Origin of the sequence: Paractinoplanes brasiliensis, assembly GCF_004362215.1 — a bacterium.
Taxonomy (GTDB): Bacteria; Actinomycetota; Actinomycetes; order Mycobacteriales; family Micromonosporaceae; genus Actinoplanes; species Actinoplanes brasiliensis.
Genome location: NZ_SNWR01000001.1, coordinates 3,077,175 through 3,134,845 on the forward strand (window position 1 = coordinate 3,077,175; position 57,671 = coordinate 3,134,845).

53 protein-coding genes and 2 riboswitches (2 of these 55 cut by a window edge) are annotated in these 57,671 nt (G+C 70.0%); of the genes, 23 read left to right on the forward strand and 30 right to left on the reverse strand.

What is annotated here, in order from left to right:
* The 3 genes in view from C8E87_RS13665 to C8E87_RS13675 are tightly spaced (each overlapping or abutting the next) and all read right to left on the reverse strand, a layout consistent with a single transcriptional unit that may run on beyond the window.
* Positions 1-804, reverse strand: the 5' portion of a protein-coding gene (locus tag C8E87_RS13665) for an AMP-binding protein (protein ID WP_133873447.1). 426 nt of this gene lie to the left of the window's left edge; the window shows 804 of its 1,230 coding nt (coding positions 1-804); the start codon lies at positions 802-804; its stop codon lies off the left edge, out of view.
* Positions 801-1,538 carry an SDR family NAD(P)-dependent oxidoreductase gene (locus C8E87_RS13670; RefSeq protein ID WP_133873448.1) on the reverse strand — a complete coding sequence of 246 codons (738 nt, stop codon included), beginning with the start codon at positions 1,536-1,538 and terminating at the stop codon, positions 801-803. The genes C8E87_RS13665 and C8E87_RS13670 overlap by 4 nt, the downstream gene beginning before the upstream one ends.
* A complete protein-coding gene (locus C8E87_RS13675; protein WP_133873449.1) occupies positions 1,531-1,776 on the reverse strand; it encodes an acyl carrier protein in 246 nt (81 codons plus the stop codon). The genes C8E87_RS13670 and C8E87_RS13675 overlap by 8 nt, the downstream gene beginning before the upstream one ends.
* Before the next feature lie 141 nt (positions 1,777-1,917).
* Between C8E87_RS13675 and pseB the strand changes: the two genes are divergently transcribed.
* The 6 genes from pseB to C8E87_RS13705 are packed head-to-tail and all read left to right on the forward strand — an operon-like array spanning position 1,918 to position 8,158.
* Positions 1,918-2,949: a UDP-N-acetylglucosamine 4,6-dehydratase (inverting) gene (gene pseB, locus C8E87_RS13680; protein ID WP_203720764.1), complete on the forward strand. Its 1,032-nt coding sequence runs from the start codon at positions 1,918-1,920 to the stop codon at positions 2,947-2,949.
* Positions 2,949-4,067 carry a DegT/DnrJ/EryC1/StrS family aminotransferase gene (locus C8E87_RS13685; protein WP_133873451.1) on the forward strand — a complete coding sequence of 373 codons (1,119 nt, stop codon included), beginning with the start codon at positions 2,949-2,951 and terminating at the stop codon, positions 4,065-4,067. Before pseB ends, C8E87_RS13685 begins: the two co-directional genes overlap by 1 nt.
* Before the next feature lie 3 nt (positions 4,068-4,070).
* Positions 4,071-4,931 carry a hypothetical protein gene (locus tag C8E87_RS13690; protein ID WP_133873452.1) on the forward strand — a complete coding sequence of 287 codons (861 nt, stop codon included), beginning with the start codon at positions 4,071-4,073 and terminating at the stop codon, positions 4,929-4,931.
* Positions 4,928-6,424: a class I SAM-dependent methyltransferase gene (locus C8E87_RS13695; protein ID WP_133873453.1), complete on the forward strand. Its 1,497-nt coding sequence runs from the start codon at positions 4,928-4,930 to the stop codon at positions 6,422-6,424. The genes C8E87_RS13690 and C8E87_RS13695 overlap by 4 nt, the downstream gene beginning before the upstream one ends.
* A complete protein-coding gene (locus tag C8E87_RS13700) occupies positions 6,421-7,146 on the forward strand; it encodes a cytidylyltransferase domain-containing protein (RefSeq protein ID WP_133873454.1) in 726 nt (241 codons plus the stop codon). Before C8E87_RS13695 ends, C8E87_RS13700 begins: the two co-directional genes overlap by 4 nt.
* Before the next feature lie 4 nt (positions 7,147-7,150).
* Entirely contained in the window at positions 7,151-8,158 is a 1,008-nt protein-coding gene (locus C8E87_RS13705; RefSeq protein ID WP_133873455.1) for a PseG/SpsG family protein, read from the forward strand.
* Here the strand turns inward: C8E87_RS13705 and C8E87_RS13710 are convergent.
* Genes C8E87_RS13710 through C8E87_RS13725 form a run of 4 tightly spaced genes read right to left on the reverse strand, consistent with a single transcriptional unit; the run spans position 8,136 to position 10,407 of the window.
* On the reverse strand, positions 8,136-9,149 hold the full coding sequence (locus C8E87_RS13710) for an NADPH:quinone reductase (protein WP_133876808.1): 1,014 nt from the start codon (positions 9,147-9,149) through the stop codon (positions 8,136-8,138). The two genes, C8E87_RS13705 and C8E87_RS13710, sit on opposite strands and share 23 nt — an antisense overlap.
* Before the next feature lie 60 nt (positions 9,150-9,209).
* Positions 9,210-9,491 (reverse strand): HipA domain-containing protein, encoded by a 282-nt coding sequence (locus C8E87_RS13715; RefSeq protein ID WP_133873456.1) that lies wholly within the window; start codon positions 9,489-9,491, stop codon positions 9,210-9,212.
* Positions 9,461-10,144, reverse strand: a complete 684-nt coding sequence (locus tag C8E87_RS13720) for a HipA N-terminal domain-containing protein (protein WP_133873457.1) — start codon at positions 10,142-10,144, stop codon at positions 9,461-9,463. The genes C8E87_RS13715 and C8E87_RS13720 overlap by 31 nt, the downstream gene beginning before the upstream one ends.
* On the reverse strand, positions 10,141-10,407 hold the full coding sequence (locus C8E87_RS13725; RefSeq protein ID WP_133873458.1) for a helix-turn-helix domain-containing protein: 267 nt from the start codon (positions 10,405-10,407) through the stop codon (positions 10,141-10,143). The genes C8E87_RS13720 and C8E87_RS13725 overlap by 4 nt, the downstream gene beginning before the upstream one ends.
* A gap of 230 nt (positions 10,408-10,637) precedes the next feature.
* Here C8E87_RS13725 and C8E87_RS13730 point away from each other — a divergent pair, with 230 nt between their 5' ends.
* Positions 10,638-12,122 carry a DHA2 family efflux MFS transporter permease subunit gene (locus tag C8E87_RS13730; protein ID WP_133873459.1) on the forward strand — a complete coding sequence of 495 codons (1,485 nt, stop codon included), beginning with the start codon at positions 10,638-10,640 and terminating at the stop codon, positions 12,120-12,122.
* A gap of 49 nt (positions 12,123-12,171) precedes the next feature.
* Here C8E87_RS13730 and C8E87_RS13735 read toward each other — a convergent pair whose 3' ends face one another.
* Positions 12,172-13,200, reverse strand: a complete 1,029-nt coding sequence (locus C8E87_RS13735; RefSeq protein ID WP_133873460.1) for a S66 peptidase family protein — start codon at positions 13,198-13,200, stop codon at positions 12,172-12,174.
* 16 nt (positions 13,201-13,216) lie between these two features.
* On the reverse strand, positions 13,217-13,840 hold the full coding sequence (locus C8E87_RS13740) for a helix-turn-helix transcriptional regulator (RefSeq protein WP_133873461.1): 624 nt from the start codon (positions 13,838-13,840) through the stop codon (positions 13,217-13,219).
* Between the two features lie 236 nt (positions 13,841-14,076).
* On the opposite strand from C8E87_RS13740, the gene C8E87_RS13745 reads away from it, so the two are divergent.
* The 6 genes from C8E87_RS13745 to C8E87_RS13770 all read left to right on the forward strand — a co-directional run bounded on the left by C8E87_RS13745 (position 14,077) and on the right by C8E87_RS13770 (position 25,026).
* Positions 14,077-17,346 carry an ATP-binding protein gene (locus C8E87_RS13745; protein ID WP_239080376.1) on the forward strand — a complete coding sequence of 1,090 codons (3,270 nt, stop codon included), beginning with the start codon at positions 14,077-14,079 and terminating at the stop codon, positions 17,344-17,346.
* A gap of 162 nt (positions 17,347-17,508) precedes the next feature.
* Positions 17,509-18,588 (forward strand): ABC transporter substrate-binding protein, encoded by a 1,080-nt coding sequence (locus C8E87_RS13750; protein WP_133873462.1) that lies wholly within the window; start codon positions 17,509-17,511, stop codon positions 18,586-18,588.
* 134 nt (positions 18,589-18,722) lie between these two features.
* Entirely contained in the window at positions 18,723-21,464 is a 2,742-nt protein-coding gene (locus C8E87_RS13755) for an AbfB domain-containing protein (RefSeq protein ID WP_203720763.1), read from the forward strand.
* Between the two features lie 64 nt (positions 21,465-21,528).
* Complete coding sequence (locus C8E87_RS13760) at positions 21,529-23,052, forward strand: sugar ABC transporter ATP-binding protein (protein ID WP_133873464.1); 1,524 nt, start codon at positions 21,529-21,531, stop codon at positions 23,050-23,052.
* The gene (locus C8E87_RS13765) at positions 23,042-24,010 is read left to right on the forward strand and encodes an ABC transporter permease (protein WP_133873465.1); all 969 of its coding nucleotides are present in this window, start codon (positions 23,042-23,044) and stop codon (positions 24,008-24,010) included. Before C8E87_RS13760 ends, C8E87_RS13765 begins: the two co-directional genes overlap by 11 nt.
* A gap of 2 nt (positions 24,011-24,012) precedes the next feature.
* A complete protein-coding gene (locus C8E87_RS13770; protein ID WP_133876810.1) occupies positions 24,013-25,026 on the forward strand; it encodes an ABC transporter permease in 1,014 nt (337 codons plus the stop codon).
* On the opposite strand, the gene C8E87_RS13775 is transcribed toward C8E87_RS13770, so the two are convergent.
* The 3 genes from C8E87_RS13775 to C8E87_RS13785 all read right to left on the reverse strand — a co-directional run bounded on the left by C8E87_RS13775 (position 25,023) and on the right by C8E87_RS13785 (position 27,541).
* Positions 25,023-25,730 carry an anti-sigma factor family protein gene (locus C8E87_RS13775; RefSeq protein WP_133873466.1) on the reverse strand — a complete coding sequence of 236 codons (708 nt, stop codon included), beginning with the start codon at positions 25,728-25,730 and terminating at the stop codon, positions 25,023-25,025. The genes C8E87_RS13770 and C8E87_RS13775 overlap by 4 nt on opposite strands.
* Complete coding sequence (locus tag C8E87_RS13780) at positions 25,727-26,248, reverse strand: sigma-70 family RNA polymerase sigma factor (protein WP_133873467.1); 522 nt, start codon at positions 26,246-26,248, stop codon at positions 25,727-25,729. Before C8E87_RS13780 ends, C8E87_RS13775 begins: the two co-directional genes overlap by 4 nt.
* A gap of 186 nt (positions 26,249-26,434) precedes the next feature.
* Positions 26,435-27,541, reverse strand: coding sequence for a neprosin family prolyl endopeptidase (locus C8E87_RS13785; RefSeq protein ID WP_239080375.1), 1,107 nt, complete (start codon positions 27,539-27,541; stop codon positions 26,435-26,437).
* 1,019 nt (positions 27,542-28,560) lie between these two features.
* On the opposite strand from C8E87_RS13785, the gene C8E87_RS13790 reads away from it, so the two are divergent.
* The 3 genes from C8E87_RS13790 (at position 28,561) to C8E87_RS13800 (ending at position 31,097) form a co-directional block, all read left to right on the forward strand.
* Positions 28,561-29,034, forward strand: coding sequence for a cysteine dioxygenase (locus C8E87_RS13790; protein WP_438866055.1), 474 nt, complete (start codon positions 28,561-28,563; stop codon positions 29,032-29,034).
* Positions 29,031-29,438 (forward strand): rhodanese-like domain-containing protein, encoded by a 408-nt coding sequence (locus C8E87_RS13795; protein WP_133873469.1) that lies wholly within the window; start codon positions 29,031-29,033, stop codon positions 29,436-29,438. The genes C8E87_RS13790 and C8E87_RS13795 overlap by 4 nt, the downstream gene beginning before the upstream one ends.
* 102 nt (positions 29,439-29,540) lie before the next feature.
* On the forward strand, positions 29,541-31,097 hold the full coding sequence (locus tag C8E87_RS13800; protein WP_133873470.1) for a GGDEF domain-containing protein: 1,557 nt from the start codon (positions 29,541-29,543) through the stop codon (positions 31,095-31,097).
* Here C8E87_RS13800 and C8E87_RS13805 read toward each other — a convergent pair.
* From C8E87_RS13805 to C8E87_RS13815, 3 genes are all read right to left on the reverse strand, one after another.
* Entirely contained in the window at positions 31,094-31,645 is a 552-nt protein-coding gene (locus tag C8E87_RS13805) for a hypothetical protein (RefSeq protein WP_166661160.1), read from the reverse strand. The two genes, C8E87_RS13800 and C8E87_RS13805, sit on opposite strands and share 4 nt — an antisense overlap.
* A gap of 149 nt (positions 31,646-31,794) precedes the next feature.
* Entirely contained in the window at positions 31,795-32,130 is a 336-nt protein-coding gene (locus tag C8E87_RS13810; protein ID WP_133873472.1) for an Atu4866 domain-containing protein, read from the reverse strand.
* Positions 32,131-32,220: 90 nt separating this feature from the next.
* A complete protein-coding gene (locus C8E87_RS13815) occupies positions 32,221-32,787 on the reverse strand; it encodes a TetR/AcrR family transcriptional regulator (RefSeq protein WP_239080374.1) in 567 nt (188 codons plus the stop codon).
* Positions 32,788-33,002: 215 nt separating this feature from the next.
* Between C8E87_RS13815 and C8E87_RS13820 the strand changes: the two genes are divergently transcribed.
* Positions 33,003-33,899 (forward strand): ABC transporter permease, encoded by an 897-nt coding sequence (locus tag C8E87_RS13820; protein ID WP_133873474.1) that lies wholly within the window; start codon positions 33,003-33,005, stop codon positions 33,897-33,899.
* Positions 33,892-34,668, forward strand: coding sequence for an ABC transporter ATP-binding protein (locus tag C8E87_RS13825; protein WP_133873475.1), 777 nt, complete (start codon positions 33,892-33,894; stop codon positions 34,666-34,668). Before C8E87_RS13820 ends, C8E87_RS13825 begins: the two co-directional genes overlap by 8 nt.
* A gap of 3 nt (positions 34,669-34,671) precedes the next feature.
* On the opposite strand, the gene C8E87_RS13830 is transcribed toward C8E87_RS13825, so the two are convergent.
* Entirely contained in the window at positions 34,672-35,724 is a 1,053-nt protein-coding gene (locus C8E87_RS13830) for a coiled-coil domain-containing protein (RefSeq protein ID WP_133873476.1), read from the reverse strand.
* A 3-nt stretch (positions 35,725-35,727) separates the two neighbouring features.
* Positions 35,728-35,864: riboswitch (cyclic di-AMP (ydaO/yuaA leader) on the reverse strand.
* Between the two features lie 210 nt (positions 35,865-36,074).
* Positions 36,075-36,207, forward strand: a riboswitch (cyclic di-AMP (ydaO/yuaA leader).
* 3 nt (positions 36,208-36,210) lie between these two features.
* Between C8E87_RS13830 and C8E87_RS13835 the strand changes: the two genes are divergently transcribed.
* Entirely contained in the window at positions 36,211-37,242 is a 1,032-nt protein-coding gene (locus C8E87_RS13835) for a coiled-coil domain-containing protein (RefSeq protein ID WP_133873477.1), read from the forward strand.
* A gap of 60 nt (positions 37,243-37,302) precedes the next feature.
* Here C8E87_RS13835 and C8E87_RS13840 read toward each other — a convergent pair whose 3' ends face one another.
* The 7 genes from C8E87_RS13840 to C8E87_RS13870 all read right to left on the reverse strand — a co-directional run bounded on the left by C8E87_RS13840 (position 37,303) and on the right by C8E87_RS13870 (position 47,569).
* On the reverse strand, positions 37,303-39,666 hold the full coding sequence (locus C8E87_RS13840; RefSeq protein WP_133873478.1) for a glycoside hydrolase family 65 protein: 2,364 nt from the start codon (positions 39,664-39,666) through the stop codon (positions 37,303-37,305).
* A 60-nt stretch (positions 39,667-39,726) separates the two neighbouring features.
* Positions 39,727-40,467, reverse strand: a complete 741-nt coding sequence (locus C8E87_RS13845; RefSeq protein ID WP_133876812.1) for an HAD family hydrolase — start codon at positions 40,465-40,467, stop codon at positions 39,727-39,729.
* Positions 40,468-40,554: 87 nt separating this feature from the next.
* On the reverse strand, positions 40,555-41,043 hold the full coding sequence (locus C8E87_RS13850) for an ATP-binding protein (protein ID WP_239080373.1): 489 nt from the start codon (positions 41,041-41,043) through the stop codon (positions 40,555-40,557).
* A gap of 92 nt (positions 41,044-41,135) precedes the next feature.
* Positions 41,136-41,999, reverse strand: a complete 864-nt coding sequence (locus tag C8E87_RS13855) for a hypothetical protein (RefSeq protein WP_133873480.1) — start codon at positions 41,997-41,999, stop codon at positions 41,136-41,138.
* Between the two features lie 137 nt (positions 42,000-42,136).
* A complete protein-coding gene (locus C8E87_RS13860) occupies positions 42,137-43,438 on the reverse strand; it encodes an ABC transporter ATP-binding protein (protein ID WP_133873481.1) in 1,302 nt (433 codons plus the stop codon).
* Between the two features lie 133 nt (positions 43,439-43,571).
* Positions 43,572-45,725: a bifunctional glycosyltransferase/CDP-glycerol:glycerophosphate glycerophosphotransferase gene (locus tag C8E87_RS13865; RefSeq protein WP_133873482.1), complete on the reverse strand. Its 2,154-nt coding sequence runs from the start codon at positions 45,723-45,725 to the stop codon at positions 43,572-43,574.
* Positions 45,722-47,569, reverse strand: coding sequence for a DUF5941 domain-containing protein (locus tag C8E87_RS13870; protein ID WP_133873483.1), 1,848 nt, complete (start codon positions 47,567-47,569; stop codon positions 45,722-45,724). The genes C8E87_RS13865 and C8E87_RS13870 overlap by 4 nt, the downstream gene beginning before the upstream one ends.
* Before the next feature lie 232 nt (positions 47,570-47,801).
* Here C8E87_RS13870 and C8E87_RS13875 point away from each other — a divergent pair, with 232 nt between their 5' ends.
* Positions 47,802-47,984 (forward strand): PspC domain-containing protein, encoded by a 183-nt coding sequence (locus C8E87_RS13875; RefSeq protein ID WP_133873484.1) that lies wholly within the window; start codon positions 47,802-47,804, stop codon positions 47,982-47,984.
* A gap of 365 nt (positions 47,985-48,349) precedes the next feature.
* Here the strand turns inward: C8E87_RS13875 and C8E87_RS13880 are convergent, their stop codons facing one another.
* From C8E87_RS13880 to pdxH, 7 genes are read right to left on the reverse strand one after another with little or no spacing between them, the layout of a single operon-like run.
* Positions 48,350-49,114, reverse strand: a complete 765-nt coding sequence (locus C8E87_RS13880; protein WP_133873485.1) for a DUF4230 domain-containing protein — start codon at positions 49,112-49,114, stop codon at positions 48,350-48,352.
* A gap of 42 nt (positions 49,115-49,156) precedes the next feature.
* The gene (locus tag C8E87_RS13885) at positions 49,157-50,323 is read right to left on the reverse strand and encodes an acyl-CoA dehydrogenase family protein (RefSeq protein WP_133873486.1); all 1,167 of its coding nucleotides are present in this window, start codon (positions 50,321-50,323) and stop codon (positions 49,157-49,159) included.
* Complete coding sequence (locus C8E87_RS13890) at positions 50,323-50,616, reverse strand: type II toxin-antitoxin system VapB family antitoxin (protein WP_133873487.1); 294 nt, start codon at positions 50,614-50,616, stop codon at positions 50,323-50,325. Before C8E87_RS13890 ends, C8E87_RS13885 begins: the two co-directional genes overlap by 1 nt.
* A gap of 48 nt (positions 50,617-50,664) precedes the next feature.
* Positions 50,665-51,279 (reverse strand): nitroreductase family protein, encoded by a 615-nt coding sequence (locus C8E87_RS13895; protein ID WP_133873488.1) that lies wholly within the window; start codon positions 51,277-51,279, stop codon positions 50,665-50,667.
* Positions 51,280-51,285: 6 nt separating this feature from the next.
* The gene (locus tag C8E87_RS13900) at positions 51,286-52,206 is read right to left on the reverse strand and encodes an aldose 1-epimerase family protein (protein WP_133873489.1); all 921 of its coding nucleotides are present in this window, start codon (positions 52,204-52,206) and stop codon (positions 51,286-51,288) included.
* A gap of 10 nt (positions 52,207-52,216) precedes the next feature.
* Positions 52,217-53,518 carry an MFS transporter gene (locus C8E87_RS13905; protein WP_133873490.1) on the reverse strand — a complete coding sequence of 434 codons (1,302 nt, stop codon included), beginning with the start codon at positions 53,516-53,518 and terminating at the stop codon, positions 52,217-52,219.
* On the reverse strand, positions 53,515-54,141 hold the full coding sequence (pdxH, locus tag C8E87_RS13910; protein WP_133876813.1) for a pyridoxamine 5'-phosphate oxidase: 627 nt from the start codon (positions 54,139-54,141) through the stop codon (positions 53,515-53,517). Before pdxH ends, C8E87_RS13905 begins: the two co-directional genes overlap by 4 nt.
* A gap of 211 nt (positions 54,142-54,352) precedes the next feature.
* Here pdxH and C8E87_RS13915 point away from each other — a divergent pair, with 211 nt between their 5' ends.
* The 3 genes from C8E87_RS13915 to sepH form a co-directional block, all read left to right on the forward strand.
* Complete coding sequence (locus C8E87_RS13915; RefSeq protein ID WP_133873491.1) at positions 54,353-55,459, forward strand: citrate synthase 2; 1,107 nt, start codon at positions 54,353-54,355, stop codon at positions 55,457-55,459.
* Positions 55,456-56,577 (forward strand): phosphoserine transaminase, encoded by a 1,122-nt coding sequence (serC, locus tag C8E87_RS13920; protein WP_133873492.1) that lies wholly within the window; start codon positions 55,456-55,458, stop codon positions 56,575-56,577. Before C8E87_RS13915 ends, serC begins: the two co-directional genes overlap by 4 nt.
* Before the next feature lie 385 nt (positions 56,578-56,962).
* Positions 56,963-57,671: the 5' portion of a septation protein SepH gene (gene sepH / locus C8E87_RS13925; RefSeq protein ID WP_133873493.1), read on the forward strand. Its footprint extends 377 nt past the window's final position; 709 of the gene's 1,086 nt are visible here — the first part of the coding sequence; it begins with the start codon at positions 56,963-56,965; its stop codon lies beyond the right edge, outside the window.

Sequence of the window (57,671 nt, forward strand, 5' to 3'; positions counted from 1 at the left end):
GAAGGCGCCGCCGGGCAGGGCCAGGCCGACCGAGCCGGCCTTCTCCTCCAGGCGCTCGGGGGGCAGTGTCGCCATGCGCGGGGCGGCCTCGGTCTGGCCGTACATCACGTAGAACCGGCCGCCGACGGTCGCCATCCGCTGCGCGAAATCGGTCACCAGGTCGGCCCGCAGGCGGCCGCCGGCCTGGGTCAGGGTGCGCAGCGTCGGATACTTGGCCGGGTCGAAGCGGAGCCGGCGCAGCATTTCGTACTGATAGGGCACGAACGCCATCGACGTGACGCCGTGCTCGTTGACCGCGGTCCAGAAGTCGCGCTGCATGATGCCGGTGCGCTCGAGCACCACGGTCGCGCCGCTCAGCAGGTACGAGTTGAGGACCGACATCCCGTACGAGTAGAAGAGCGGGAGCGTCGTGATGGCGACCGAGTCCGGCGTGATGTCGAGGACCTGGGTGATCTGCTCGGCGTTCGTCCGTACGGCGTCACGGGACAGCCGCACCAGTTTCGGGTTGCCGGTCGAGCCGCTGGTGGTCAGCAGCAGGGCCAGGTCGGGGTGCACCTCGGTGGTGGTGAAGCGCTCGATCAACTCGATGTGATCGCCGTCGGGGTCGAGCAGAACGACGGGACGACCCAGCCGGAACGCCGCAAGATAGCGGGCGATCGACGGCAGGGTCGTCTCGAACGGGTGAAACACCACCCCGCCCGGCTCGGAGGCCAGGGCCGCGGCCGCCGCCTCGATCATGTCTTCGGTCAGCGTCTCGCCGGTGGCCGCGTCCACGACGCGGGCACCGGGGTGGAGCAGGTTCACAGCGTCAGTCCTCCGTCGACCCCGAGCACCTGGCCGGTCACGAACCGGGCCTGCTCGGAGAGGAGGAACGCGATCACGTCGGCGACCTCGCCGGGCTCGCCCAGCCGGCCCAGGGCCGTGTCGGCGATGCGTTCCTCGCGTCCTTTTTCGTCGAGAGTGTCGAGCATGTCGGTGGCGATGAAGCCGGGCTCGACGGCGTTGACCCGGATGCCCTGCTTGCCGAGCTCCTTGGCGGCCGAGCGGGCCAGCGCGGCCACGGCCGCCTTGGAGGCCGAGTAGACCGCCTGGCCGGCGATGCCCCGCGAGGCGGTGATCGACGAGACCAGGACGACGGCCGGGCTCTTGCCCCGGGCCAGCAGGCGGGCGGCGCCACGCAGCGTGTAGACCGCACCGGCGGAGTTCACCGCGAACAGGCGCTCGATCGTCGCGTCGTCGGTCATGCCGAGCATGCCGGCCGCGTGCGTGCCCGCGTTGACGACCAGCGCGTCCAGGCGCTTGAAGTTCTGGAAGGCCAGCTGCACGAGCGCCTTGCTGGTGGCCGGGTCGGCAATGTCACCGTGACCGCTGAGGGCGGTTACGCCATACTTGCCGGCGAGTTCCTCGGCGACGGCCGCCACCGCCTCGGCGCCGTGGCCGTGCAGCACGAGGTCGTGCCCCTGCTCCGCGAGACGCGTTGCGGTGGCCCGACCGATTCCCCGGGAGGCGCCTGTTACCAGGGCCACCCGATCACTCATTGAAGTCAACCCCGTACTTACCGAGGATGCGGGTCGCCTCGGTGAAGCTCGACATGTTGATGACGTCGTCTGTGTCAATCATCACGGAGAACTCGTCCTCGATGGCGGCCACGAGGGACATGTGAGCGAGGGAATCCCACTTCTCGTTGTCCTGGTATTGCAGGTCGTCCACGGGCGCATCCGCCGGAAGGTCCAGCGCCGTGCGGAACGCCTCGCGCAGTCTCTGCAGGTCACTCACAGGGGTACTCCAAAGGGCCGGGTGAACAGAGGATTCTCAACCTCGTCGTACGCGGTTTACTGATGGGCAATGCTAGCCGAACGCCAGGTTAACTAAGGTTTGTGTTCTGGGTTGGTCCAGAAATCTGCTGGTCGGCTGGTTATGCTTCCGGCTCGTACCGCCGTCCTGTCCCACCCCCCGGGAGAAATCAAAGTGTCTGTACTCAGCGGATCATCGATCCTGGTCACCGGTGCCACCGGGTCGTTCGGGAAGGCGTTTCTCAACTACGCCCTGACCCATCTCGACCCGCAGCGCATCGTCGTGTTCTCCCGGGACGAGCTGAAGCAGTACGAGGTCCGGCAGATGTTCGGCGACGACTCGCGGCTGCGCTTCTTCCTGGGCGACATCCGGGACAAGGCCCGCCTGGAACGCGCCATGCACAACATCGACTACGTCGTGCACGCCGCCGCACTCAAGCAGGTCGACACGGCCGAGTACAACCCGTCCGAGTTCGTCGAGACCAACATCAACGGATCACAGAACGTGATCGACGCCGCGATCGACAAGGGCGTCAAGAAGGTCGTCGCGCTCTCCACCGACAAGGCGTCGAGCCCGATCAACCTGTACGGCGCGACCAAGCTCGTGGCCGACAAGCTCTTCATCGCCGGCAACCACTACGCCGCCACCCACCCGACCCGCCTCGCGGTGGTTCGTTACGGAAACGTTATGGGAAGCCGCGGCTCGGTCGTCCCCCTGTTCCGCAAGCTCGCCGCCGAGGGCAAGAGCCTGCCGATCACCGACAAGCGCATGACCCGCTTCTGGATCACGCTCCCCCAGGCCGTGAAGTTCGTCGTCGACTCGTTCGACACCATGCAGGGTGGCGAGCTGTTCGTGCCGCGCATCCCCAGCATGCGCATCCTCGACCTGGTCGAGGCGGTCGCGCCGAACTCGGCCACCCACGAGATGGGCGTCCGGCCGGGCGAGAAGCTCCACGAGGAAATGATCGCCTCCGACGACAGCCGCCGCACGCTGCGCTTCCCCGACCGCTACGTGGTGCAGCCGGTCGTCGCGAGCTGGGGTTACGAGACCCCCGAGGGCGGCGAAGAGGTGCCGGACGGCTTCAACTACCGCTCCGACAACAACGACCTCTGGCTCTCCGTCGAGGACATGCGCAAGCTGCTCGAGGAGAACTGATGCTGCCGTACGGGCGGCAGTCGATCGACCAGTCCGATGTCGAGGCGGTCGTCGCCGCCCTGGGCAGCGACTGGCTGACCACCGGCCCCAGGGTCGCGCAGTTCGAGGCCGACATCGAGGCCGTCGCCGGCGCCCCCGCGGTGACCGTCACCAACGGCACGACGGCACTGCACACGGCGTACGCGGCGGCCGGCGTGACCACGGGCGACGAGGTCGTCACCACGCCGATGACTTTCGTCGCGACTGCGTCGGCCGCGTCGCTGCTCGGCGCCAAGATCGTCTTTGCCGACATCGAGGACGAGACGGCGAACATCGACCCGGCCGCCGTCGAGGCGGCGGTCACCCCGCGGACCAAGGCGATCGGCGCGGTCGACTACGCCGGGCACCCGGCCGACTACGACGCGCTCCGCAAGGTCGCCGAAGGCGTCGGCGCGGTGCTGATCGGCGACGCGGCCCACTCGATCGGCTCGACCGTGCACGGCCGTCCGGTCGGCAGCCTGGCTGACCTGACGACCTTCTCGTTCTTCCCCACCAAGAACATGACCACGGCCGAGGGTGGCGCGGTCGCATCGATCCGGCCCGACCTGCTGCAGCGGGCGCGCACGTTCCGCACCATCGGGGTCGTGCGGGAAGACCTGCGGCACCCCGACGAGGGCGCCTGGTTCTACGAGGTGCACGAGTTCGGCAACAACTACCGGCTGCCCGACGTGCTCTGCGCCCTGGGCAGTTCCCAGCTCAAGCGGCTGGCCGCCTTCAAGGCCCGCCGTCAGCAGCTCACGGCCCGCTACGACGAGTTGCTGGCCGGCGTTCCCGGGCTGCGGCTGCCGATCCAGCGTGAGGGCGTCGACCCGCTGCGTCACCTTTATCCCGTACGGGTGTTGGACGGTCGACGGCGTGAGGTCTTCGAGCGGATGCGTGCGGCCGGCATCGGCGTGCAGGTCAACTACATCCCGGTGTACTGGCACCCGGTCTTCACCGACCTGGGATATCGGCGCGGCATGTGCCCCGTGGCGGAGACGTTCTACGCTGAACAGCTATCGTTGCCGCTCTTCGTCGATCTCTCCGACGCCGACCAGGACCGTGTCGTGGAGACGCTGCACACCATCCTCGGGAGCTAGCGGGTGCACCACGCCAACCACTTCTACGGCCACGCGCACATCATGGCCGAGTACTGCGGGTTGGATCGGGAGCATCCACCCCGGATCAACGGCTACCTGCAGCACGGGTGGAACGTGGTCGACGGGCTCGGCGGCGGCACGCCTTACGTGCCGGGCCGGCCCATCTTCGTCTACTCCGAACAGACCAGGCGGCGAGCCTGGTCCATGGGGCGCCGGCAGGCCACGGTCGTCGGCGCTCCGTTTCTCTACCTGCTGACCATGCGGCCGTCGCCCACCCCGGCAGAGGAAGCCGCCCGCGAGGGCACGATCTTCTACCCGTTCCACGGGTGGGAGGGCCAGCACATCGCGGGCGACCACGAGCGGCAGGTCGAAGAGATCATGGAAACCGAGAGCGGCCCGGTGACCTTCTGCCTCTACTGGCAGGAGTACCGCAACGACGCCGTCCGCGCCTCGTACGAGAAGTACGGCCGGGTCATCTGCCACGGCTACCGCGGCTTCCAGTGGCGCGACACCGACATCGACTTCCTCGACAAGCAGCTCGCCGAGCTGCGCAGGCACAAGCGCGTGGCGTCGAACCGGCTGAGCAGCGCCGTCTTCCACGGCATCGCGGCGGGCTGCGAGGGCGCCGTCTACGGCGACCCGATGCACCTCGACAAGGAACACCGGCCCACCGCCGACCGCGTCCGGCGGAACTGGCCCGAGCTGCACGGTAAGCAGCTCGATCCGGCGGCCGCCCGCGCCACCGCCCTCAGCGAGTTGGGAGACGGCTACCTGGCGTCACCTGCGGAGCTGCGCGCAATGCTCGGCTGGACGGGGTATTACACTGCCCAGTCCGCCGCCGAGACGGAGGCAGTGCCCGCATGATGGAGATGATCGGGGGCGAGATGCCCTCATTCACCGAGGACCGCCCGCGAGCCGGGGGCGCCCTCTTCGGTCACGTGGCCGAGCAGCTTCCGGCCGGCGTCGACGTGCTGGTCGCCGGCCCGCACACCGACGAGCTGATCGACGCGGTGGCCGCCCGGGCGAACGTGACCTGCCTGGTGCGCTCCGAGCCCGAGGCGATCGCGCTCGACGCCCGCGGCCTCACGGTGCTCTGCGGGACGCTGGTGAAACTGCCCGACGCCGAGAAGTACGACGTGATCGTCGCCCTCGACGGGGTCGACCGGCTCTGCTCGGTCGAGAACGAGCAGCTCGACTGGGCCGCGAGCCTGCAGGCGCTCAAGCGGGCCCTGCGCCCCGGCGGCACGCTGCTGCTGGCCGTGGAAAATGAGCTCGGCGTGCACCGCCTGGTCGACCCGGCGACCCACACCTCGGCCCAGGCCGACAGCGCGTGGCGCCCGCTCGGCGAGTTCGACACCAAGCCCGGGAACCCGACCCGGCTGGCCGGCAAGCTCTCCGCCGAGGGCCTGGCGATCGACTGGCTGGGCTCGGTCTGGCCGGTGCCCGAGACCCCCACCCTGATCGCCACGCCCAACGCGCTGCAGGACGGTCCGGCCGACGTGCTGGCCGCTGTGGCCGCGGGGGCGGTCGGACGGGCTTACACGGACAAGCCTGTTCTCAGCGACCCGCGCCGGCTCGCCGCCGCCGCCGTGCGAGGCGGCCTGGGGGCGGAGTTCGCCGCCTCCTGGCTGGTGGTCGCCCACCGCGCGCCCCGCCCCGCGGCCGTGCTCAACCTGCCGCCCGTGCTGGCCGGTGACGGCCCGGTCGTCGAGATCGCGCCCGGCCCCGACGGCGCCTGGGTCCGCCGCGTGCTGCGCGACGCCCCCGATGTGCTGAACGGACCACTGCCCACCGGCCGTCTGCTCGAGGAACTGCTGCTCGGCGCGGCCCTGCGCCACGACCTGCCCCTCCTGCGGCGACTGCTCACCGGCTGGGCCGCCGCGCAGCCTCACGCCACCGCCGACAACGTCGTCGTCCACCACGACACGTTCGCCGTGCTCGACCCCAGCATTCCCCCGCAGACCGACGTGATCCGCCGGTTCGCCCAGACGCTCCTCGGTGGGGGCTACGCACACCCCTGGCCCGCCGCCACCGATCTGACCACGCTCACCTCGGTCCTCCACGGCGCCGCCGGCCTGCCCGACGACGTCCCGCCCGTCCCGGCGGAGGACGAACTCCCCCTGCCCGACTCCCGCCGCGAGCACGAGGAGCAGCTGCGCGCGCTGCGCCGGCAGATCGCCGACGCGACCTCCCGCGCCCAGTGGTACGAACGCGAGCTCAACAAGCGGGACAAGGAGCTGGCCAAGCTCCGCAAGCAGGCCGAGATCTTCACCGGCAAGGTGGGTTACCGCGTTGTGAAGATCGGCTACGGGGTAGCCCGCAAGGCACGGAATCGCCTTCGAAAAGGACTTAAATGACAACCCTCGGCATCATCCAGGCCCGGATGGGCTCTTCGCGCCTTCCCGGCAAGGTGCTGCGCAAGCTCGGGGGCCGCAGTGTCCTCGAGCGTGTGGTCCGGGCCGCCCAGCAGAGCGGCGTGCTGGACACCCTGGTCGTCGCGACCACGATCGAGCCGGCCGACGACGCGGTCGTGGCCGAGTGCGCCGCGATCGGCATCCCGTGCACCCGCGGCCCGGTCGACGATGTGCTGACCCGGTTCCTGGGCGTGCTCGACCAGCACGAGAGCGACGTCGTCATGCGGTTCACGGCCGACTGCCCGCTGCTCGACCCGCACCTGGTCGCGCTGGCCCACCGCGTGTTCACCGCGGCCGGCGTCGACTACATGACCACTTCCATCACCCGTACGCTGCCGCGCGGGCTCGACGTCGAGGTCGTGCGCACGCCGGTGCTGCGGGCGGTGGACGCGCTGGCCACCGAGCACCACCGCACCCACGTGACGTCGTACATCTACACGCACGCCGACGACTTCGACGTGATCGGGCTGACCATGCAGCCCGACCTGTCGCACCTGCGGCTCACGCTCGACACCGAGGACGACTGGAAGCTCATCGAGGCGATCGTCGGCCACTTCGGCGACGAGCCGATCTCGGTCCGCGAGCTGGCCGACTGGCTGACCGGACGCCCCGACCTGATCGAGCTCAACGCCCACGTCCTTCAGAAGGCCCTGGTTCAGGCATAACACTGTGACAACCGTCGGTATCCGCTGCGACGCCGGTGCGCGCACCGGCGTCGGGCATCTCGTCCGGTGTGTCGCGCTGGCCGAGGAACTGGTCTCCCGCGGCGTCGGGGTGCGCTTCCTGAGCGACCTCGGCGGCGTCGAGTGGGCCGAGTCCCAGCTCACCAGCCGTGGTCTGCCCTGGTCGCCGCCGCCCGCCGACCCGGCCGGGCTGGTCGCGGCCGTCGCCGATCTCGACGCTCTCGTCATCGACTCGTACACGTTGCCGCCGGAGCACTCGATCGCGGTCCGCGCGGCCGGGTGGCCGGTGCTGGCGATCGTGGACGGCGACTTCCGCGGGCAGACGGCCGACATCTACGTCGACCAGAACCTCGACTCGGTGGTCGACGTGCCGGGCGCGCTCGGCCTGGCCGGGCTCGACTACGCCCTGCTGCGCAGCTCGGTGCGGTCGCTTCGCCCGGCCACGCCGCCGGTGCACACCGACGCCCGTACGCCCAAGGTGGTGGCCTTCTTCGGCGGCACCGACGCCTATCGGGCCGCACCCGAGATCGCCGTGCTGCTGGCTCAGACGGGAGCCCGGTTCGACGCCACGGTCATCGGGGCCAACGAGAGCCTGCGCGACGAGCTGCACGCCGTGGTGCCGGCCGAGGGGCAGCGCTTCGACATCATCCCGCCCACCGACGACCTGCCCAAGCTGCTGGCCGAGGCCGACCTCGCGGTGAGCGCCAGCGGCACGTCGACCTGGGAACTGCTCTGCCTGGGCCTGCCCGCGGCGCTGGTCTGGGTGGTCGACAACCAGATCCTCGGCTACGACCGCACGATCGCCCGCGGTTTCGGCGCCGGGCTCGGCCGGCTCGGTCACCTCGGCGTCGACGCCGTCGACACGCTGGAGCGGCTGCTCACCGACGCGGCCGCCCGCACCGAGCTGGCCCAGCGGGCCTGGTCGGCGGTGGACGGCCGCGGCGTCGAGCGGGTGGCCGACGCCCTGCTGGCTAAGGCGCGGTCACCTCGATGACGACCTTGCCCACGGCGTTGTTCTCGACGGCCTCGTGGGCGTCGGCGATCCGCTCGAACGGGTAACGCAGGATCGGCAGCCCGGCGTCCTCCCCCACCCGGAAGGCGCCGGCGTTGACGGCCTCGGCCACGGCGGCGACCGCGTTGTCCTTCTCCTCGGCCGAGGTGGTGTAGGTCAGCACGAAGTCGAGGCTGACGTTCTTGAGCATCGCCTTGAAGCTGGGGATCGTCACCTCGCCCGCCACGTAGATCGCGATGTTGCCGTTGGGCGCGATCACGTTGAGGTCGAGCCGCAGGTTCTCGGTGCTGACCTCGACCACGATGTTGGGGCCGGTCTCGCTGAGCTCCCGCACCCGGGCGGCCACGTCCTCCTCGCGATAGTTGATCACCGCGTCGGCCCCCGCGGCCGCGGCCAGGTCGGCCTTCTCCTTGGACGACACGGTGGCCAGCACGGTCGCGCCCGCCCACTTGGCCAGCTGGATCGCGGCGTTGCCGACAGCGCCCGCACCCCCGGCCACCAGCACCGTACGCCCGGCAAGCGCGCCCGGCGCCAGCCGAGCCGGACCGTCACCGGCCAGCGTGAGGCAGCGGTGCGCGGTCAGCGCCGGGATGCCCAGGTCGGCCCCGACCTCGAACGGCACGTCCTCGCTCATCCGCACCACCTGCCGGCGGGGCAGCACCACGTACTCCTGGGCGGTGCCGTTCTCACGGCCGTACCCGGCGTCCCACACCCAGACGTGGTCGCCCGGCTCCAGCCCGGTCACACCGTCACCCACCGCGTCCACCACCCCGGCGCCGTCCTGGTTCGGCACCCGAGGTGGCTTCACACCGTCCGGCACGCCGCGCCCGGCCCGGGTCCCGGTGTCGGTCGGGTTGACCGCGGACAACACGATCCGCACCCGGACCTCACCGGGCCCGGCCGGCGGCAGCTCCCGCTCGGTGATCTGCAGAACGGACGCCGGACCGGGCTCGGTGAACACAGCTGCACGCATCATGCATCTCACCCTAGTTTCACGATCGTTCAAGCGCCCCCACACAACGCGAGGCGTCGCTCACGCCCCGTCCAGCGCCTTCACGCAGCGCACGGCGTGCTCGGTGATGCGCGCGACGAGTCGCCCCGGCAGCCCGGAGCCCAGCGCGACCACCGCGTCGGCGCTCGCGGCCTGGCGAAACGCCTTCGGCAGCCGCCCGGCCAGCTCACTGATCCGCGCCCGCACCCGCCCGGCATCGAGCCGGCTGCGCTCGGCAAACGCAGCCCAGTGCCGCCCGGTGACCGCCTCGACCCGGTACTCCGAGCCGATCTTCATGGCGAGGCGCAGACGGGGCAGGTACATGTCATCGTACGGAAGGCTGCTGCGCGGAGCCCGAGATTCTGAGCCGCCCGCAGGCACAGGTGCTCGTTGAGGTCGTGGTCGTCGAAACCGGTGACGGCCGGCTTGAGGATGTGCGTCGTCGGAATCGCGCCCGACGGGTCTCCCCATTGACCCGTCACGGTGTCGAGGTGCAGCGCCGTCTTGGCCTGCGCCCCGGCCAGGCTGAACTGCCCGGTGCCGGCCAGATGCCACGCCGACGGATCCCGCCGCAGGATGCGCAGCCGCTCGGCGACCTGCTCGTCGGTCAGCAGGACGACATCGCCCTTGTTCTCTGTCATTGCCTCGACCCGCTCGGCGGGCACGAACTGGGCCGCGCCGGCGCAGTCCTCGCCGACGTGGGTAAGCAGGGCGAACGGGTTGCCGGCGGAGACCTGGAACTCGCGACCCCAGCGCTCCAGCACGCTTTCGTTGTCGGGCAGCAGCCCCTGGCAGTACGACCGTACGACCGCCCCGGCGTGAGAAGGCTGGGTCAGGGGAAGCGACAGGGACAACGGGAGAGCCGCCTCGGAACTTCGGTAGTCCGCGTCGTAGCCGAGGGCAAGGACGCCGCCCGGACCCTGCACAAGGTCGCCGACCCGGTGACCACTCAGCAGAACGACCAGGTTGCGGATCATGTCGAGCTCCCGCCGAAGGAATCGAGGTAGGCGTCCAGGTCGAAATCTGACTCGGGCTCGGGACGAACGTCGATGAACAGCCCGAGGGCGGCGACAACTCTGAAGACGAGCCCGACCTCAGCGGTGGCCTTGCCGGCCTCGAGATCGGTGAGCCATCGGCGGCTCACCCTGGCGCGGGCAGCCAGCTGGGCCTGCGTCATCGAGGCGGCGTGGCGTCTCTCTCGCAGGTAAACACCCAGGTCATCCGCATTGCTGAGGCGCATGGCCGCTCCTTACGCATGTACGTGCACATCTTAGCGCCGGCGCACGTACGCGCGCATCCCGGCCAATGCGCGCGTACGCGCGCAGAGCGTGATTGAGCACGTACGCGCACAACCGCGCCGGTGAGCGCGTTCGTGCGCACGGCGCTTCTCGCGGAGGTATGCCCTCATCGGTGGCGTGCCACTGGTCGGCTGACGGATCTCGGCACGCGGGGCGGGGCTAAGGTCGCGGCATGGATGTGACTGCTGGGGCGCCGGTGCGGTACGGCACACCGGTCGGGCGCTGGGTGCTGCTGGCCACGGTCCTCGGCTCCAGCCTGGCTTTCATCGACTCCACGGTGGTCAACATCGCCCTGCCGGCGATCGGCCGCGACCTCGGCTCCGACGCGGCCGGCCTGCAGTGGACCGTCAACGGGTACGCGCTCAGCCTGGCCGCGTTGATCCTGCTGGGCGGCTCACTGGGCGACCGGTACGGACGCAAGCGCGTCTTCATGCTCGGTGTCGCCTGGTTCGCGATCGCCTCGCTGCTGTGCGGGCTCGCGCCGAACGTCGAGATGCTGATCGGCGCCCGCGTGCTGCAGGGTGTCGGCGGCGCCCTGCTCACCCCCGGGGCGCTGGCCATCCTTGAGGCGTCGTTCGCGGCCGAGGACAGGTCGCGCGCGATCGGAGCCTGGTCGGGTCTGGGGGGCATCGGCGGCGCGCTCGGCCCGTTCCTGGGCGGCTGGCTGGTCGAGATCGGCAACTGGCGGTACATCTTCCTGATCAACGTGCCGCTCGCCGTGCTGGTCCTCCTGGTCGCGGCCCGGCACGTGCCCGAGTCACGCAACCCGGCGGCGGCCCGCCGCATCGATTACGCCGGGGTGCTCACCGGCGCGACCGGCCTGGCCGGGCTCACGTACGGCTTCACGGCCTGGCCGGAGCACGGGCCCGGTGACCCGGCGGTGCTGGTCTCGCTGGCGGTCGGGGCCGGTGCCATGGCCGCGTTCGTGCTGGTCGAGCGCCGTTCGTCGCACCCGATGCTGCCCCTGCGGATCTTCGCGAACAAGGCGTTCGGCGGGGCCAACCTGGTCACGTTCCTGGTCTACGCGGCCAACGGCGGGGTGTTCTTCCTGTTCGTGGTCAACCTGCAGGTCGTCTCCGGCTTCACGCCGCTGGCCAGCGGGATGGCGCTGCTGCCGACGACAGCGCTGATGCTGCTGCTCTCGGCCCGCGCGGGCGCCCTCTCGCAGCGCACCGGGCCGCGGATCCTGATGACAGTGGGCCCCTTGATCTGCGCGGTCGCCCTGCTGATGATGTCGCGGATCGGTGCGGACGCCACGTACTGGGCCGACGTGCTGCCCGCGGTGCTGATCTTCGGGCTCGGCCTGTCGGCGCTCGTGGCGCCGCTGACAGCCACCGCGCTCGGGGCGCTCGACGACTCGTACGCGGGAATCGCCTCCGGGGTCAACAACGCCGTGGCGCGGGCGGCCGGGCTGCTGGCGGTGGCGGTGCTGCCCCTGGCGGCCGGGCTGGGCAGCGGAAACCTGACCGACGCGGCCCAGCTCCAGCCGGTGTACCGGAACACGATGATGATCTGCGCGGGGCTGATGGTGGCGGGCGCCGTGCTCGCGTATCTGCTGGTGCCGAGCCGCCTGCCGGCCCACACCCCACCCCGTACGTTCTGCGACCCGTGCGCGCCCCCGGTGCAGTCACCCGAGTCGATCAAGAGCGCCCGATAACGGCCCCGCGACACCGCCGAAAACCGGATCGCGGCGCGGGCCTGCCCCGTCAGAAGTGCGCCGTGATCGACCGGTTCGGGCCGTCGATCGTCATGCGACCCCCGTACGGCAGAATCCACTGCGGCGTCGTGTGACCGAAATCGATCCCGAAGACGGCCATCGCCGACGGGCTGTAGACGGCCAGCGCCTCGAGGACGGCCTCCCGCTGATCGTCCCGATACGAACTGCGTTCCTCAGCCGACGCGGGGTTGCCCCGGAAGGCCGCCTTGGCCGTGGCCACCAGCACCGCCGGGAACTGTTCCAGCAGCCCCCGCTCGCCGGCGTTGCGCAGCATGCGGAACACCTCCTCGGCGGGCGGCAGCTCCTCGGAGGTCTCGAGCAGCAGGATCGAGCCCGCGTAACGCTCGACCGGCAGGATCCACCGCGAGGCGGCCAGGTTCCAGTGCAGGATCTCGAGGTTGCCACCCCAGGTCGGCCCGGTCACCACCGTGCCGGGCTGGTGCCACACCCAGCCGGGACTGGGCACGGTGGCGAGCGGCGTGTCCAGCGTCGAGGGGTTGTCCCAGTCCGATTCCTCCTCGCTGAACTGGTTCACCGGGGTGATCGCCAAGTCGGTGGTGTCGAAGAGCGCGGCCCGCAGCGAGCTCAGGTGGACCGGGTCGAGCGGGCGGGACAGGTGCACCAGCGTCGAGCCGCCGTGGTAGCCGGCCACGCCGTGCGTCCACAGCCAGTTCAGCAGGTTGGTGTTGTCGGAGTAGCCGAAGTACGGCTTGGGGTCGGCACGGAACGGCGCCGGGTCGAGGTGCGACAGGACGGTGATCTGGTCGTCGCCGCCGATCGAGGCGAACACCGCCCGGATCGTGGGATCGGCGTACGCGGCCATCAGGTCGGCCGCTCGCTCGGCGGCGGAGGCCCCCGGCGTACGGGTGGTGGGGAACTCGACCGGCTCGAGGTCCAGCTCGTCGCGGATGCGGCGCAGGGCGAGGTCCTGCACGGCCGGGAAGACCCCGGGGCCGGCCCACGAGGGCGAAACGACGGCGACCCGGTCGCCGGGCTTGAGTTTGACGGGGGCGTCCATGCCCCCGATCCAACTCTCAGATCATGCCGGCGCGAAGCGCATATGCCACAGCGTGGGACCGGTTGCGCAGCTTGAGCCGGTGGGTGACCCCGTAGATCACGTTCTTCACGGTCCGCTCCGAGTAGCAGAGCTTGCCGGCGATCTCGTTGGTGTCGAACCCGTCGGCCATCAGGCGCAGCACGTCGATCTCGCGTGGGGTCAGGCCCGAGGCGTTCAGCCCGTTCGGCGTGAGCACGTCGCGCTGCATCCGCTCGACGTGCTTGAGCAGCTCGCCGACCAGGTTGGGCGGCAGCACCCCGCCACCGCACGCGGCCGCCTTCACGCTGTGCGCCAGCCGGTCGGCCGAGACCGCCCCGCGGGGCAGGATCGCGACGACGCGGCACTCCACCGCGGTCAACAGGTCACCCTCGTCGATCTCGGACACCACCAGCACGACCGGCGCCGTCGTCTCGGCGTTCGAGCGGCGCAAGGTCGCCACCACCTCGGTGCTGAGCCGCTCGGCCGCGACCACCAGCACGTCCGCCTCGGCCCGCTGGGCGTTGCGCAACACCGTGAGGTCGCCGCGGAACTGGAGCAACGCGGCGAGACCGGCGTGGCTGAGCGGGTCTGTCGCCTGCACAGCGACCCGGGTCTGTTCCATGGCTGCCTCCCACAACGTCAGGGAAGTCAGTCTCGGGAACGGGCCTTCAGGGAACCTTCACGGATTCTTCATCGCCGATGAAGAACCCGATCGGAGCCCGATGAACCAGTTCAGCAGAGGCCGGCGGCCGTACGGAAGGACGGCGGCCGAGGAGTGCCCGTCCGTGCGGTTTGTGTTATCCATTGACACCCGGCCCGTCTCCCATGAAGTTGACAGACACCGACCCGGGAGGACACGTGCCGAACGTCTTGCGCGTCAGCGTTCTCGGGCCGGTGCGTGCCTGGCTGGGGGATCGTGAGCTGGAGCTCGGCCCGGCGCGGCAACGGGCGGTCTTCGCGGTGCTGGCCGCGCACGCGGGCCGGGTGGTCGGCCGCGACGAGCTGATCACCGCGATCTGGGGCAACTCCCCGCCGGCCACGGCCGTGGGCAGCGTCTACACCTACATCTCGGGGCTGCGCCGCGCGCTCGAACCGGCCGACCTCAGCACCGGCTCGGGTGGTTATCGGCTGCGGGTCGAGCCCGACCAGCTCGACTCGGCCCGGTTCCAGTGGTTGCGGACGGCCGCGGCCGAACTGCTCGCCACCGGGGACGCGAACGGCGCCGTGGCCCGGCTCGACGAGGCCCTGTCGTTGTGGCGCGGGGACGCGTACGCGACCCTGGCCGGCCCGTTCCTGGAACTCGACCGGCAGCGGCTGGCCGAGTTGCGGCTGGCCGCGGCCGAACAGCGGGCCCGGCTGCGGCTGGAGGCGGGCGGCGACGACGGCCTGGTGGCCGAGCTGACCGCGCTGGTCAGCGACCACCCGCTGCACGAGCCGCTGCACGAGTTGCTGATGCGCGCGTTGCACCGGGCCGGCCGGCACGGCGAGGCGCTCGAGGTGTTCCGCACCGCCCGGCGCACGCTCGTGGCCGAGCTCGGCATCGAGCCCGGCCCGGCGTTGCGCTCGTTGCAGCGGCAGTTGCTCGCCGGGACGGGCGACGTTGAGCCGGGGGTGCGGCGGGCCGGTCCGGAGCACCGTACGGTGGTGCCGACCCCGATCGCCAAGGCCCTGCGCGACGGGCTGGGCGGCCGCTCGTGGGTGGGCCGGGTGGCCGAGATTGATCACCTTCGTGGTCTGGTGCGGGCGGTCGCGGCCGGGGCCGGGAACGCGGTGTGGATCTCGGGTGAGCCCGGCATCGGCAAGACCGAGTTGCTGACGCATGCGTTCGCCGACGCCGCCCGCTACGGCTGCCGGGTCGCCTGGGGCGCGGCCGATCAGCTGCGTTCCCGCGTACCGCTGCAGGTGCTGTCGCGGGCCTTGGGCCTGGGCACGGGGGCCGAGCCGGTGGACGACCAGATCGTCGCGGCTGTCCGGTCGGCCTGCGCCACCTCGCCGCTGGTGCTGGTGGTCGACGACATGCAGTGGGCCGACAGCGCCACCGTACGGGTGTGGGAGCGCCTGCTCGCCCTCGTGCCCAAGCTGCCCCTGCTGCTGGTGGCCGCGGCCCGGCCCGACGCGCACCACGCCGGACTGCGCCGCAAGGTCCTGGCCCGCCAGCGCATGCCGCTCGACCTGGGCCCGCTCGCCCCGGCCGAGCTCGACCGCATGGTGACCGCCCTGGTCGGGGCTCCGCCGGGGGACAACTTGCGTGCGCTCGCCGCCCGTTCCGGCGGAAACCCGTTGTTCGCCCGCGAGCTGGTCACGGCGCTGCGGCAACGGGACGCGGTCGAGATCAGCGGCGGGCGGGCCGACATCGGCGCCGAGGTGACCGTCGACCCGCCGCAGACCCTGCTCGACGCGGTGCACGCAGCGCTCGACGTGCTGTCCCCCGAGACCCGTGAGGTGCTGCGGCTGGCGGCGCTGCTGGGCTCGGAGTTCTCGGTCAGCGAGGTGGTGGCGGTGACCGGGCGCTCGGCCCTCGACCTGGTCGGCGCGCTGGAGGAGGCGCTGGCCGCGGCCGTGCTGGTCGACAGCGGCAGCGACCTGGCGTTCCGGCACCCGTTCCTGCGGCAGGCGCTGGTCGCCAGCGTGCCCCCGGCCCTGCGCGCGGGCCTGCATCGGCACGCCGCCGAGGTGCTGGCGGCCGGCGGCAGCCCGCTGACCCGGGTCGCCGAGCAGCTCAGCGCGTCTGCACCGGTGGTCGACTCGTGGGTGCTGAACTGGCTGGTCACGAACCACTCGGCGGTGGTGCGACGAGCCCCGCAGATCGCCGGCGACCTGATCCGCCGCACGCTCGCCACCGAGCTGCCCTCGGCCGGGGAGCGCGGCGTGCTGCTGGTGGCCCTGGTGCGCTTGGAGTTCCGGCAGGGCCGGACGCCGATGAACCAGGCCGAGGAGGCGATGAGCCTCGCCACCGACCCGGCAGCCCGCGCCGAGATGCGGCAACTGCTCGCCACGATGCGTCACCGCCGCGGCGAGACGGCCGAGGCCGAGGCGATGTTGCGTGAGGCGGTCGACGACGAGCGGGTGCCGTCGATCTGGCGGTCCCGGCACAGGGTGCTCCTGGCCAACTTCCGCCGCGGCGACCTCGATGACCTGGACGCGGCCGAGCGCCGGGCGCAGGCGGTGCACGACGAGGCGGTGGCGGCCGGGCAGCCCTACGAGACCGCGTTCGCGTTGCAGACCATCTGGCTGACCAGCTCGATCCGCCGCGACCACGAGCGCGCGCTGGCGCATGTGGACAGGGCGATCGGGGTGGTGCGGGCGCACCCGGAGCTGACCGCCACCTATGTCGACCTGCTCGACAATCGGCTGTTCTCGCTGCAGAACCTCGACCGGCTGGACGAGGCCCAGGAGACGCTGCGCACCGCGCCGGCCGGTCTGCAGGTGGCGGCCGCGGTTCAGGATTATTGGCTGGGCCGCTGGGACGAGGCGCTGGCCGAGGTCGGCGCGGTCACCGAGGACGGGCCGGGCATCACCTTCCACGGCCGGCGCGAGCCCGGCGCGGTGACGATGCTGATGCACGGGGTGGCCGCCCTGATCGCGCTGCACCGCGACGCCCCCGACCTCGCCGCGGCCCACCTGGGCGCCGCAGACGCCGTGCCGGCCAGCGAGGCCGAGCGCGAGAACTGCGACTTCCTGCTGGTCGCGCGGGCGTTGGCGGCCGAGCAGCAGGGCCGGCCGGCCGAAGCGCTCGACCTGCTGGGACCGCTGCTGCAGCCCGCGTACGCCCCGATGATGCTGCGCCATCAGTGGCTGCCCGACGTGCTACGGCTGGCCCAGCGGCACCACCGGCCCGACATCGCCGAGCGGGCCGCCGCGATCTGCGCCGCCGAGGCCGCTCGCGAGGTGCGGCCGGCCCGGGCGTACGCGGCCAACCTGCGCTGCCAGGCGTTGCTGCGCGGTGACCCGGCACCGGCCTTGGCCGCGGCCGCGCATTACCGCAAGGTCGGCCGGGTGCTCGAGCTGGCGTCGGCGCTCGAGGACGCCGCGGTGCTCAGCGGGGAACGGCCCGAGGAGGCGCACCGCCTGTTCGCCTCGATGTCGGCGCGCTGGGACGTCGCGCGTACATCGACATCCGTGGTTTGATCCTGTTCGGAGCGGTCCGTTCCGCGCATAGAGAAGTCTTGATACACGTTCGTTATTGCGCGGGTCTGCTCTGATCCCTTGACAGAAAAAGTTCGATAGTGCGTGAATGTGTTTCCAGGTGGTTACTCCCCGGTGTCACATCCACCACTAAGGAGCTCTGTCATGAGCGTTTCCCCCGGCCGTTGGCGGCCGGCGGCCGCGATTTTCGGTGCGGCCCTTCTCTTCCTCAGCGCCTGTGCCAAGTCCGAGGACAGCGGCACGACGTCGGCCGCCGGCGCCCCCTCGGCGGGCGCCCAGGTCGTGCAGTCGGCCGATCCGAGCGCCGCGACCTGCACCCTCGAGCAGTACGGCGGCACCAAGGTCGACCTGAAGACGGCAAAGGTCGGCTTCTCCCAGTCGGAGAAGGAGGCGAACCCGTTCCGCATCGCCGAGACCCAGTCCATCAAGGACGAGGCGGCGAAGCTGGGGATCACCAACCTGACCACGACCAACGCCAACTCTCAGTTCAACAAGCAGATCAGCGACGTCGAGCAGATGATCGACTCGGGCGTGCAGCTGCTGGTCATCGCCCCGCTGAACTCGGACGGCTGGGACTCGGTGTTCGCCAAGGCGTCGGCCAAGAAGGTTCCGATCATCACGATCGACCGCAAGATCAACGCCACCCCGTGCAAGGACTACCTGACCTTCATCGGCTCCGACTTCGCCGAGCAGGGCAAGCGCGCGGCCGACGAGATGGCCAAGGCGATGGGCAACAAGGGCAAGGTCGCGATCCTGCTGGGCTCCCCCGGCAACAACGTGACCACGCTGCGGACGAGCGGCTTCAAGGACCAGATCGCCAAGATCGCGCCGGACATCCAGGTCGTCTTCGAACAGACGGGCAACTTCTCGCGCGAGGAAGGGCAGAAAGTCACCGAGCAGCTACTGCAGTCCAACCCGGACATCAACGGCATCTACGGGGAGAACGACGAGATGGCCCTCGGCGCCATCACGGCCCTGAAGAGCGCCGGCAAGAAGGCCGGTGACGTGAAGGTCGTGTCGATCGACGGCACCAAGGGCGCTGTGCAGGCCATTGTGGACGGCTGGGCGACCGCGGTGATCGAGTCGAACCCGCGTTTCGGCCCCCTCGCGTTCGAGACCGCGACCAAGTTCTTCGGTGGTGAGCCGGTCGGCCAGGACATCATCATCCAGGACCGGCAATACGGCACGGACAACGCCAAGACAGACATCAGCGCCGCCTACTGAGCGTCCGGGCGGGTGGTGTTCCGGCGCTGCCCGCCCGCTCCACCATATGGACGCCGGTCTATTGCTGGCTCGTGTGCGATCACGTCAGTATGTGTGCGTCCCCGCACGGCTCACTCTTTCGAAGGAGAGAGAACGTGACTGCACATCCCCGGAGGCTCCTCGCCCTCGCCGTCGCGGCCCTCACGGCCAGTGCCGGCGCGGTCGTGGCGTTCGCCTCGCCCGCAGCAGCGTTCGTCCCGAAGACGCCACCGCTGACCACCCCCTGGACCAGCCAGGTCAGCACGGCCAACCCCCTCCCGGAATACCCCCGGCCTCAGCTGACGCGCACCGACTGGCAGAGCCTCAACGGCATCTGGCAGTTCGCCGGCGCGTCGAACATCAACACCCCGCCGACGGGACAGACCCTCGGTGAGGAGATCCTCGTGCCGTACCCGATCGAGAGCGCGCTCTCCGGGATCATGCGGCGGCAGGACTACTCGTACTACCGCCGCACGTTCACCGTTCCGGCCGGCTGGTCGGGCCGCAACGTGCAGCTCAACTTCGGCGCCGTCGACTGGCAGTCCAAGGTGTGGGTCAACGGCACGCTGCTCGGCACCCACGAGGGCGGCTACGACAAATTCTCGTACGACATCACGTCCGCTCTGCGGGCCGGCAGCAACGAGATCATCGTCGGCGTCTGGGACCCCACCAACGGCCAGGACATCCCGGTCGGCAAGCAGCGCCTGAGCCGCGGCGGCATCTGGTACACCCCGTACTCGGGAATCTGGCAGACGGTGTGGCTCGAGCCGACGAATCCGGCGCACATCACCCGGCTCGACACCACTCCGAACGTCGCCGCGGGCGGCCTCGACCTGGTCGTGCAGGCCGCCGGCGCGAGCGGGCAGCAGGTCACCGCGCAGGTGCTGTCCGGCGGCACGGTCGTCGGTTCGGCCACCGGCACGGTCGGCTCGTCGTTCCGCGTGCCGGTGCCCAACGCGCGCCTCTGGACCCCCGACGATCCCTTCCTGTACGACCTGCGGGTCACGCTGAGCAGCGGGGACACGGTCGGCGGCTACTTCGGCATGCGCTCGCTCGGCAAGGCCGTGCTGGGCGGGGTGCTTCGCCCGACGCTCAACGGCAAGTTCGTCTTCCAGCTGGGCACGCTCGACCAGGGTTACTGGCCCGACGGCATCTCGACCGCGCCCACCGACGCCGCGCTGCGCTTCGACCTGGAGCAGCAGAAGGCGCTGGGCTTCAACATGGTGCGCAAGCACATCAAGGTCGAGAGCGACCGCTGGTTCTACCACGCCGACCGGCTGGGCCTGCTGGTCTGGCAGGACATGCCGGCGCTGGCCAGCGGGCGCGAGCCGTCAGCGGCGGGCCGCACCCGGTTCGAGAAGGAACTGAAGGAGATGATCGACGAGCACAAGGGCATCACGTCGATCGTGCAGTGGGTGCCGTTCAACGAGGGCTGGGGCCAGTACGACTCCGGGCGCATCGCCGATCTGGTGAAGAGCTGGGACCCGACCCGGATGGTCAACCACAACTCCGGCTCCAACTGCTGCGACTCCGACCCCGACCCGGGCAACGGCGACGTCATCGACGACCACCTGTACGTCGGCCCCGGCATCACCCGCCCGCCGACAGCCACCCGGTTCGCGGTCAACGGCGAGTACGGCGGCCTGGGCCTGCGCACCCCCGGGCACGAGTGGCCGACCAGCGGCAAGTTCGCGTACGAGTGGCTGCCCGACAGCAACGCCCTGACCAGCAGATACGTGCAGATCACGGGCCGGATGGTCGACCTGATCAACGGCAACGGGCTGTCCGGCTCCGTCTACACCGAACCGACCGACGTCGAGGAGGAGCTCAACGGTTTCTTCACGTACGACCGGCAGCTCCGCAAGATGGACTTCGCCCGCGTACGTGAGGTCAACCTGCGGGTCCTGGGCGCGGCCAACGGCACCACGCTCTCGCTCAACCGGCCCGCCTCGCTGCGGGTCACCACGCCCGGCTACACCGACCGCTACCTGCGGCACGCTGACGGCGCCGCCCGTACGGACGTGATCTCGACGTCCAGCTCCACCACCGCCCGGCAGGACGCCACGTATCTCGTACGCCCGGGTCTGTCCAATGCGTCCTGCTACTCGTTCGAGTCGCGCAACTTCGCAGGCCAGTACCTGCGGCACCGCAACTCCCGCGTCTATCGCGAGGCCGACACCGGCGGATCGTTCGCCGGCGACGCGACCTTCTGCGCCCGGCCCGGCCTCTCCGGCGGCGGCACGTCGCTCGAGTCGGCCAACTTCCCCGGCCGCTACCTGCGGCACCGGGCCGAGGAGGTGTGGGTCGAGGCGAGCAGCGGAGGCTCGTTCAACGACGACGCGACCTGGGCCGTGGGCTCACCGTTGTGGCGAAGCGGCGCCGACCTGGCCGTCGGGCAGAGCCGGTCGTTCCGGGTCACCACGCCCGGCTTCGACAACCGTTACCTGCGGCACCGTGACAACCTGGCGCGCACCGACGTGATCTCGGCGTCGAGCGCGCAGGCCGACCGGCGCGACGCGACCTTCACCGTGCGCGCCGGTCTGGCCGACAACAGCTGCTACACGTTCGAGTCGGTCAACTATCCCGGCCAGTACCTGCGGCATTCGGGTTACCGGCTGCAGAAGGCGGCCAACGACGGGAGCGCGACGTTCCAGCAGGACGCCACGTTCTGCGCCCAGCCCGGCCTCAACGGCGGATCGGGCAACGTCTCGCTCGAATCGATCAACTACCCCGGCTACTACTGGCGGCACTACGCCGAAGCCGTCTACATCGCCACCAACGGCGGTGGCAACACGTGGGACAACGCCGGCAGCTACAACGCCGACGTGACCTGGAACAACGCGGCCCCGCTGGGGTAGCTACGACCGCCGGGCCGGGTGGTGCCCTGACCATCCGGCCCGGCACCGATTGAGGAGCCACTGCATGGCGTTGCTGGAAGTCGTCGACGTCTCCAAGATATTTCCGGGCGTACGCGCCCTCGACTCGGTGTCCTTCACACTGCAACCGGGCGAGGTGCACGCGCTCGTCGGCGAGAACGGCGCCGGCAAGTCCACCTTGATCAAGGTGCTCACCGGCGTCTACCAGCCGGACGGTGGCGAGCTGCGGTATCAGGACTCGCCGGCGCAGTTCGGCACCCCGATGGACGCCCAGCGCGCCGGCATCTCGACCATCTATCAGGAGGTCAACCTCGTCCCGCTGATGAGCGTGGCGCAGAACCTCTTCCTCGGTCGCGAGCCGCGCAACAAACTCGGCCTGATCGACCGGGGCAGGATGGAGCGCGAGGCCCGCGAGGTGCTGGCCGGTTACGGCGTCACCACCGACGTCCGCCGCCAGCTGGGCACGCTCGCGCTCGGCGCTCAGCAGATGGTCGCCCTGGCCCGCGCCGTCATGATCGACGCGAAGGTCGTGATCATGGACGAGCCCACGTCGTCGCTCGAGCCGCGCGAGGTGCAGACCCTCTTCGGCGTCATCCGTGACCTGCACGTACGCGGCATCGGCATCATCTACGTCAGCCACCGGCTCGACGAGCTCTACGAGATCTGCGACGCGGTCACCATCCTGCGCGACGGCCGGCTGGTGCACACCGGCAAGCTGGCCGGCCTGGAACGGATCAAGCTGGTTTCGCTCATGCTCGGGCGCGACATGGCCGAGGTCCGCCGCGAGGGGGCGACAGCGTTCTCGGGCGCGGCCACCGGTCACGACGAGGACCCGCCGGTGCTGCGGGTGCGGGGGCTGAACAGCCGGCACAAACTGCACGACATCAGCTTCGACGTGCGTCCCGGCGAGGTGGTCGGGCTGGGCGGGCTGCTGGGCGCCGGCCGCAGCGAGACGGTCAAGGCCATCGGCGGCGCGTACCACCTGGACAGCGGTCAGATCGAGGTCGACGGCAAAGAGCTGAAAAAGCCCACCCCCGTACGCGCGGTGCAGGCGGGCGTGGCCGTCCAGCCCGAGGACCGCAAGGCCGAAGGCATCGTGCCCGGCCTCTCCGTACGCGAGAACATCGCGCTGGCCATCCTGCCCCGCGTGTCCCGAGGCGGGTTCGTCTCCGACGCGAAGATCGACGCGATCGTCGACATGTACATGAAGCGCCTGCGGATCAAGGCGTCCAGCCCCGACCAGGCCGTGGGCGACCTCTCCGGCGGCAACCAGCAGAAGGTGCTGCTGGCCCGGCTGCTCGCCACCGACCCCAAGGTGCTGCTGCTCGACGAGCCGACCCGCGGCATCGACGTCGGCGCCAAGGCCGAGGTGCAGTCGCTGATCGACGGACTGGCGGCCGAGGGACTCGGCGTCGTGCTGGTCTCGTCGGACGCCGAGGAGTTGGTCGAGGGCTCGGACAGGGTGGTGGTGCTGCGCGACGGCGTCGTGGTCGGCACCCTGACCGGCGCCGAGGTCACCACCGAGGACCTGATGTCCACCATCGCAACGGAGGCCCCCCGTGAGCACTGAAACGGTGGCCGCCCGGCCCGTCGTCGACGCCGCCCGCCTCAAGGCCTGGCTGCCCAAGTACGGCGTCTACGCCGCCATCGTGCTGCTGGTCGTCTACAACATCTTCTTCACGCCGTACTTCGCGACCTGGAGCAACCTGCGCATCCAGCTGATCCAGGTGGCGCCGATCGTCATCGTGGCCCTCGGCATGGCGCTGGTGATCGGCACCGAGGGCATCGACCTCTCGGTCGGCTCGGTCATGGCCCTGGCCGCCGCCTTCATCCCGCTCTATCTCGGGTACGGGGTGGTCGCCGCGATCCTGGTCGCCCTGCTCGCCGGGGTCGCCGTCGGCCTGATCAACGGTGTTCTGGTCGCCAAGGTGGGCCTGCAGCCGATCGTCGCGACCCTCGCACTGTTCGTGGGCGGGCGCGGTCTCGCCGTCGTGATCAGCGAGGGCAAGCTCGTCGACATCCGCAACCCCGACTTCCTCTACCTCGGCTCGGGTGACCTGCTCGGCATCCCGGTGCTGGTCTGGATCGCGGCGCTGATGGTGCTGATCGTCGGCTTCGTCATGCGCCGCACGGTCTTCGGCCGCCGGCTGCTGGCCGTCGGCGGCAACCGCCCGGCCGCCGAGCTGGCCGGCCTGCCGGTCAAGCGGGTGCTGATCACCGTGTACGTGGTGTGCGCGGTGCTGGCGTCCATCGCCGGCCTGCTCTCGGTGGCCCGCATCCAGTCCAGCGACGCGTCCTCGGTGGGCCTGCTCATCGAGCTTTCCGCGATCACCGCCGTGGTGGTGGGCGGCACCCCGCTCACCGGCGGCAAGGTCCGGGTCCTGGGCACAGTGGCCGGCGCCCTGCTCATGCAGCTGGTGATCGCCACGATGATCAAGCACAACCTGCAGCCCTCCACCACCGAGATGGTGCAGGCCGTGATCATCCTGATCGCGGTCTACGTGGCCCGAGAGAGGAAGACCCGGTGACCATGACGAACGTCTCGGGACCGGAGACCCCGGCGATCGTTGCCGAGGATGTCCGCAAGGCCGAGCGCACCGACCGCGTCGTCGGCACGATCCAGCGGCAGGGCGCCCTGGCCGTCCTCGTCGTCGTGGTGCTGATCGCGCTGGCGACGTTCCCCAACTTCCGCAGCTTCGACAACGCGGCGACGATCCTGGTCGCGGCCGCGCCGCCGATGCTGATCGCGCTCGGCATGACCTTCGTGATCATCACGGGCGGGATCGACCTGTCGGTGGGCTCGCTCTACGTGCTCGGTGGCGTGCTGGCCGCCTGGGCCTCGCAGTACGGCATCCTGGCCGCGTTCCTGCTCCCACTGGCCGTGTGCGGGGCGATCGGCCTGGTCAACGGGCTGCTCATCGCGTACACCCGGATGGCGCCGTTCATCGTGACGCTCGCGGCCCTGCTCGGCGCGCGCGGGCTCATGCGGGCGATCAGCGCCGAGGGCTCCAACACGTACCTCGTGCAGGACGACACGTTCCGCAAGCTCGGCAACGGCTCGTTCCTCAACATCGGCTACCAGGTGTGGCTGGTCGCGGGGCTGGTCGTGATCGGCATGGTGGTGCTGGCCCGCACCCGGTTCGGCGCCTCGGTCTACTCCGTCGGCGGCAGCGAGGACGCGGCCAGCCTCATGGGTGTGCCCGTACGCCGTACGAAGGTCTGGGTCTATGTCCTGTCGGGGCTGCTCGCGGGGCTGGCCGGGGCCATCAACGCGGCCAAGCTCGGTTCCGGGGTGACGGTGCTGGGCACGGGCATGGAGCTGGACGCGATCGCCGCCGTCGTCATCGGCGGGACGCTGCTCACCGGCGGGGCGGGCACGATCGCCGGCACCATCGCCGGGGTGCTGCTGCTCGGCGTGATCCAAAACCTGATCAACCAGGTCGGCAACCTCAACAGCAACTGGCAGCAGGTGATCAGCGGCGCTTTCCTCGCCCTGGTCGTGGTGGCACAGACCTATCTCGTACGGCTTCGCAGAGTGACCTAATTCAAATCGGCCGTGCCCAGCACCTGACCGTCGTGATCCTGGACCTCGATCCGGCTGACGTTGCGCAGCTGGATCGAGCTCGCCCCGATCACCTTGGCGTTGCCGCTCGGCGTGGGCCCCCACACCATTGCCTGCTCGACCTGCCCGGACGAGGCCCGCACCTGGCAGTGGAAGGGGCCCTGGCCGCGCAGCTTCGTCACGTCGAGCGCCACCGAGACACCCCACGTCTTCGGCGTGAGCACGGCCTGACCCGCCATGCCGCTGCCCTGGGCCGGCAGGAACCGCGCGGTCACCAGCTCGGGGCTCGGCAACACCTGCGGCGGCCTGCCTTCCCGGTTGCCGCGCAGCACCCCGAACCCGATCCCCACCGCCACCAGCACCACGGCCGCTGCGGCGAGCCAGCGGACGCCGGCCATGCGGCTCTGCCGGGACCGCTCGGCCCGCATCAGGCGCAGCAGGCCGTCGATGTTCTCCTGGCTCGGGCGGGCCGACATGCTGACCGGCGCCGCCGTCGACGGCTCCTCCCGGTGCGCCTCGGGAAGCCGGCGCAGCAGCTCGGGCACGGCGGCCAGCCGGTCGAGCTCGTCCCGGCAGCGATCGCAATCGTGCAGGTGGGCGTCGAGCCGCTCGGTGTCCGCCTCGTCAAGGCCGCCGAGCAGATAACCCCCGAGCAACCGGTGCAGGTCGTCGTGGTCGGTGCTCACCGCAGCACCCCCATCTCCTCGAACACCGTGCGCAACGCCCGCACCGCGTAGTACGCCCGGGACTTGACCGTGCCCTCGGGCACCGAAAGCTCGCGGGCCGCGTCGGCCACGCTCTGGCCCTCGTAGTACATGGCCTTGACCACCGCCTGGTGGTCGGCCGACAGCCGCTCCAGCGCCTCGGCGACCAGCCAGCCCTCGACCATCTCGTCGACGTTGTCCGCCGACGGCATCGCGTTCACCGCGGCCTCGTCAGCCACCAGGTGCGGCCGGCGCTGCTCGGCCCGCCACGCGTTGGTGACCACGTTGCGAGCGATGGTCAGCAGGTAGGAGCGGGTGCGGCCGGGATCGGTGTCGAGGTGGTCGATGTGCTTCCAGGCGCGCAGCAGCGTCTCCTGCACGAGATCCTCGGCCCGATGCCGATCATGGACGTAGCGCAGGACGAAGCTGAGCAGAACCGCATAGTGCTCCATGTAGAGCGCGGTCATCAGCTCCTCGTCGGGGCTCACCCGTCGCCTCATCCGCGCCCGCCTTCTCGAACACCACTCGCCACCACGTTGTACACCGCGATGGTGAACTCGGTTCGACCCGGCACGCCGGACGTCCCCCGCGCCCGGCGGAACACTGGCGTGTCACGGGCACAATGAGGACGATGCCCGGTCCCCCTCGCCGGGACCGGGCATCGCGTCATGGGCCGCGCCGGGCGGTCAGCAGTCCCCCGGACCCCCGTACCGGAACGACCGTGCTGTGACCGGCGCGACGGGATACGTCTTCTCGGCCGTGCTGTAGATGAACAAGTCGACCGGCGGGCCGTCGATGTACGAGACACTCGAGACACGGGCAGCGGTGTCCTTGGACGACGGCGTGCCGTTGCCCATGTCGGTGCAGGTCTTGTCCTTGTTCACGCCGGCGGCGACCTCACCGTAGACCTGGACGTAGCCGGAGCGGTTGAACTTCACGCCCTGCTTGTTCCAGATCTCCTCCGGGAAGTAGCCGATCCAGGCGGTGTCGTACGCGATCCACCAGCCCTTGTCGTAGTACTGGATGCCGAACTTCTTGGTGACGCCGTACGGCAGGGTCGCGCCGGGCTTGATCTCGCCGTCGGCCTGGATCCAGCCGCAGCCGTTGTAGCACTGCGCCACGTCGTTGACCCAGTGGAAGACGAACAGGTGCGGGTCGTCGTCGCCGTTGACCACGCGGTCGACCGTCCAGCCGACCTCGATGGTCTGCGAGCCGTCGGCCGACTGCAGCGCCAGCTCGGCCAGCGAGTGATAGTCGTCCCGATCGAGCTCCGGCCGGCCGATCGTGATGTTGGCGTAGACGCCCGCGGTGTCGGCACTCTGCGCGCCGGTGTTGTACATGAAGTTGACCGTTTTGTCCTCCGCCTTGAGGCCCGGCGGCTTCGGCGGCACGACATCGGTCACGGCCGTGCGCAGGATGCTGTTCCTGGTGGTGCGCCCCTTCGGGCCGTACTCCCCTTTCGGGACCAACGACTCGCCGGCCTCGGCCGGGGCGGCGGACAGACCCTGGGATCGCAGCTTGCTGCTGGTCGCGCCGGCCGCGCCTCGCTTGAGCTTCTTGGGACGATCACCCCAGGGCAGCAGCGGCGGGGGCTTGCGCGAAGCCGTGGCCAGCGGACCAGTCGCGTTGGCAGCGTCAGCGCCGGCCGCGTCGGAAGCCTCGGCCGGGGCACTGGCCTCCGGCACGCTCTCGATCTGGTCGGCACCCGCGTTGACCGTGGAGACGACGCCTATGGCGCCGACCACGGCGATCGCAAGGCCGGCGGCCATGAGACCGCGGCGTGACTTCAACACTTGTCCGTCCTCGTTGATCGGGGGTTCGGAGGGAGCGGGCGAGGTGGCCTCCGGCACCGGTTCTCGGCGGCGACGTCACCATATAGCTTTCTCGATTCCACAGCGCCTGCTCAGTGCGATTTCCGCCTTAACGGCTGAGGTGCCGAGCCGATCTGGTGACCCATCGGCGAATTTCACTGACACAGCGTATCGGCATGACTCCGGAGGGCTTTGACGAAAGAGGCTAACCGCCGCGAGCTTCTTTCATCTCCACCATGGATCCCATACATGATCATGGCTCGGGATACCGCCGCGGCGACACGTGATCATGGCCCCGGCCCGCCGACGGGGGCCATGCGCACTGATCCACCCGACCACCGAGTGTGGACATTCCGGAAGGCGGCGACAATTCCGATGCTCGTGCTACATTGCCGCCCTCTTGCGGTTGGTGACCATCGACCCGGCATCCACATGGCACCTGTCCAGATAAATCCGCAATTGAGAGCGGGGCATTTCACGTACCGCGGTGTTCACAGTTCCGGCATATCCACTATCCCGCACTTGATCAACGAATGGGCGACCGTCCCGCAACCATCATGATCAATCCGCTTCCGACGACAGCACACTCGCCGACTCGCCGACTCGCCGAGGAACATCATCCCGGCCCTGTATCCGCACCCCGGCACCGGCCATGCCACCCGCCATCCGGAAGAACCGGGCCAAGTCCACAGAACGGCGAACCGACGCCCGCGGGCCTCCCAAATGGCGGAAGACGTTTGACGATCACGCCGGCCACCGGCCAGCATGTTGACCATGCAGCGGATGGGCATCCCTCTCATCGCCGACCTGGCGATTGATCTGGCGCGGTGCGCCAGCGCCTGCTGTCCCGGCTGACCTGCGTTTCCGCGCCTCCCAGCGACGCGCGTGACCCTGTTCGGCTGACTTCCCGCCACTGACGTGCGACGACCGGTATCCTGGACGGCATTGTGGCGGTAAACCTATAGGACTGATAGGCAATGTATGTAAACGAAGGAACCCCCGTGACCGCCGTCGGCACTCGTCCCGACCACCTCGCCATCGCCGGCCGCTTCGCCGCCGCGCCCGAGACGTGGCCCGTCGCGCCCCGGTACAACCCGGTCGACCGCTGGTATCACCGCCTGCACGTCGCCCACGACCACGAGGTGTGGCTGCTGACCTGGCTGCCCGGGCAGGGCACCGAGTGGCACGACCACGGCGGCTCGGCCGGCGCGTTCCACGTGTTCAGCGGCACGCTCACCGAGGACACGGTGGCTCTCGCCGACGGTCACGCACCCCGCGTCAGCTCCCGCGAGCTGGGCGAGGGCGCCGGCCGGCGGTTCGGCTCGCATCACGTGCACCGCATGACCAACCGGTCGCCGCGCCCCGCGGTCAGCGTGCACGTGTACGGTCCCGCCCTCACCACCATGACCAAGTACCGCGTCGGCGCCGCGGGCCTCGAGGTGCTCGAGGTCGAACGGGCCGGTGCGCAGTGGTGACCGTGGCCCCGCCCGGCTCCCTGGGCATCGCCGAGATCCTGGCCAACGCACGGTCCCGGCTGACCCGGGTCGGCCCGTTCGAGACGGCGGCCGCGATGGCACGCGGAGCCGTCCTGGTCGACATCCGCCCGGCGGCTCAGCGCGCCGAGTTCGGCGAGATCCCCGGTGCCGTGATCATCGAGCGCAACGTGCTGGAGTGGCGGCTCGACCCGCGCAGCGAAGCCCGCCTGCCGTTCGCGGGCAGCTACGCGCTCGAGGTGATCGTGACCTGCCAGGAGGGTTACACGAGCAGCCTGGCCGCGGCCGCCCTGCAGGACCTGGGCCTGGCCCGTGCCACCGACCTCGAGGGCGGTTTCGCCGCGTGGCGCGACGCCGGCCTCCCGACGATTCCGGGTGCGCCCTAGGAACAGGCCGTGGACGGGTTGGACAGGTACGCGACACCCGCCTCGTGAGATCGACCGGCATCCGTTGTAGGTGATCGACCGTCCGATGTTGATACTGAGAGCATGGACGGCGAGATCGCGCAGGATCCGCGGCTGCCGGTGCCGGTCACCGTGTTCGGGCCGCTGCATCTGCTGGCCCGTCGCGTGCACCGCCTGGCCAACACCGGCCACGGGCACGAGGCGCTCGAGGCGGCCGACGCGTACCTCGCCATCGCCCATGCCGTCGGTGACGAGCGTTCCGTGGTGTTCCTGGTGCAGGGCCAGATGTACGCGAACCTCTACATGGGCCGCCTGCCCGAGGCGATCAGGCTCGGCGAACGGTTGCTGCGGCTGCACCGGGCGGCCGGGTCGGTGCTCGGCGAGGCCAAGGCGCTCTGCGACCTCGCCCAGATCGACGTCCTGCGTGGACGCTACTTCCTCGGCATGGGCCACCTGGCCCGCGCCGCCGTGCTGCTCGACCGGCCCTACACCGACGGCGAGCGGCGGATCTCGGCGCTGTGCTCGTTCGCCGAGGCGGCGTCGGCGGCCGAGATGTACGAGATCGCCGCGGCCACGTACGACCGGCTGACCGTGACCCATGCGAGTTTCGGTCTCGTGCACGCCGCGACCCTGTTGCACTGGGGTCTGCGGCTGGCGCACGTGGGCCGGTCCGACGAGGCCGGGGCCCGGCTGCGGCGCAGCGCCGAGATCACCAGACAGCAGGTGGAGCAGCGCCCCGACGACGTGGTCGCCGTCGCGATGCTGGCCCTGGCCCTGGCCAAGCTGGGTGACGTGGTCCCGGCCGAGAAACTGGCCCGCGAGGCCGTCATGCCGCTGCGCCAGGCCGAAAACTACCGGTACGCCCGGATGGCGCACGTCGCGCTCGGCATCAGCCTGCGCACGCAGGGGGCTCTGGCCGAGGCGCGACGGGAGTTCGTCGCCGCCCGCGAGCTGTGCGGGTTCGGCACGGGCCCCGACGAGAAACCGATCATCCGGTTCGAGCTGGCACTGACCGCGCTGGCCACCGACGACGGCCAGGCCGCGCGCGACATCTTCGACACGGTCGAGGGGCAGACCCGCGAGTTGTGGCGGCTGCGCGAACAGCGACTGGCCCTGCTGCGTCAGGCCCGGCAGCGTGAGGAGTCGGAAGCTGCCCGGGCCCGGGCCGAGCGCGAGGTCCTTCGCGACCCGCTGACCGGCCTGGACAACCGGCGCCGCTTCGACCTGCTGATGCGGCACATCGACCAGGGCCGGATGGCCATGCCGCTGGTGCTCCTGCTGGTCGACCTCGACCACTTCAAGGCGATCAACGACGCGTACTCGCACGCCACGGGCGACCGGGCGCTGTGCGAGGTGGCCCGGATCCTGCGCGCGCACTGCCGTCCCGACGACGTCCCGGTCCGGTACGCCGGCGACGAGTTCACCGTGTTCCTGCGGGGCGACCTGGCCGTGGGACGCGAGGTGGCCGAGCGCATCCGCGCCGCCGTGGCCCGCGCCGACATCCTTCCCGGCGTACGCCTGACCGTGAGCGTCGGCTTGGCCGAGCTCGGTGAGGGCATGTCGGGCGAGACGCTGTTCCGCGAGGCCGACGACCGCCTCTACGCCGCCAAGTGGAGTGGCCGCAACACCATCGCGTCCTAGCCCGGCTTCACGATCTGCGAGCGGCCGCTGTAGAGACTGCGCGAGCCGTCGACCGCACGCGGCGTGTCCGGGGCGTCGAGCCACACCACGTACGGGGATCCGGACTTGAGACCGCGGATCGTTGTGCCGGCCGTACACTCGTCGCCGGTGGTGACCGTCTGCCACTGCGGCTCGGGTTGGGCGCCGCTGACCAGCTCCTGCGGCACAGCGGCCACCCGGTAGCGGTTGCCGAAACGGTTGGGCCACTGCACTGTCAGCGAGCCCCGGCCCACCGTCACGACCATCGGGATGAAGACCTTGCCGACGTCCTCGTTCCAGGCGACCGCGCAGGCCGAGCTCGTGGGCAGGTACGACACCGGCGGCAGTCCGGGACGCGGCGATCCGGAGTACCTCGGCGTCACGCTGGCCGTCGCCCGCCCGGGGGCGACCGTCACCCAGGCCGGGCCGCCGGCGTCGGCGGGGCTCTCGCTCGCGGACGGGTCGGAGCCGCCACCGCAGGCGCCCAGCAGCAACGGCAGCATCACGAGTGCCACTCGGAACCGCATCATCCCCCCTTTTCCCTCCGTTCGGCGCAAAGCACCGTGGGCTTAGGCGGGTACGGGCCCGGTGGTCCCCGGACGACCAGGCGCGGCGTGAACACCATCTCGCGGTGGGCGATCCCCGCCACCGTCTGACCCGGCCGGGGCCGGCAGAGCGGTCAGGCGGCGCGACCCAGGCGGTGGCCGGCCATCTCCAGAACGCCGCGGCCCACCCGTACGGGCGTGTGCAGGCCGGAGTCGTCGCACAGGTTCAGCGTGCCGCCGTCGAGGCGATAAGTGCCACGTGCCGGGCGCTTGCGACCGAGCACCTTTCCCGCGTACGTTCCGTCGGTCTTGATTTCCAGACGAACCGCGCCATCCGCGCTCGACCAGGCGCCGACCGGAGCTTCCGCCGGGGCTTCGTCGACCGGCGGCACGACGGCGCGGCCGGCCAGGGCGAGCGCCAGGAGCGCACCGGCGTCCAGAACGGTGGTGTCGACGTGCTCGTAACGCATGGCTGCTCCGGGGGCCGGGGATTCGAGGCCCCTACCTTCGGCCGGCGCGACGCCGCCTGCAGCCGACCGTCCGGTGCAGGTGGGTTGCTTTCAGCTGCCGGAGTGGCGCAGCGCCGCCGTGACCGCCGTCATCAGCTTCTCGAGGTATTCCGGGTCGGGCTTGGACCGGGAGACGGCCAGCCGCCAGTAGAGCGGGCCGAGGATCAGATCGACCGCGACGTCCGGATCGGTCCCTCGGGGCAGCTCGCCGCGGGCCACCGCCTGGCCGACCAGCTTTTCGCCGACCGCCTGCTGGTGGGTGCGCAGGGCCGTCTGGAGCGTCTCGGCGATCTGCGGGTTACGGGCGGCCTCGGCCATCAGGTCCGGAATGATCTGCGACGCGATCCGGTGTTGCAGCGCCCGGCTCACGATCATCATGATCAGCTGGAGGTCGCCGGCGAAGCTGCCGGTGTCGGGCAGCGGCACACTGCGTCCGGCCACGTCGGAGACGATCTCGAGCACCATCTCGAGTTTGTTGCTCCAGCGGCGGTAGATTGCTGTCTTGCCGACGCCGGCGCGGCGTGCCACGGCCTCGATGGAGAGCCGGCCGTAACCGACCTCGGCCAGCTCGTGCATCACCGCGTCCCGGATCGCCACGGTGATGTCGGTTCGAAGCACCGCGGCTCCGGCGGGTGCGCGCTTTGCTGTTGCCACACGGTCACTATACGCCAGGACGTTACGGTTGCGTTCCGCCCTTCGGTCGGATAACCTTCCCGGCACGTCGATACGAAGCCGTTCCATCGGCCGAGGCTTGACATGCTGATGGAGTGTTCTCGCCTAAAGAACCAGGGCCCGGTACCCCTCACGGGCCGACGAGATCGGAGCACCACCCCATGGCTCAGACGGCGGTTGCCGAGTCCGACACCGGGCCATCGCTCAAGGAGCTGGCCCTTCGGCATGGTCTGACGAAGGCCGGGCGCCTGCCCAGGCTGCCGGAATACACCCGGCACCTCTGGACGTACCGGCACTTCATAGCCGCTTTCGCCAACGCGAAGGTGAGCGCCTCGCTGGGCAGCACCAAGCTCGGCGTGGTCTGGCAGCTCCTCACCCCGCTGATCAACGCCGGCGTCTACTATCTGATCTTCGGTGTGCTGATCAACACCAAGCAGGGCGTCGACAACTTCATCGCGTACCTCTGCGCCGGCGTCTTCATCTTCGGGTTCACGCAGTCGGTGGTGCAGGCGGGCTCGCAGTCGATCACGGCCAACATGGCCCTGATCCGGGCGCTGCATTTCCCCCGGGCCAGCCTGCCGATCGCGGTCACCCTGGTCGAGGTGCGCAACATGGTCGCCTCGATCGTCGTGCTCGTCGCGATCGTGTTGTTCACCGGCGAGCCGATCACGGTCGAGTGGCTGCTCCTGATCCCGGCCCTGATCATGCAGTCGCTCTTCAACGCCGGGCTGGCCCTGTTCGTGTCGCGCCTGATCTCCAAGGTCACCGACATCCGGCAGCTGATCCCGTACATCCTGCGCATCTGGATGTACGGCTCCGCGGTGCTCTACCCGGTGACGTTCTTCGCCGAGCGACTGGACGGCTGGAAGCTCACCCTGGTCGAGGCCAACCCGATGCTGATCTTCATCGAGCTGATCCGGCACGCGCTGATGGAGAACGTCGAGCTGGCCCAGCCGATCGGCCTGCTCTGGCTGCAGGCTGTGATCTGGACGGCAGTGGTGAGTTTCGGCGGTTACGTCTACTTCTGGCGCGGAGAGAAGGGCTACGGCCGTGGCTGAGACCGAGCGGCAACCCACTGTCATCGCGGACAACGCGCACATCGTCTACCGCGTCTACGGCTCGGTGGCGCCCGGCGCCAACACTCCGCTGGCCAGCTTCAAGCGGATCATCACAGGCAAGAAGAGCGCCGCCGTACGCGAGGTGCACGCGGTCAAGGGTGTCAGCTTCGTGGCCTACAAGGGCGAGGCGATCGGCCTGATCGGCACCAACGGCTCCGGAAAGTCGACGCTGCTGCGGGCCATCGCCGGCCTGCTCCCGGTCGAGCGGGGCGGCGGCATCTACGCGGCCGGCCAGCCGTCGCTGCTGGGCGTGAACGCGGCGCTGATGAACGACCTGTCCGGCGAGCGCAACGTCGAGCTGGGCTGCCTCGCCATGGGCATGTCCCCGGCCGAGGTCAAGGCGCAGGCCGCCGGCATCATCGAGTTCTCCGGCATCAACGACCGTGGTGACTTCAGCTCGCTGCCGATGAAGACGTACTCGTCGGGCATGGCGGCCCGGCTGCGCTTCTCGATCGCCGCTGCCAAGAAGCACGACGTGCTGCTGATCGACGAGGCGCTGGCCACCGGTGACGCCAAGTTCCGCAAGCGCAGCGAGCAACGGGTGCGTGACCTGCGGAAGGAGGCCGGCACGGTCTTCCTGGTCAGCCACAGCGAGCAGTCGATCCGCGACACGTGCGAACGCTGCATCTGGCTGGAGTCCGGGACGATCCGTGCCGACGGCCCCACCGACGACGTGCTGAAGGAATACGAGTCCTACGTCAACAAATAGCGGTCACCGCACCGAGAGGTGCACATGGTTGGTGTGGTCGCTCGAGGGGTCGCCGTTGCCCCTCGAGTACGCCTTCCACCCGCTCGAAGGCAGCCAGATCCGCTTGAACCAGATGACGTAGAGCACGCCCAGCCGACTCGAGTTGTTGATGAAGTAGTTGGCCAGCCGGGTGCCGTACGCCTTGTCACCACCCGACGCGACGCCACCGAACCCCTTCTTCTCGGCCGCGAAGTCGCACGCCTGCCCCTTGGGATGCTCACCGCTGTTCTGCTCACGGAAGCACGCCACATAGCGCGTGAAACCGTCCGCCTTCGCCTGCTTGAGCGCGTGCAGCGTGCGCGGCGTCAGGCAACCGCTGGTGGTGGGGTCGTTCTCGGTGCACCCCTCGTCGGGCAGTGAGCCGTCCCGGTTGCGCGGCGCCGGGGTGGCCTTGCTGCTCGAACCGCCGTCGGTCGGCTCCTTGGCGTCCTCGCCCGTCCGGTCCGAGCCACCGGTGTTGGCCGCCTTGAGCGCGGTCTCGGCCTGCACCTTGCGCTTGGCCATGATGTTGACCTGCCGCTGCTGGTCACGGACCTCGGCGTCGATGGCCAGCTTGGCCTTGCGCTGGGCGTCACGGGTCGCCTTCAGGTCGGCCACGACCTGGTTCTCCCGCACCGCGACGGTTTCGAGCGTCTCGGCGCGGTCGAGGAAGCCACCGGCCGAGTCCGCCGCCAGCAGCGCGGTCATCGGGCCGAGACGGCCGGTCCGGTACGACTTCTGAATGATCTCGTCGATGGCGTCCTGCCGGGGTGCCAGGTCGGCGTCGAGCTCCTTGAGCTTCGCGGCGAGCTGGGCCTGACGGGTCTTGGACCGTGCCAGGGCCTCCTTGGCCTCCAGGAAACCCTTGGAGGCGACCTCGAGTTGCTGGATCAGGGACTTGGGGGCGCCCTCGCCGTCGTCGCCGTTGTCACCCGGCGCAGCGGCGGCCGGACCGGCCACCGCCAGGGTCAGCCCGGAGAGCGCGACGAGCAGGGCCAGCAGGGCCGCCGTTCGTCGCCGGACAGTCTTGTGCCGCACTCTTGTTCCTTCCGTCGGCCGCCGACCGGGTTAGCTGACGGGTTCGGGACGGAAGTGATCCCTACCGCGCGGGACGCGGATTCACCCCGGAAAAATTGGTTCCCCGGCTCGTCGAATGGACGATTAGGCGGCGGCCCCCTGGGGGTGGAGACCGACCCGACCATACCGACTTCATCACGAGATCGACAGTTATCGCACGCGATGCAATTCGCCGGCGACGCCGCGTGACGACAATTACGCAATGTGTTCGGACGGCTACCAAATTGCCTATTCTCTGATCCTGAAGCTCGCTGAACTCTCGGGTAAACTGGCCGCCGGTTCTGCCGCCGTGGCACCGCCCCCGAGGTGCCGGCAGACCACCGCCCAATCGCCGCGAGGCGAGCCGGGGAACCAGGTCAGTGGGGTGCATCCGCGCAAGCGGTAGGGATCGCTTCCGTCCCGAACCCGTCAGCTAACCCGGTCGGCGGTTTACCGGAAGGAACTGCATTGACCGTACGACCCCGCCGGTGGCTGATGCTTGCCCTGGCGCCGATCGTGGCCATCTCTTTCCTGGCCGTGCCCGCGTCCCCGGCCGGCGCCGAGCCCGGCGACTCGGGCGCCCCCAATGAGGGCACGTCGGGCGACACCGTGGGCAAGAACGCGACCCTCGACGACGTGATCGAGTCGTCGAACCGGCGCTTCGTCGCCGCCAAGGCCGCGGTGACCAAGTCCACAGCGGCGCGCAAGAGGCTGGCCACCGAGATCAGAGTCGCCGAGGCCAAGCGGCTCTCACTGTTGCCCGAGGTCAACGCCATCGCCGGCCAGCAGTACCGCACCGGCCACCTGGGGGCTGCCGGCTTCCTGCTGGGCAGCCAGAACTCGGACGACTTCCTGGCCAAGGCGGTCTCGCTCGAAGAGATCAACGCGATGCAGGACCGCAAGCTCGCCGAGCTCAACCGGGCGATCCGCGACGTCAACGCGAAGAAGGCCGCCCTCGACGCCGAGGTCAAGAAGTACGAGACCAACCTCGTCGCGATGAGGAAGCAGAAGGAAGCGGCCGACAAGGCGCTCGCGCTGGTCGGCGGCGAAAGCCTCACTCATGGTCTGGTGCTGGCGAAATCGCCGTCCGCCACCCCCGCGCCGCGCAATTCCGACGGCGGTTTCTCGCCGGAGGGCTGCAACGTGGCGGACCCCACCACCAATGGCTGCATCACCGCGCGTACACATCACATGTACAAAGAGGTGAAGAAGGCCGGCTTCAACAGATTCGTGGGTTGTCACCGCAACGGCGGGCCGTTCGAGCATCCCAAGGGCCGGGCCTGTGACTGGTCGCTGCAGAACCGCGGTTTCGCGCCCGCTCATAATGCCGACACCCGCAGGTACGGCAACAACCTGATGGCGTTTCTGGTGCGTAATGCCGACAAGCTCGGCATCTATTACGTCATCTGGTACAAGCAGATCTGGTTCCCGGCCAGCGGCTGGAGTTCGTACAGCGGTCCGAGTGACCACACCGACCACGTGCACGTGTCGATGCTGTAAGTGTCATCGACCAGGAAAAAGGCCCCGGGTGTGACCCGGGGCCTTTTTCGTTGCCGTGTGTCAGCTGGTCATGCGCCGCACCGGGGCGCGGCCCTGGGGCTGGATCGGCGCCGGGCCGACCGGGTGCGGCGGCGGGATCGGCACGGTCACCGGCTTGACCTGGGTGACCTCGACGTCCTTGCCGTGGTGGTTGATCACCAGACGGGCCGATCCGCCGCCGTTGCGCAGCGAATAGGTCACCTCGTCGGCGGTCACGTTCACCCGCAGCCGCAGCCCGCGCCAGAGCAGCGAGAACTCCAGGTTGTTGATGCGGCTGGGCAGGCGCGGCGCGAACGAGAGCTGACCGTTGAAGTCGCGCATGCCGCCCAGACCGGCTACCAGCGAGATCCACGTGCCGGCCAGCGACGCGATGTGCAGGCCGTCCCGCGAGTTCTGGTGCAGGTCGTGCAGGTCCATCAGAGCGGCCTCGCCCAGATAGTCGTGCGCCAGCTCCAGATGACCGGTCTCGGCCGCGAGAACGGCCTGGACGCAGGCCGACAGCGACGAGTCCCGGACGGTCCGCGCGTCGTAGTAGGCGAAGTTGCGGGCCTTCTCCTCCGGCGTGAACGCGTCACCCCGGATGTACATCGCCATGACCAGGTCGGCCTGCTTGACCACCTGCTTGCGGTACAGGTCGAAGTACGGGTAGTTGAGCAGCAGCGGATACGCCTCGGGCGGGGTGGCCTCGAAGTCCCACTCCTGCAGCCGGGTGAAGCCCTCGGACTGCTGGTGAACACCCAGTTCCCGGTCGTACGGGATGTGCACCGCGGCCGCCGCGTCCCGCCAGCCCGCCGTCTCCTCGTCGTCCACGCCCAGCTTCCGCGCCAGGTCGGGGTGACGCTTGGCGGCGTCGGCGGCCGCCATAAAGTTCTGCTGGGCCATCAGGTTGGTGTAGATGTTGTCGTTGACCACGGCGGTGTACTCGTCGGGACCGGTCACGCCGTCGATGTGGAACCGCCCGTGCCGGTCGTGATGACCCAGCGAGCGCCACAGCCGCGCGGTCTCGACCAGCAGCTCCAGCCCAACCTCGCGCTCGAAGTCGTAGTCGCCGGTGGCCTGCACGTAACGGCGTACGGCGTCGGCGATGTCGGCGCCGATGTGGAAGCCCGCGGTGCCGGCCGGCCAGTACGCCGAGCACTCCTGCCCGCGGATCGTACGCCACGGGAACGCGGCCCCCTGCAGGCCGAGCGTCTGGGCCCGCTCCCGCGCCAGGTCCAGCGTCGAGTGCCGCCAGCGCAGCACGTCGGCCGCCGCGGAGGGCTGTGTGTACGTCAGCGCCGGCAGCACGAAGCTCTCGGCGTCCCAGAACGTGTGGCCGTCGTAGCCGGGGCCGCTGAGACCCTTGGAGCCGATCGGCCGCTGCTCGGCCCGAGCGCCCGCCTGCAGCGTGTGGAACAGCCCGAAACGGACCGCCTGCTGCACCTCGGGGTCGCCCTCGACCTTGACGTCGGAGTGGTCCCAGAAGGCGTCCAGGTAGTCGCGCTGGGCCTCGACCAGGCCCTCCCAGCCGTCGAGCCGGGCGCTGGCGAGCGCGGCGCCGACCTGGTCGCGTACGGCGGGCAGCGAGCGGTGGCTCGACCAGCCGTAGGCCGCCAGTTTGACCACGCGCAGCTTCTGACCCGGCTCGAGCTTGCAGGCCACGGTCGTGCGCAGCCAGTCGGGGTGGCCCTCGGTGGTCACGGCGTGCTTGCCGGGGGTGTCGACGAGGTGTTCCATGGCCGCGGCCATGCGCAGGTCGCTGGCCTTGGTGCGGTGCACCAGCAGACCACCGGTGCGCTGCTCGAGCACCTCCTCGGACTGCAGCGGGTGGTCGAGCACGGCGGCGACCCGGGGGTCCTTGCTCATGGGCGGGAGCTGCTCGTTGGCGACCAGCTCGGACTGCAGGATCAGGCGGGACGGGCCGTCGAGCGGCTCGACCTCGTACAGGAAGGCGACGACGGAGCGCTGGGTGAAGGAGACCAGCCGCACGGTGCGTACGCGGATCGCCTGGCCGGACGGGGAGACCCACTCGACCGTCCGCTCGAGTGTGCCCGCCCGCAGGTCGAGGACCCGCTCGTGGGACCGCAGCTCGCCGTAGCGTACGTCGAACGGCTCGTCGTCGACCAGCAGCCGCATGAGCTTGGCGTTGGTCACGTTAACCATCGTCTGGCCGGATTCGGGGAAGCCGTAGCCCGCCTCCGCGTACGGCAGCGGACGGAGTTCGTAGAACGAGTTCAGGTACGTGCCCGGCAGGCCGTGCGGCTCGCCCTCGTCCAGGTTTCCGCGTATCCCGATGTGTCCGTTGGCCAGCGCGAACACCGACTCCGACTGGGCCAGCAGGTCGAGGTCGAGCCGGGTCTCCCGGATGTGCCAGGGATCGACGGGATATGCCCGTTCACGGATCACGGTGGTGCCTCTCGAAAATGAGCAAAGGAAAGTCTTGAAGATATAAACGCTGATACGTGCTCAGCGCGTCAGGAGTTCGGACAGGTCCGTGACAACGATGTCGGCACCGTTGTCCAGAAGCGCCTGAGTCTGACCCACACGGTCAACCCCGATCACGATCCCGAACTTGCCGGCCCGTCCCGCGGCCACGCCGGCCTGGGCGTCCTCATAGACGGCACAGCTTTCCGGCGGGAGGCCGAGCTGCACGGCGGCGTACAGGAACGTGTCGGGTGCCGGCTTGCCCGGCAGACTCTGCTCGCGGGCGGTCACCCCGTCCACGCGCACCTCGATGAGATCGGCGATGCCCGCCGCCTCCAGAACGTCCTTGCAGTTGGCGCTGGCCGACACGACGGCACGGCGCAGGCCGGCTTCCTTCGCGGCCTTGAGGTAGTCGACCGAGCCGGCGTAGACCTGCACGGCGCCCTCTTTGATCTTCTGCAGGACGAGGAGGTTCTTGCGGTTGCCGATGCCGTTCACGGTCTGCTGGTCGGGACCGTCGTCCGGGGTGCCCTCGGGAAGGGTGATGTGCCGAGAGGCCAGGAAGGTGCGAACACCATCGGCGCGTGGGCGGCCGTCGACGTAATCGTGATAGTCGGCGCCGGGGTCGAACGGCACGAACGCTTGCCCGTGCTGCACCGACCACGCTTGGAGGAAGGTGTCGAACGTCTGCTTCCACGCAGCATTGTGCACAAGAGCGGTCTGCGTGAGCACGCCGTCAAGATCGAAAAGGCATGCTGTTACTTGAGGAGGTAGTCCGAGCACCGGCCCAATGTAGCCGCACCCGGACACCCATGAGTCCGGAAGGGCGGCTTCACATTTCGACGGCGAGTTTACGGGCAGTTCAAAGTGCTATTGCCGGCTCGTGTCGCCCGGCGCGGCGAGCAGGATCCGCAACCCGATCGTGGTACCGATCGGGCCGGTGGCCACGGTGACCTCGTCGCACAGCTGATGGGCCAGCCAGATGCCACGGCCACCCACCTCGTACGCCTCGGGGACCTCGGGCGGCGTCAGGTAGTGCGCGGGGATGCCGGGGCCGGAGTCGGTCACCGAGCACCACGCCGAGCCGTCGGCCAGCCAGAGCAGCAGCCGCCCGTTGCCCCCGGCGTGCAGCACGACGTTGGTGACCACCTCGTTGACCGCGAGGACGAAGCCGGAGAGCCGGTCGCCGCCCAGGCCGGAAGTGGTGAGACGGGCCGACACCTCATGCCGGACCAACGCGATCTCGTCACGCCCGAACCGGCGGTCGAGCAGGCGGCCGCCGGACGTGGACGGCGCGCTCGCGAGGACCGTCGGCGAGACACCAGCTTCCACCGGCTCCGCGCCCGGAGCCGGTCGCACACCCTGTCGCACTCTGTCCTCCACCGTGGTGCAGCCTACGCGGTGTGCCACCTCAGTGGCACCACGCGTCCACGATATTGGGTGACGGCTCGTCAGAGGAGATCGGCGATCGTCCGGAAGATCTCCGCGTAGAAATTGCCGTCGATGTCGCGGTACAGACTGAATTTCATGTTCGGGCTGCCGAAGAACGGGCGCAGTGTCCAGGCGAGCTGCGTGCCCACGAAGCCGAACAGCAGAATCCAGATGTAGAGCAGGGTCATGCTGGGCGGCGTCGGCTGCCCCACCGGGCGCGGCGCCGGGCGGAGCGGGCCGTGCCCGTACGCGGGCGGGATCTGCACAGGAGCAGCGCCGTTGGCAGCCGTGGGCTGCCCCTCCGCCGGAGCGCCCGCGGTGACCAGGGCCTTGGCCGGCTCCGCGGCCGCCGCGGCGGGAACCGCGGGCGCCTCGGCCTTGGGGGCGAGCAGGCCGTGCTCGTTGAGCACCCGCATGCCCCCGGTCAGGAACCGCAGGCCGACCAGCGCCGACAGGGCCAGGATGAGCACGTTGAGCAGCTTGAAGAACGCGTAGTCGGGCGCGGTGATCAGGAAGAACAGGCTGATCGGCGCGAACGCCAGCGCCAGCATGGCGGTCACGGTCAGCGCGACCATCACCAGCGACAGCGACTGCCGGATCGACAAGCGGGCGCCGAAGACCAGATTGAAGAGGTAGAGCGTGGGCAGGCAGATGGTCAGCGTGGCCAGGAACAGCAGCGGCAGCTTGCCCGCCGAGGTCAGGGCCATCAGCACGCTGTGGAAGGAGCCCAGCACGGCGCCGTAGACGGCGAGGGCCGCCACCGAGCTGATCAGCATCTGGCCGGTCAGCTTGGGCAGCTCGCGGTCCTCCACGATTTGCTGCCAGATGCCCTGCCTGTCGCGCAGGATGCGTTCGATCACCAGAAGTCCGGACGCGTTCGCCACGTTCCTACCTCCTTCGGGTCGGGTCGGTACCGTCGATACGCCACCGCACCGACGTGTGGGCGGAACGCTACGCCATCGATGCAAACGGGGGAAGGCCCGCGCTTGCGCACGGGCCTTCCCCCGGTGACGGGTAGGGGTCAGCGCCAGCCGATGTCGATCCGGTCGCCGCGCTCGTCGAAGAAGTGCAGGGCATCCATCTTGACCGCGACAGCGAGCGGGTGGCCCGGCGAGACGGGCGGGTACGGCGCCAGGCGTACGCCCAATTCGGCCGGGCGGCGGTGGTGGCGTCCGGGGTCGTTGAGCACGCTCTGCCGCTCGGACTCACGGGTCTTGACCGCGGTGCCGCCGGCGCGGCCGGTGAGCCGCTGCAGGGCCCCGCCGAACCGCTTGAGCGCCCCTCCCACGGGTTCGCTCTCGGTACGCGTACGGGCGCCCATCTCGTCGATGACGATCGCCGTCGCGCCGATGTCAAGGTAGGCCAGCGACTCGTGCCCGTGGTGCTCCAGGTAGCGGATGCGGCCGCGCAGCACGTCGCCCGGCTGGTCCGGCGCGACCGGGGTGAGCGCCTCGGCCCGCATGCCGACCACGATCCGCTCGCCGTGATAGTGCGCCACGGCACGCGACCGGATGTCGTTCCACGGCAGGTACAGCGCCTGCTCGCCGAAGTTCAGCTCGACGTAGCGCTCGAGGTGCACGAAGACCGACGCCTCGAGCAGGTTCATCCGGGGCGCGCCCAGGAACGCCGCGACGTAGAGGGTGGCCGGCCGCCCGTACACCTCGGTCGGTGTGCCCACGTCCTGCAGGACGCCCTTGCGCATGATCGCGACCCGGTCGGCCATGGTCAGCGCCTCGGCCTGGTCGTGCGTCACGTACATCGTGGTGACGCCCAGTTCCCGGGTCAGGCCGGAGATCTCGGCCCGAAGCTCGGCGCGCAGGCCGCTGTCGAGGTTGGAGAGCGGCTCGTCCATCAGGAACAGACCCGGCCGCCGTACGATCGCCCGCCCCATCGCCACCCGCTGCCGCTGGCCGCCGGAGAGCTGGCTCGGCTTACGGCCCAGCACATCCCCTATGCCGAGCGCGGCCGCCACGTCACCCACCCGCTCGCCGCGTGGCGTCGGCTCGACACCCGAGAGCTTGAGCGGAAAACCGATGTTGTCGCCGACCGTCATGTGCGGGTAGAGCGCGAAGTCCTGGAAGACCATGGCGATGCTGCGGTCGCGGGGGGCGAGTTCGAGAACCGGGTCGCCGTTGAGGAGGATGTCGCCCTCGGTGGGGTCCTCGAGTCCGGCGATCATACGGAGGACCGTGGACTTCCCACAGCCGGACGGCCCGAGGAGAACCAGGAACTCGCCGTCGTCGACGTCGAGGCTGACGTTGTTGACGGCGATCGTGCCGTCGGGCCACACCTTCGTAACGTCTTTGAGCGAGACGGTCGACACCGTCTACCTCCCCTGCCGGGCACCATCAATGTGATCCCGGTCCCACGACGGCCGGCGATCGGCCTAATTTGACGAGGAGTGTCGATGTAACGCCATCGGGTGAACGTGCCATTTGCGCTGAGTAAGCGCCTGATTACGACTTCTTGTCGAGGAAGATTCGGCGCACCACACGCTCGGCGGCATGACCATCGTCGAGATAGCAGAAGCGCTCCCGGAAAGCCGCACGGGCGCTCTGGGACGCCTTGCCGGCGTATGCCCCGCTGCGGAACACGTCGGCCAGGGCGGCCAGATCGGTGGCGACCGCGCCGGGCGGATCGGCGAGCAGATCGAAGTAGACGCCGCGCAGATCGCGATAGACCTGCCAATCCGGCGCGAAGATGACAATCGGGCGATCCAGGACGGCGAAGTCGAACATCGCCGACGAATAGTCGGTGATCAGCACGTCGGCCGCGAGGTAGAGATCCTCGACCACCGGGTGCCCGGACACGTCGACGATGCCGGCCCCGCCGGGCATTTCGAGGTCGCCGGTGAAGTAGTGCTTGCGGACCAGCAGCACGGTGTCCGGGCCGAGAGCCTGCGACAGCCGCTCGACGTCGGCCACCGGCTGCCCGGGCGGCAGCCACTCCCGGTGAGTCGGCATGTAGAGCACGACCCGGCGCCCGTCGGGAACGCCGAGCTCGCGGCGGGCGGCGGCGGTGTCGGCCGCGGTCGCGCGGGCCAGCCGGTCGTTGCGCGGGTAACCCACCTCGAGCGTCTCGTAGGAGCACGGGTACGCCGAGTCCCAGGCGGCCGTGGTGTGCGCGTTGGCGGTGATGCTGAAGTCCCAGCGATCCGCGCGCCGCATCTGGCCCTTGAAGTCCAGGTCACGAGCGCCCGCGGGATGGTCGGTCTGGTCCACGCCCATCTTCTTGAGCGGGGTGCCGTGGTGGGTCATCACGTGCGTGGCGCCACGCCGCTTGACCACCCGGTCCGGCCAGTTCACGTTGTTGATCAGGTAGCGGGCACGGCCCAGGGCGCGGTAGTAGGGCAGCGTGCCCGCCACCACGTGGTCGGTGCCCGGTGGCAACGAGCCGGCCCGCGACGGGCTGACCACCCAGACGTGCCTCAGGCCCGGGGCCAGCTCGGCGGCCCGCTCGGCGATCGCGGCCGGGTTACAGCCGACCCCGTGGAACCAGTACGCAGCGTAGAGCGCGAGCGACGGGTCGATCGGCAGGCGCAGGTGCACCCGGTAGTAGATCTGGCCGGCCGCCTGACGAGCGCGGCGCTTGACGAACCCGCCGGCCCGGCGCGCCAGGCGTTTGACGCGGCGAAGCTTGCCGAGGCCGAAATCGAACACGCGCATCGGCAGGTAGGAGCCGCGGGCCACCATGCGGTAGCGGACAGCCTCGGCGCCTGCGGGCATCGGGTAACCCGCGGACGGAAGGTATTTGCGGTACATCTCGTGCATGCGCCCGAAGAAGCGGGCCCGTGAGTCGCGCGGCACCCGGGCGTCGTGCCGCAGCACCCGCAGAAGGTGCCAGATCATCCGGCGGAACAGCAGGCCGCGCACCTCGTCGCCGGGCGACGCGTACCGGGTGGCCAGCGCCATCGCGTGGTCCCAGTGGTCGAAGACCTCGAAGTGCCGGTCGCCCACGGTCCGGGTGATCGCGCCGGTGCGCCGCTGCCGGTAATGCACACACGTACGCGGGAGGGTGCTGATCCGCGGGGCGGCCAGCATGACCGGGAACGAGAACGAGACGTCCTCGTACCACCCGGCCTCGAAGACGAACCCCAGACGCAGCAGGAACTCGCGCCGGACGACCTTGTTCCAGGCCACGTGCAGGATGTCGAGGACCGGCGGCCACTGCTCGGCCGAGAACACCTCGGGTGCCGTGGCCAGCGCCTGACGAGCCGTGCCGGCCTGCACCCGGCCGTCCCAGTGCACCCTGTCCCAGCCGACGATCAGCAGGTCGGCGCCGGTGGAGCGGAGGCGGGCGGCCACCGCTGACAACGAGCCCGGCGTCAGCCAGTCGTCGGAGTCGACGAACCACACGTACTCGCCGGTGGCGTGCTCCAGGCCCAGGTTGCGGGCCCGGCCCAGCCCCACGTTCTCTCCGGCGGTGACGACCCGTACGCGGGAATCACGCGCGGCGTACTCGGCCAGGATCGCGCCGCTGTGGTCGGGCGAGCGGTCGTCGACGGCGACCACCTCGAAGTCGGTGAACGACTGGTCCAGCAGCGAGTCGAGGCACTGATGCAGATAGCCCTGCACCTTGTACACCGGCAGGACGATGCTGAGGAACGTCACGAGCGGGCGCCGCCTGTCCGCCAGTCGGCGATCGCGTCCGCCAGGAAGGAGCCGATCACCACCGCCGCCAGCGCCGCCACACCCCAATCGGACACACCCAGCAGCAGCGTGATCACCAGCAGGAGAACGCGCCCGTCCCAGCCGAGCCAGTTCTGCCGGGGCCGGCCCTCGGGAGCACTCTTCTCCATGCGGGCGACCAGGTCGTAGTGGTGCAGGGTCAGGGCGAAGATCAGCAGATAGGTGACCGCGGTCGGCACCCCGCCCGCCACGCCGAGGGCCAGCACGGTCAGCAGCTCAGCCGCGCGCAGGGCCGCCGGGATCAACCAGTCGAGCGGGCCGTCGTGCCGGGCGCGGGCAGACAGCCCGGCGGCGAGGACCAGCACCGTGACCACGACCACCGCGAGCTTGGCGTGCGGCTCGATCCAGCCGATCAGCAGCGCGATCACCAGGGCCAGCGCGGCGACGGCCGCCAGGGCGGCGAACGCCAGCGGGGCCGGCAGGTTGGCCCGGCTCAACAACCGGCGTACGAGGGGGCCGTCGTCGCGGAAACGGGCGGTGTCCACCTTGTCCAGAACGCCGACCCGCATGCTGAGCGCCCTCAGCGAGCGCAGGGCCAGCGTGTACGCCGCCGCGAACAGGCCGCACACCACCATGGCGGCCAGCGCGACCCGGCCGTTGAAGAAGATCGCGAGCACCGCCATGAGGGCCCAGCGCTCGCCGATCGGGAAGACCACGATCCGCTTGAGCCAGTACGCCACCGACCCGGTGTCGCCCTGCACCCGCGTCGACGCCGCGCTCAGCCGGGCGCCCACTCCCCCGGCCGCCTGCGGGCGCGGGTGGGCGGCGGCCTCGTCGTGCAGCGCGCCGTACCAGGCGTCGGTCATGTGCCGCACGGTCTGCAGCACGATCGCCGTGATGGCCAGCGGCCACGCGTAGTCCAGCCCCATCCGCTCGGCGCCCGCGGCCAGGCCGGCGTACGCCGCGTACTCCTTGGCGCGGTCGGCCATGGTGTCGAGCCAGCCGCCGAACGCGCCGAACCGCCGGGTGTAGCGGGCCAGCTGCCCGTCCACGCAGTCGAGCACGAAACCCAGGTAGAGCAGGATGCCGCCGACGATCATGGCCGGGCGCGACGCCTGCCAGAACGCGAGCGCGGCCGCGACCGCGAACAGGACCGAGATCGCGGTGACACCGCTCGGGGTCAGGCCGAGCCGGGCCGACAGCTTCGTGACCAGCGGCGACCAGGTGCTGACCGCGTACGTGGTGAAGAAGTCGTCCTTCTCCTTCACCGCCATGCGCAGACGCGCCTTGTCCTCGTCGACCGCGGCGACCTGCGCGCGGGCCGTCGTCAGCTCGGCGGTGTCGTGCACGAGGTCGGCCTTGAGCAGCCGCAGCGGGGTCGCGACAGGCATCAGACCGGCCCGGAGCAGCGCCGGCAGCAACTCTTTCTCGTCGTCGTCGGCGACGGCCGCCAGCATCGGCAGGTCGGCCGGCGCCACACAGATCGCGCCGCCGTAGCGGACGTTGCCGTCGCCGTTCGCGGGCAGGATCTTGCCGCGTTCCTCGCGCAGGTCACCGGCCGGGTCCGCGATGACCAGGGCGGTGGTGCGGCCGGCCGGCTCGGTGGCCAGCATCCACAGCAGGCTGGGGTGGGCGACCAGGTTGTCGGCGCAGACCAGAACCTGTTCCTGGGTCTGCCGCGCCGCCTCGCGCAACGCCCCAGGGCCGCTCTCGACACTGCTCGCCCCGGCGGCCCGTAAGGCCTCGGACAGTTCCCCGGAGAGCCGGGCCGCGTCGGCGGGATCCAGGGCGTTTCCGGTGCCGGGGAGCAGGACAGCCAGCGTCACCGGTTCCTCACCGCTGCCTCCAGATGCGTCGCTCAACCGGCCGCGATCCGCGCGCGGGAGCCGGGAAATCGGGACTCAGGTTAACAGCGAGCAGTACGGGGGTACGGGTCACCCTTACGGGAGCTGCGGCCTCGTTCTCCACCTGCGGACCGAGGGCGGACGGTCACCGCGTCCTTACCGTTGAGTACATGACCCGGTGCACAGCCGGGAACCTTGATGAAGGAGTGATTCCGTGACTCGCCGTCTCGCTCGCCCCCGGAACGACCGCTGGATCGCCGGCGTCTGCTCCGGCCTGGCCCGCCGCTTCGGCGTCTCGCCGAACATCATGCGGCTGATCTTCGTGATCTCCTGCCTTCTGCCCGGCCCCCAGTTCCTGATCTACATCATCCTCTGGGTGCTGCTGCCCAACGAGTGACGACGGGCGCCGCCACCCGACGAGTGACGACGGGCGCCGTCGCCCAACGAGTGACGACGGGCGCCGTCGCCCGACGAGACGCCGAGGGTTTGCCGCGCGACGTGACGAAGGCTGCTTCCGCCCAACGGGTGACGCCCGACGTCACGAGCGCTGTTCCCCGCCGACGTAGCGAAGGTGCTGCTGCCCGGCTGACGCTGGGTGCTGCTCCCGCTGAGTGACGACCGGCGCGGCTTACCGCCGCGCCGGCACGCGCCGGACGCCGCCGTCCCCGCCCCCGGGCCGGCGGCGTCCTCCGTTTCAGGTGCCGCTTCTCAACGGCTGCTTCTCAAGACCGCTTCTCAACGGCTACTTCTCAGGACCGCTTCTCAAGGGCTGCTGAAGGTGACCGTCACGGTCTGGTAGCCGAGCCGGGTGAACAGGCTTTCGAGCATGCGTTGCGTGTTCTGCTTGGCCCGTTCGTCAAGACCGCTGGCCCGGGCCGCCTCGGTGATCCGCTGCTGGGCCAGCGCGTACACCTGCTGCTGCTTGCCCGGGTCGCTGCGGAAGGCGTCGCCGACCCGGTTGAACAGCCCCCGTTCCTCGGCCACGACGTAGCTCTTCTGCATGTCGAGGTTGGCCGTGCCCTGCTGCGGCGGCGGCAGGGTGATCGTCACGGTGTTCTTCTCGTCGTCGACCTTCAAGGCGTCCTCGGCGAGCGAGCCGAACTCGACGTACTCCTCGACCGTGCCCGAGCCGACGAACAGCGTGCGCCGGTTGACCAGGAAATCGGGGATGTTGTCCTTGTTCTCCTGCAGGTCGACGATGACCTGGAAGGTGCCGTCGGCCGCCACGTAACGGCTGAGGTCGCGCATCGACTGCAGCAGCACCGGCTGGCTGCGGTCGGTGGTGCGGTCGGAGAACGGGTTGTCGAAGCTGGGCAGCACGTTGACCGCGCGCAGGCCGAGGCAGGTCGCGACCATGAGCGCGAAGACGAAGAACGTGAAGATCAGTAGCCGGGCGAAGCCACTGACCCGGTTGGCCGGCGGTGGCGGGGATGAGGGCGGCGACTGCTCCGGCGCGGTGTCGTACTCCCGCGTCGGCTCGTCGACAGTCGGCGTGACGTCGGAGGAGACGTCCGGTGACTTGGCCATGACCTCAAGGTACGAGGCGGGTACGACATTTGCAGGGAACGGTCAGGCGAAAGCGTTCAATCCGGTCAATTTCTGGCCGATGACCAGCTGATGGATCTCGGAGGTTCCCTCGTAGGTGAGGACGCTCTCCAGATTGTTCGCATGGCGCATAACGGGATATTCGCCGCTGATCCCGTTGCCGCCCAGGATCGTGCGGCAGGTCCGGGCGATCGCGATCGCCTCACGCACGTTGTTCAACTTGCCGATGCTGACCTGCTCGGGCCGCAGCGCGCCGGTCGAGTCGCGCAGCCGGCCCAGGTGCAGGGCCAGCAGGAAACCCTTCTGCAGCTCGAGCGACATGTCGGCCAGCTTGGCCTGGGTCAGCTGGAAGCCGCCGATCGGCCGGCCGAACTGCTCGCGCGTGGTCGCGTAGTCGATCGCCACCCGCAGGCAGTCGCGCGCGGCGCCCATCGAGCCCCAGATGATGCCGAACCGGGCCTCGGTCAGGCAGGACAGCGGCGCCTTGAGGCCGCGCGCCTCAGGCAGCCGGGCTGACTCAGGCAGGCGTACACCCTCAAGGGTGATCTCGCCCGTGCTCGACGCCCGCAGCGACATCTTGCGCTTGATCTCGCGCGCCGAGAAGCCGGGGGTGTCGGTCGGCACGGCGAACCCGACCACGCCTTCCTCGGCGCGGGCCCAGATCACGGCCACGTCGGCCAGCGGCGCGTTCGTGATCCACATCTTGCCGCCGTCGAGGACCCAGTCGGCGCCGTCGCGGCGGGCACGGGTCGACATGTTGGCCGGGTCGGAGCCGTGGTCGGGCTCGGTCAGGCCGAAACAGCCGATCAGCTCGCCGGCCGCCATGCCCGGCAGCCAGCGTTGCTTCTGTTCCTCGGAGCCGAATTTCCAGATGGCGTACATCGCGAGCGAGCCCTGCACGCTGACCAGCGAACGGACCCCGGAGTCGGCCGCCTCGAGCTCCATGCAGGCCAGGCCGTAGGACACGGCGGACGCGCCGGCGCAACCGTAACCCGTCAGGTGCATACCGAGCAGGCCGAGCTTGCCGAATTCGAGGGCCAGATCGCGTACGGGGGTCTGGCCCTTCTCATACCACTCGGCGACGTCGGGCCGGACCCGGTCGTCGGCGACCCGGCGGACGACCTCGCGGATGTCACGTTCGGTGTCGCTCAGCAGCGACTCGACGTCGAGAAGGTCGAGCGGGGCGACCATCAGGCGACGACCAGCACGCGGGCGTGGATCTGGTTGCGCTGTTGCAGCGCCGCCCGTAGCGCGCGGTGCAGGCCGTCCTCCAGATAGAGGGCGCCCTGGTATTCCACGACGTGCGGGAAGAGATCACCGTAGAACGTCGAATCCTCGGCGAGCAGCTTGTCGAGAGCCAGCTCGCGCTTGGTGGTGATCAGATCGGCCAGCCGGATCGGCCGGGGCGGGATCTCGGCCCATGCCTTGAGCGTTGTGTGGTGATCGGGATACGGGGCTCCGTCCCGGACCGCCTTGAAGATCACGGCCGATCCCCCTCTCCGAACCTGTCATGCCGCACAGCGTTGCCCAGCCTAGCCCTGTTGCGGCGCGGCCCACCGGCCATGATGCACCACATCGTCCACCGGGCGGTGCCCGCGCTTGAGTGACGGAGACCTCTTGTCCGGTGCCCGATAGCCGACGGTGAGCACGCCGATCGGGCTGAACTCGGCCGGCACACCGAACGCGTCCTTGAAGCCCGGGATCGCCGGAACCGGGATGCCGAAGAAGCACGACCCCAGTTCCTCGTTGACCGCGCTGAGGTGCATGAGCAGCGCGGCGAAGCCGGTGTCGATGTCCCAGTACGGCACCGGCCAGCGCGCCTCGTCGCGATCCGTCCAGCCCTTGTCGGGCTGGGCGTAGCGATCGAGATAGACCGACTTGTTCGAGAAGCAGACGATGATCACCGTCGCGGTCTGCATCCGGGTCAGCCAGTCGTCCGGCGCGTCCGGTGAGGCGGTCGACGACCAGAAGAGGTCGCGGTCGTCCGGCTCGGTCAGGACCAGGAAGCTCCAGCCCTGCGAGAAACCGGCGCTCGGGGCGCGCAGCCCGTGCCGCACGATCTTGTCAACGATCTCGGGCGGCACCGGCCGGTCGGGGTCGTAGCTGCGCACCATCCGCCGCTTGCGCAGGACGTCATCGAATTCCACGGAACGTCAGCCCTTGATTCCCCACGAGGCCGTCCAGCGCTCGCCCGGGGCCAGCACGATCAGGTCCCGGCCGGTGCGGAACGAGTCGGGCGGGCAGGTCATCGGCTCGATCGCCAGCGACCGGCGGAACCGCTCGCCGTGCAGCGTGTCGCCCGAGAAGACCTGCCAGTACTTGAACTTGTCGTCGGCCCAGACCACCACCTTGCGGTCGGAGGACGGGTCGGCGATCGTCACCTCGGTGACTCCCTCGGCGTCGTGCGTGATGTCGCTGAACGTGGTGTCGAGCACCAGGTCGCCGACCTTGCGGGGCTCGGTGAAGTCGAACTCCGTGCCGGCGACCGGGTTGGCCCCGATCGGCAGCAGCCGGGCGTCGGCCACGATCCGCTTGCGGGCCGGCACGTGCAGCAGGGTGTCGTCGACGCTCACACCGGGCAGCTGCACGTACGGGTGCACGGAGTAACCCCACGGCGCGTTCGTCGCCGAGTTGTTCACCACCTCTTGGTCGCAGCGCAGGCCGGCCGCCGACACCGACCAGGTGGACCGCAGGGTCAACCACCACGGGTAGCCGATCTGCGCGGGCAGCTCGAACTGCAGGGTCACCGAGGACGCGGACTGCTCGGCGAGCGTCCAGCGGCTCCAGTTGACCAGGCCGTGGATGGCGTTGTGGCGGGCCGGCTCGGTCAGCGAGAGCTGGTAGGCCTGCTCCTCGAACGTGTACTGCCCGTCACGGATGCGGTTGGGCCACGGCGCGAGGATCTGGCCGGCCGAGGCCGGGGACAGCTCGTCGGCCTCGAAGCCGTCGAGCACCGCCACGTCGCCGACGGAGTAGCCGCGGAGCGAGCCGCCGACCTCCACGACGACGGCGCTCTGCCCGTCCGCCTCGATGGACCACTGGGTGCCGGACTTCGCGGCTACGACACTCGTCATGGCTTGGACATTATCGGTTGGCGTCGTCATCCGTACCGGCGGCTTGCACCGCGGGAGGGCGGTATCTGAGCAGGGCCGGGAAGGCGGCCGCCAGCACGACGGCCAGACCCGCCGCCGCGAACCCGCCGCCGGCCCACGAGACGGCCGGCGAGGTGAGGTCGGCGGTCGCACCCGCGCGCAGGTCACCGAGGCGCGGCCCACCCGCGACGACCACGGTGAACACGCCCTGCAACCGGCCGCGGAGCCGGTCGGGCGCGTAGACCTGCAGGATCGACTGCCGGTACACGGCGCTGACCAGGTCGGCCGCGCCGCCGACCGCGAGCAGCAGCACCATCAGCCACAGGCTGTGGGCCAGGCCGGACAGCCCGATCGCCACCCCCCACGCGACCACGGCGAGCACCAGCGCCACGCCCTGCCGCTTGATCCGGCCGATCCAGCCCGAGGTCAGGCCGCCCACCACCGAGCCGATCGCGATCGCGCTGAACAGCCAGCCCACCGCCCAGTCACCGCCGAACCGGTCGACGGCCACCTCGGGGAAGAGCGCCCGGGGCATCGCGAACACCATGGCGACGATGTCGACAGCGAACGAGAGCAGCAGCACCGGCTGCGTGACCAGGAACTTCAGGCCGACCGCGATGCCCTTGAGCCCGGCCGTGGGCCTCTGTTCGCCCGGCTCGTGCTCGATCGGCGGGATCGGCGGCAGCCGCCAGGTGGCCCAGAACGAGATCGTGAACAACATCGCGTCGACCAGGTACGCCGTGGTGACCCCGGCGCCCGTGCCGGAGACCGCGAAGATCAGGCCGGCCGCCAGCGGACCGAGCACCCCACCGGCCGTGGTGGTCGTGTAGGACAGCGTGTTGGCCGCCGGCACCAGCCCGGTCGGCACGATCCGCGGGATGATCGCCTGCCGGGTCGGCGAGCTGATCGCGAACCCGGCCGACTGCACGGCGGTCAGCGCCAGCAGCAGCCAGGCGCTGTTCACGGCGAACAAAGCCTGCGCGAGCAGTCCTACGGTGGCGATCCAGGCCAGCAACGAGCTGGCCAGCAGCAGTTTGCGCCGGTCGACCACGTCGGCCGCGGCCCCGCCCCACAGCCCGAAGATCAGCAGCGGGATCAGGCCGGCGATGCCGAGCAGGCCGACCCAGGCCGACGAGTGGGTGATCGCGTACATCTCGACCGGGACGGCCACCGCGGTGAACTGGAAGCCGAAGAACGAGAGGCCGTTGCCGACCCACATCCGCCGGTAAGCGGTGACCCGCAGGGGCCGGACGTCGATGACCCAGGACTTGCGCTCGGCCACCTTTTCGCTCACGGCGCGAGCCTCTCGACAACCCAAGACCCTTCGCCCGTACGGCGGTAGCACAGCCGATCGTGCAGGCGGCTGCTCCGCCCCTGCCAGAACTCGACCGTCTCGGGCACGACGAGGAACCCGCCCCAGTGCTCCGGCGCGGGGATCGGGCCGTCACCGAAGCGCTCCCGCACCGCGGCCAGACCGGCGTCGAGCGTCTCGCGGTCCGGCAGCACCGACGACTGCGGGCTCGCCCAGGCGCCCAGCTGGGAACCGCGCGGCCGGCTCGCGAAGTACTCCTCGGTCTCGGAGCGGCTCACCCGCTCGGCCACGCCCGTGACCAGCACCTGGCGCTGCATCGGGAACCAGGGGAAGACCAGGCTCGCGTACGGGTTGGCGGCGAGCTCGGAGCCCTTGCGCGAGGAGTAGTTGGTGAAGAACACAAAGCCGCGCTCGTCGTACTCCTTGAGCAGCACCGTCCGGGCGCTCGGCCGGCCGTCCGGCGTGGCGGTCGCGACGATCATGGCGTTCGGCTCGGGCAGGCCGAACCCGGCCGCCTCGGTGAACCAGGCCTCGAACTGGGTGTGCCAGTCCGCCGCCAACTCGGTCTCGAGCAGCGCCCCACGCGCGGTGTAGTCACGCCGCATGCCTGCGGGCGACGGCGGTTCGAGGGTCACGTGTGCTCCCGGTGCGTGGTCCGTAGGGTCGTTAGCAACGGAAACGACCCTAAGTCGCTTCGCGCCGTCCGTCAGGTCGGTGAGGATGGGTGTCGCGGAGAGCACATCGCGGCGGGTCGACCTGCCGTTACCTGACGAGCAAGATGAAACACCTACAGCATTGCCGTACGCAGGGAGGGTCGTGACCGACTTCAAGCCCGGGCTCGAGGGTGTCGTCGCCTTCGAGACCCAGATCGCCGACCCCGACGACGTCAGTGGCGCGCTGCGCTACCGCGGCGTCGACATCGAGGACCTGATCGGCCAGGTCTCGTTCGGCAATGTCTGGGGCTTGCTGGTCGACGGCCGTTTCGGTCCCGGTCTGCCCCCGGCGGAACCGTTCCCGGTGCCGGTGCACTCCGGCGACATCCGGGTCGACGTGCAGTCGGCGGTCGCGATGCTGGCGCCGTACTGGGGTCTCGACCAGCTGCTCGACATCAGCGACGAGCAGGCCCGGCGCGACCTGGCCCGGGTGTCGGTGACCGCGCTCTCCTTCGTGGCCCAGGCCGCGCGCGGGCTCGGCCTGCCGGCCGTGCCGCAGAAAGACATCGACAAGGCCGAGACGATCGTCGAGCGGTTCATGCGCCGGTGGCGGGGTGAGCCCGACCCCCGGCACGTCAAGGCGGTCGACGCGTACTTCATCTCCGCCGCCGAGCACGGCATGAGCGCCTCCACGCTGACCACCCGTGTGGTCGCCTCGACCGGCGCCGACGTGGCCGCCTGCATCTCCTCGGGCATCGGCGCGCTCTCCGGCCCGCTCGACGGCGGCGCCCCGGCCCGGGTGCTGACGATGCTCGAGGACGTCGAGCGCAGCGGCGACGCCGACGGTTACGTGCAGGGCGTCCTCGATCGCGGGGAACGGCTGATGGGCTTCGGCCACCGGCTCTACCGCGCCGAGGACCCGCGGGCCAACGTCCTCAAGCGCACCGCCCGCGAGCTGGGCGCCCCGCGTTACGAGGTGGCCCTCGCGCTCGAGCGGGCGGCGCTGGCCGAGTTGCAGGCCCGCAAGCCCGACCGGCCGCTGCCCACCAACGTGGAGTTCTGGTCGGCCGTGGTGCTCGACTTCGCCGAGGTGCCCGGTCACATGTTCAGCTCGATGTTCACCTGTGCGCGGGTCGCCGGGTGGAGCGCGCACGTGCTCGAACAGAAGCGTCTGGGCCGGGTGGTGCACCCCTCGGTCCGCTATGTGGGACCAGCGGCCCGCAAGCCCCAGCAGGTCGAGGGTTGGGCCGACCTCTCGCATAATGTTTGAGCGTGACTGACATCCGGATCCCTGACACGATCAAGCCCGTCGACGGACGCTTCGGCTCCGGCCCGAGCAAGGTGCGCCCCGAGGGCGTCGAGTCGCTGTCCGCGGTGTCGCGTACCTTCCTCGGCACCTCCCACCGGCAGAAGACGGTCAAGGACCAGGTGGCCCGCCTGCGTCGCGGCCTCGCCGAGTTCTTCTCGATGCCCGAGGGCTACGAGGTGATCCTCTCCAACGGCGGCACCAGCGCGTTCTGGGAAACGGCGGCCTTCGGCCTCGTACGGGAAAAGGCGCAGTTCGCGGAGTTCGGCGAGTTCGGGGCCAAGTTCGCCAAGGCCGTCAAGGATGCGCCGTTCCTGGCCGACCCGACCGTGCATCGCGCTCCCGGCGGCGAAGCGGCCTACCTGACGGCCGAGGCCGGCGTCGACGTCTACGCCTCGGTCCACAACGAGACGTCCACCGGCGTGGCCGTCCCCGTCCGCCGCGTCGAGGGCGCCGACCCGGGTGCGCTACTGCTCACCGACGCCACCTCGGGCGGCGGCAGCCTCGACGTCGACCTGCGCGAGACCGACGTCTACTACCTGGCCCCGCAAAAGGCGCTGGGCTCCGACGGCGGCATCTGGCTGGCCCTGCTCTCGCCCGCCGCGATCGAGCGCGCGTTCGAGATCAAGCAGAGCGGCCGGTACATCCCGCAGTTCCTCGACCTGGTGACCGCGATCGAACAGTCCCGGCTGGAGCAGACCTACAACACTCCCGCCCTGGCCACAGTGTTCCTGGCCGCCGAACAGCTCGACTGGATGAACTCCCAGGGCGGGCTCTCGTGGGCCGTCAAGCGCAGCGCCGAGAGCGCCGCCGCCATCTACAACTGGGCCGACCGCTCCTCGTACGCGACCCCGTTCGTCACGGACCCCGCCCTGCGCTCGTCGGCGGTGGCCACGATCGACTTCGAGGGCGTCGACGCGGCGGCCATCGCCAAGATCCTGCGGGCCAACGACGTGGTCGACACCGAGCCGTACCGCAAGCTCGGCCGCAACCAGCTGCGGGTCGCCTTGTACCCGACGATCGAGCCCTCGGACGTGGCCGCCCTGACCGCCTGCATCGACTACGTCGTCGAGCGCCTCTAGTGGATTCTCGGGCTTCCGGCCGGCATCCCGGGCTTCGGCCGCCACCCGGTCCGCCCGGCTGCTTCCCGGGTTTCGGGGTTTCCGGGTTTCCGGCCGTGACCACCCGCCACGGCCGGAGCCCGCGGCACGGGCCCGGTGTTGCAGCCGGTCGCGGTGACGGGCCGGGTTCCGCCTCAGTGCTCTTGGTCACCCCACGACGCGTACGGGTGCAGTTGAGGGTTCTGAATTTTCAAGATCATCGCAGCTCAGCGAACTTGACTGGCGTGGCTTACCACCATTAGGTGACCAAGACGCGTACCGTGTTCCGAAACGCGCCCGAGTGGCTGACTCTCGGGAGCACAGGCCACCGGGCAGTTCCTAGAGAGTGACGGGACGGAGGCAACGCATGCGGCCGGTACGCTTCGTCGCCCTTTCCGAGGACGGCCAGGCCATGGTGCTCGCCGACGAGGTCGGCCGGCTCCTGGCCCTACCGATCGACGACCGGGTCTCCGGCGCGATCAGCCAAGAGGGACACCCGGTGTCACCGGGCACAGCTGTCGCGATCATGGCGCCCGACGCCCAGCCGTCGCTGTCCCCGCGCGACATTCAGGCCCGCATCCGCTCCGGCGACTCGGCCGAAGAGGTCGCTCGCATCGCCGGCGTGCCGGTCGACCGCGTTCTGCGTTACGCCGGTCCGGTGCTGCAGGAACGCGCCATGCTGGCGCAGCACGCACGCCGCACCCGCCTCAAGACGTCGGATTCCGGCGCCCCGCTGGCCGAGGTGGTCGACAGCCGCCTGGCCCAGCACGGCATCGACACCGAAAAGATTTCGTGGGACGCCTACCGTCGTGACGACGGCACGTGGCGCATCGTCGCCACCTGGCCCTCCGGCAAGGCGACGGCCCAGGCGATCTGGGATCTCGACAAGGGACGCCAGGTCGTGTCGCCGCACGACGACATGGCGCAATACCTGTGCGCAGAGCGGCCGACCCAGATCCTCGGGCAGGAACCGGCTCCCGAGCGGGCGTTCACCGAGCGTGGCGGCCACGGCCTGCCCGGCCCTTCGCGTTCGGCCGAGCCCGCCCGTGGTGGCCACGGCCTGCCCGCCGCCGACA

Coding starts and splice junctions, on each gene's coding strand:
- C8E87_RS13750 (WP_133873462.1), top strand. CDS start 17,509: ATGAGCGTTTCCCCCGGCCGTTGGCGGCCGGCGGCCGCGATTTTCGGT.
- C8E87_RS13800 (WP_133873470.1), top strand. CDS start 29,541: ATGGACGGCGAGATCGCGCAGGATCCGCGGCTGCCGGTGCCGGTCACC.
- C8E87_RS13685 (WP_133873451.1), top strand. CDS start 2,949: ATGCTGCCGTACGGGCGGCAGTCGATCGACCAGTCCGATGTCGAGGCG.
- pdxH (WP_133876813.1), bottom strand. CDS start 54,141: ATGCGGCGTGACTACACCGCGCGTGGGGCGCTGCTCGAGACCGAGTTG.
- C8E87_RS13715 (WP_133873456.1), bottom strand. CDS start 9,491: ATGTACCTGCCCCGTCTGCGCCTCGCCATGAAGATCGGCTCGGAGTAC.
- C8E87_RS13720 (WP_133873457.1), bottom strand. CDS start 10,144: ATGATCCGCAACCTGGTCGTTCTGCTGAGTGGTCACCGGGTCGGCGAC.
- C8E87_RS13900 (WP_133873489.1), bottom strand. CDS start 52,206: ATGACGAGTGTCGTAGCCGCGAAGTCCGGCACCCAGTGGTCCATCGAG.
- C8E87_RS13740 (WP_133873461.1), bottom strand. CDS start 13,840: ATGGAACAGACCCGGGTCGCTGTGCAGGCGACAGACCCGCTCAGCCAC.
- C8E87_RS13885 (WP_133873486.1), bottom strand. CDS start 50,323: ATGGTCGCCCCGCTCGACCTTCTCGACGTCGAGTCGCTGCTGAGCGAC.
- C8E87_RS13810 (WP_133873472.1), bottom strand. CDS start 32,130: ATGCGTTACGAGCACGTCGACACCACCGTTCTGGACGCCGGTGCGCTC.
- C8E87_RS13805 (WP_166661160.1), bottom strand. CDS start 31,645: ATGATGCGGTTCCGAGTGGCACTCGTGATGCTGCCGTTGCTGCTGGGC.
- C8E87_RS13710 (WP_133876808.1), bottom strand. CDS start 9,149: ATGCGTGCAGCTGTGTTCACCGAGCCCGGTCCGGCGTCCGTTCTGCAG.
- C8E87_RS13730 (WP_133873459.1), top strand. CDS start 10,638: ATGGATGTGACTGCTGGGGCGCCGGTGCGGTACGGCACACCGGTCGGG.
- C8E87_RS13880 (WP_133873485.1), bottom strand. CDS start 49,114: ATGGCCAAGTCACCGGACGTCTCCTCCGACGTCACGCCGACTGTCGAC.
- C8E87_RS13735 (WP_133873460.1), bottom strand. CDS start 13,200: ATGGACGCCCCCGTCAAACTCAAGCCCGGCGACCGGGTCGCCGTCGTT.
- C8E87_RS13695 (WP_133873453.1), top strand. CDS start 4,928: ATGATGGAGATGATCGGGGGCGAGATGCCCTCATTCACCGAGGACCGC.
- C8E87_RS13770 (WP_133876810.1), top strand. CDS start 24,013: ATGACGAACGTCTCGGGACCGGAGACCCCGGCGATCGTTGCCGAGGAT.
- C8E87_RS13670 (WP_133873448.1), bottom strand. CDS start 1,538: ATGAGTGATCGGGTGGCCCTGGTAACAGGCGCCTCCCGGGGAATCGGT.
- pseB (WP_203720764.1), top strand. CDS start 1,918: ATGCTTCCGGCTCGTACCGCCGTCCTGTCCCACCCCCCGGGAGAAATC.
- C8E87_RS13780 (WP_133873467.1), bottom strand. CDS start 26,248: ATGAGGCGACGGGTGAGCCCCGACGAGGAGCTGATGACCGCGCTCTAC.
- C8E87_RS13820 (WP_133873474.1), top strand. CDS start 33,003: ATGGCTCAGACGGCGGTTGCCGAGTCCGACACCGGGCCATCGCTCAAG.
- C8E87_RS13700 (WP_133873454.1), top strand. CDS start 6,421: ATGACAACCCTCGGCATCATCCAGGCCCGGATGGGCTCTTCGCGCCTT.
- C8E87_RS13760 (WP_133873464.1), top strand. CDS start 21,529: ATGGCGTTGCTGGAAGTCGTCGACGTCTCCAAGATATTTCCGGGCGTA.
- C8E87_RS13725 (WP_133873458.1), bottom strand. CDS start 10,407: ATGCGCCTCAGCAATGCGGATGACCTGGGTGTTTACCTGCGAGAGAGA.